This is a genomic window from Enterobacter cloacae complex sp. HYC074_NIDB, assembly GCF_056673345.1.
Genome location: NZ_CP114214.1, coordinates 1257999 through 1315544 on the forward strand (window position 1 = coordinate 1257999; position 57546 = coordinate 1315544).

Annotated in this window: 50 protein-coding genes and 2 pseudogenes (2 of these 52 running past the window's edge); 30 read left to right on the forward strand and 22 right to left on the reverse strand. The window is 58.7% G+C overall.

The window, feature by feature from the left end; translation table 11 throughout:
• The 5 genes from pheP to O1724_RS06230 form a co-directional block, all read left to right on the forward strand.
• Positions 1–405, forward strand: the final stretch of a protein-coding gene (gene pheP / locus O1724_RS06210; protein WP_023324264.1) for a phenylalanine transporter. 984 nt of this gene lie to the left of the window's left edge; 405 of the gene's 1389 nt are visible here — the last part of the coding sequence; the start codon falls outside the window, past its left edge; it ends in the stop codon at positions 403–405.
• A gap of 252 nt (positions 406–657) precedes the next feature.
• Entirely contained in the window at positions 658–1893 is a 1236-nt protein-coding gene (locus O1724_RS06215) for an MFS transporter (RefSeq protein ID WP_045343166.1), read from the forward strand.
• 15 nt (positions 1894–1908) lie between these two features.
• Complete coding sequence (locus tag O1724_RS06220; protein ID WP_032608769.1) at positions 1909–2934, forward strand: sugar phosphate isomerase/epimerase family protein; 1026 nt, start codon at positions 1909–1911, stop codon at positions 2932–2934.
• Positions 2927–4069, forward strand: coding sequence for a Gfo/Idh/MocA family protein (locus O1724_RS06225; protein WP_126297186.1), 1143 nt, complete (start codon positions 2927–2929; stop codon positions 4067–4069). The genes O1724_RS06220 and O1724_RS06225 overlap by 8 nt, the downstream gene beginning before the upstream one ends.
• A gap of 75 nt (positions 4070–4144) precedes the next feature.
• Complete coding sequence (locus O1724_RS06230) at positions 4145–5116, forward strand: LacI family DNA-binding transcriptional regulator (protein WP_003858889.1); 972 nt, start codon at positions 4145–4147, stop codon at positions 5114–5116.
• On the opposite strand, the gene O1724_RS06235 is transcribed toward O1724_RS06230, so the two are convergent.
• Complete coding sequence (locus O1724_RS06235; protein WP_003858888.1) at positions 5117–6361, reverse strand: mechanosensitive ion channel family protein; 1245 nt, start codon at positions 6359–6361, stop codon at positions 5117–5119.
• 67 nt (positions 6362–6428) lie between these two features.
• Complete coding sequence (locus tag O1724_RS06240) at positions 6429–7865, reverse strand: MFS transporter (RefSeq protein WP_414540019.1); 1437 nt, start codon at positions 7863–7865, stop codon at positions 6429–6431.
• Positions 7866–7972: 107 nt separating this feature from the next.
• On the opposite strand from O1724_RS06240, the gene O1724_RS06245 reads away from it, so the two are divergent.
• The 3 genes and pseudogenes from O1724_RS06245 to O1724_RS06255 all read left to right on the forward strand — a co-directional run bounded on the left by O1724_RS06245 (position 7973) and on the right by O1724_RS06255 (position 9403).
• Positions 7973–8842: a helix-turn-helix transcriptional regulator gene (locus O1724_RS06245; protein WP_003858886.1), complete on the forward strand. Its 870-nt coding sequence runs from the start codon at positions 7973–7975 to the stop codon at positions 8840–8842.
• A gap of 191 nt (positions 8843–9033) precedes the next feature.
• Positions 9034–9135, forward strand: a pseudogene (locus O1724_RS06250) (type II toxin-antitoxin system RelE/ParE family toxin); the annotation flags it as partial.
• Positions 9116–9403, forward strand: coding sequence for a helix-turn-helix domain-containing protein (locus tag O1724_RS06255; RefSeq protein ID WP_003858885.1), 288 nt, complete (start codon positions 9116–9118; stop codon positions 9401–9403). The pseudogene O1724_RS06250 and the gene O1724_RS06255, both read left to right, overlap by 20 nt.
• Before the next feature lie 36 nt (positions 9404–9439).
• Here O1724_RS06255 and nfsB read toward each other — a convergent pair whose 3' ends face one another.
• The 3 genes from nfsB to O1724_RS06270 all read right to left on the reverse strand — a co-directional run bounded on the left by nfsB (position 9440) and on the right by O1724_RS06270 (position 11162).
• Entirely contained in the window at positions 9440–10093 is a 654-nt protein-coding gene (nfsB, locus tag O1724_RS06260) for an oxygen-insensitive NAD(P)H nitroreductase (RefSeq protein WP_003858884.1), read from the reverse strand.
• A 120-nt stretch (positions 10094–10213) separates the two neighbouring features.
• On the reverse strand, positions 10214–10582 hold the full coding sequence (locus tag O1724_RS06265) for an MmcQ/YjbR family DNA-binding protein (protein ID WP_003858883.1): 369 nt from the start codon (positions 10580–10582) through the stop codon (positions 10214–10216).
• Entirely contained in the window at positions 10572–11162 is a 591-nt protein-coding gene (locus O1724_RS06270; protein WP_003858882.1) for a TetR/AcrR family transcriptional regulator, read from the reverse strand. The genes O1724_RS06265 and O1724_RS06270 overlap by 11 nt, the downstream gene beginning before the upstream one ends.
• A 191-nt stretch (positions 11163–11353) precedes the next feature.
• Between O1724_RS06270 and O1724_RS06275 the strand changes: the two genes are divergently transcribed.
• Both O1724_RS06275 and O1724_RS06280 read left to right on the forward strand, forming a co-directional pair.
• The gene (locus O1724_RS06275) at positions 11354–12457 is read left to right on the forward strand and encodes a RomA family MBL fold metallo-hydrolase (protein ID WP_126297185.1); all 1104 of its coding nucleotides are present in this window, start codon (positions 11354–11356) and stop codon (positions 12455–12457) included.
• Positions 12458–12489: 32 nt separating this feature from the next.
• On the forward strand, positions 12490–12831 hold the full coding sequence (locus O1724_RS06280; RefSeq protein WP_003858880.1) for a RamA family antibiotic efflux transcriptional regulator: 342 nt from the start codon (positions 12490–12492) through the stop codon (positions 12829–12831).
• 106 nt (positions 12832–12937) lie between these two features.
• Here the strand turns inward: O1724_RS06280 and O1724_RS06285 are convergent, their stop codons facing one another.
• Positions 12938–15082, reverse strand: a complete 2145-nt coding sequence (locus O1724_RS06285; RefSeq protein WP_023324272.1) for a TonB-dependent siderophore receptor — start codon at positions 15080–15082, stop codon at positions 12938–12940.
• 123 nt (positions 15083–15205) lie between these two features.
• Here O1724_RS06285 and O1724_RS06290 point away from each other — a divergent pair, with 123 nt between their 5' ends.
• Positions 15206–16774, forward strand: coding sequence for an alpha/beta hydrolase-fold protein (locus tag O1724_RS06290; protein WP_126297184.1), 1569 nt, complete (start codon positions 15206–15208; stop codon positions 16772–16774).
• On the opposite strand, the gene O1724_RS06295 is transcribed toward O1724_RS06290, so the two are convergent.
• Entirely contained in the window at positions 16760–17008 is a 249-nt protein-coding gene (locus O1724_RS06295) for a DUF1158 domain-containing protein (RefSeq protein ID WP_003858875.1), read from the reverse strand. The genes O1724_RS06290 and O1724_RS06295 overlap by 15 nt on opposite strands.
• Before the next feature lie 488 nt (positions 17009–17496).
• Here O1724_RS06295 and O1724_RS06300 point away from each other — a divergent pair, with 488 nt between their 5' ends.
• The 3 genes from O1724_RS06300 (at position 17497) to O1724_RS06310 (ending at position 24543) form a co-directional block, all read left to right on the forward strand.
• On the forward strand, positions 17497–20205 hold the full coding sequence (locus tag O1724_RS06300; protein ID WP_126297183.1) for a cation-transporting P-type ATPase: 2709 nt from the start codon (positions 17497–17499) through the stop codon (positions 20203–20205).
• Between the two features lie 108 nt (positions 20206–20313).
• Positions 20314–21378 carry an efflux RND transporter periplasmic adaptor subunit gene (locus O1724_RS06305; RefSeq protein ID WP_023324275.1) on the forward strand — a complete coding sequence of 355 codons (1065 nt, stop codon included), beginning with the start codon at positions 20314–20316 and terminating at the stop codon, positions 21376–21378.
• Positions 21379–21387: 9 nt separating this feature from the next.
• Positions 21388–24543 carry an efflux RND transporter permease subunit gene (locus tag O1724_RS06310; RefSeq protein ID WP_126297182.1) on the forward strand — a complete coding sequence of 1052 codons (3156 nt, stop codon included), beginning with the start codon at positions 21388–21390 and terminating at the stop codon, positions 24541–24543.
• Here O1724_RS06310 and O1724_RS06315 read toward each other — a convergent pair.
• Positions 24473–25594 (reverse strand): YbdK family carboxylate-amine ligase, encoded by a 1122-nt coding sequence (locus O1724_RS06315; RefSeq protein WP_126297181.1) that lies wholly within the window; start codon positions 25592–25594, stop codon positions 24473–24475. The two genes, O1724_RS06310 and O1724_RS06315, sit on opposite strands and share 71 nt — an antisense overlap.
• A gap of 105 nt (positions 25595–25699) precedes the next feature.
• Between O1724_RS06315 and O1724_RS06320 the strand changes: the two genes are divergently transcribed.
• Positions 25700–26590 carry an oxidoreductase gene (locus tag O1724_RS06320; RefSeq protein ID WP_126297180.1) on the forward strand — a complete coding sequence of 297 codons (891 nt, stop codon included), beginning with the start codon at positions 25700–25702 and terminating at the stop codon, positions 26588–26590.
• Here O1724_RS06320 and O1724_RS06325 read toward each other — a convergent pair.
• Positions 26587–26673, reverse strand: a pseudogene (locus tag O1724_RS06325) (AraC family transcriptional regulator); the annotation flags it as partial. The gene O1724_RS06320 and the pseudogene O1724_RS06325 sit on opposite strands and share 4 nt — an antisense overlap.
• A gap of 200 nt (positions 26674–26873) precedes the next feature.
• Here O1724_RS06325 and O1724_RS06330 point away from each other — a divergent pair.
• Positions 26874–28838: a nuclease-related domain-containing DEAD/DEAH box helicase gene (locus O1724_RS06330; RefSeq protein WP_414540015.1), complete on the forward strand. Its 1965-nt coding sequence runs from the start codon at positions 26874–26876 to the stop codon at positions 28836–28838.
• Positions 28839–29023: 185 nt separating this feature from the next.
• Here O1724_RS06330 and O1724_RS06335 read toward each other — a convergent pair whose 3' ends face one another.
• The 3 genes from O1724_RS06335 to O1724_RS06345 all read right to left on the reverse strand — a co-directional run bounded on the left by O1724_RS06335 (position 29024) and on the right by O1724_RS06345 (position 30791).
• Entirely contained in the window at positions 29024–29479 is a 456-nt protein-coding gene (locus tag O1724_RS06335) for a hypothetical protein (protein ID WP_126297178.1), read from the reverse strand.
• Positions 29480–29505: 26 nt separating this feature from the next.
• Positions 29506–29613: an ash family protein gene (locus tag O1724_RS06340; protein ID WP_176691015.1), complete on the reverse strand. Its 108-nt coding sequence runs from the start codon at positions 29611–29613 to the stop codon at positions 29506–29508.
• 296 nt (positions 29614–29909) lie between these two features.
• On the reverse strand, positions 29910–30791 hold the full coding sequence (locus tag O1724_RS06345) for a LysR family transcriptional regulator (RefSeq protein WP_126297177.1): 882 nt from the start codon (positions 30789–30791) through the stop codon (positions 29910–29912).
• A 105-nt stretch (positions 30792–30896) separates the two neighbouring features.
• Between O1724_RS06345 and budA the strand changes: the two genes are divergently transcribed.
• The 4 genes from budA to O1724_RS06365 all read left to right on the forward strand — a co-directional run bounded on the left by budA (position 30897) and on the right by O1724_RS06365 (position 34771).
• Positions 30897–31676, forward strand: coding sequence for an acetolactate decarboxylase (gene budA, locus O1724_RS06350; RefSeq protein WP_003858848.1), 780 nt, complete (start codon positions 30897–30899; stop codon positions 31674–31676).
• Entirely contained in the window at positions 31648–33369 is a 1722-nt protein-coding gene (gene alsS / locus O1724_RS06355; RefSeq protein ID WP_372645574.1) for an acetolactate synthase AlsS, read from the forward strand. Before budA ends, alsS begins: the two co-directional genes overlap by 29 nt.
• A 20-nt stretch (positions 33370–33389) precedes the next feature.
• Positions 33390–34160, forward strand: coding sequence for a (S)-acetoin forming diacetyl reductase (locus O1724_RS06360; protein WP_003858846.1), 771 nt, complete (start codon positions 33390–33392; stop codon positions 34158–34160).
• A gap of 137 nt (positions 34161–34297) precedes the next feature.
• On the forward strand, positions 34298–34771 hold the full coding sequence (locus O1724_RS06365; protein ID WP_032608799.1) for a cold-shock protein: 474 nt from the start codon (positions 34298–34300) through the stop codon (positions 34769–34771).
• Between the two features lie 69 nt (positions 34772–34840).
• Here the strand turns inward: O1724_RS06365 and O1724_RS06370 are convergent, their stop codons facing one another.
• The 5 genes from O1724_RS06370 to O1724_RS06390 form a co-directional block, all read right to left on the reverse strand.
• Positions 34841–35545, reverse strand: a complete 705-nt coding sequence (locus O1724_RS06370; protein WP_022650552.1) for an ABC transporter ATP-binding protein — start codon at positions 35543–35545, stop codon at positions 34841–34843.
• Complete coding sequence (locus O1724_RS06375; RefSeq protein ID WP_032608801.1) at positions 35532–36368, reverse strand: ABC transporter ATP-binding protein; 837 nt, start codon at positions 36366–36368, stop codon at positions 35532–35534. The genes O1724_RS06370 and O1724_RS06375 overlap by 14 nt, the downstream gene beginning before the upstream one ends.
• A complete protein-coding gene (locus O1724_RS06380) occupies positions 36361–37194 on the reverse strand; it encodes an ABC transporter permease (RefSeq protein WP_003858839.1) in 834 nt (277 codons plus the stop codon). Before O1724_RS06380 ends, O1724_RS06375 begins: the two co-directional genes overlap by 8 nt.
• Entirely contained in the window at positions 37194–38207 is a 1014-nt protein-coding gene (locus O1724_RS06385) for an ABC transporter permease (RefSeq protein ID WP_022650553.1), read from the reverse strand. The genes O1724_RS06380 and O1724_RS06385 overlap by 1 nt, the downstream gene beginning before the upstream one ends.
• A 71-nt stretch (positions 38208–38278) precedes the next feature.
• Complete coding sequence (locus O1724_RS06390; RefSeq protein ID WP_063979415.1) at positions 38279–39847, reverse strand: ABC transporter substrate-binding protein; 1569 nt, start codon at positions 39845–39847, stop codon at positions 38279–38281.
• A gap of 200 nt (positions 39848–40047) precedes the next feature.
• Here O1724_RS06390 and O1724_RS06395 point away from each other — a divergent pair, with 200 nt between their 5' ends.
• A complete protein-coding gene (locus tag O1724_RS06395) occupies positions 40048–40746 on the forward strand; it encodes a GNAT family N-acetyltransferase (protein WP_003858833.1) in 699 nt (232 codons plus the stop codon).
• 102 nt (positions 40747–40848) lie between these two features.
• Here O1724_RS06395 and betA read toward each other — a convergent pair whose 3' ends face one another.
• The 3 genes from betA to betI are packed head-to-tail and all read right to left on the reverse strand — an operon-like array spanning position 40849 to position 44600.
• Positions 40849–42513, reverse strand: a complete 1665-nt coding sequence (betA, locus tag O1724_RS06400) for a choline dehydrogenase (protein WP_048209187.1) — start codon at positions 42511–42513, stop codon at positions 40849–40851.
• Positions 42514–42526: 13 nt separating this feature from the next.
• A complete protein-coding gene (gene betB / locus O1724_RS06405) occupies positions 42527–43999 on the reverse strand; it encodes a betaine-aldehyde dehydrogenase (protein WP_214595552.1) in 1473 nt (490 codons plus the stop codon).
• 13 nt (positions 44000–44012) lie between these two features.
• Positions 44013–44600, reverse strand: a complete 588-nt coding sequence (gene betI / locus O1724_RS06410) for a transcriptional regulator BetI (protein ID WP_003858827.1) — start codon at positions 44598–44600, stop codon at positions 44013–44015.
• A gap of 128 nt (positions 44601–44728) precedes the next feature.
• Here betI and betT point away from each other — a divergent pair, with 128 nt between their 5' ends.
• From betT to O1724_RS06440, 6 genes are all read left to right on the forward strand, one after another.
• Positions 44729–46762 (forward strand): choline BCCT transporter BetT, encoded by a 2034-nt coding sequence (betT, locus tag O1724_RS06415; RefSeq protein WP_003858825.1) that lies wholly within the window; start codon positions 44729–44731, stop codon positions 46760–46762.
• A 138-nt stretch (positions 46763–46900) separates the two neighbouring features.
• A complete protein-coding gene (nadS, locus tag O1724_RS06420; protein ID WP_032652913.1) occupies positions 46901–47185 on the forward strand; it encodes a NadS family protein in 285 nt (94 codons plus the stop codon).
• A 211-nt stretch (positions 47186–47396) separates the two neighbouring features.
• Positions 47397–48308 (forward strand): iron/manganese ABC transporter substrate-binding protein SitA, encoded by a 912-nt coding sequence (gene sitA, locus O1724_RS06425; protein ID WP_032657503.1) that lies wholly within the window; start codon positions 47397–47399, stop codon positions 48306–48308.
• Between the two features lie 2 nt (positions 48309–48310).
• Complete coding sequence (gene sitB / locus O1724_RS06430) at positions 48311–49117, forward strand: iron/manganese ABC transporter ATP-binding protein SitB (protein ID WP_063855136.1); 807 nt, start codon at positions 48311–48313, stop codon at positions 49115–49117.
• Positions 49114–49962 (forward strand): iron/manganese ABC transporter permease subunit SitC, encoded by an 849-nt coding sequence (gene sitC, locus O1724_RS06435; protein ID WP_022647369.1) that lies wholly within the window; start codon positions 49114–49116, stop codon positions 49960–49962. Before sitB ends, sitC begins: the two co-directional genes overlap by 4 nt.
• Positions 49959–50798, forward strand: a complete 840-nt coding sequence (locus O1724_RS06440) for a metal ABC transporter permease (protein WP_023324285.1) — start codon at positions 49959–49961, stop codon at positions 50796–50798. Before sitC ends, O1724_RS06440 begins: the two co-directional genes overlap by 4 nt.
• On the opposite strand, the gene entD is transcribed toward O1724_RS06440, so the two are convergent.
• Together entD and O1724_RS06450 are read right to left on the reverse strand one after the other, a co-directional pair.
• Entirely contained in the window at positions 50734–51423 is a 690-nt protein-coding gene (gene entD, locus O1724_RS06445) for an enterobactin synthase subunit EntD (RefSeq protein WP_109948485.1), read from the reverse strand. The genes O1724_RS06440 and entD overlap by 65 nt on opposite strands.
• 85 nt (positions 51424–51508) lie before the next feature.
• On the reverse strand, positions 51509–53749 hold the full coding sequence (locus O1724_RS06450; RefSeq protein WP_048243594.1) for a TonB-dependent siderophore receptor: 2241 nt from the start codon (positions 53747–53749) through the stop codon (positions 51509–51511).
• A 146-nt stretch (positions 53750–53895) separates the two neighbouring features.
• Between O1724_RS06450 and fes the strand changes: the two genes are divergently transcribed.
• The 3 genes in view from fes to entF are tightly spaced (at most 10 nt apart) and all read left to right on the forward strand, a layout consistent with a single transcriptional unit that may run on beyond the window.
• Entirely contained in the window at positions 53896–55095 is a 1200-nt protein-coding gene (gene fes, locus O1724_RS06455) for an enterochelin esterase (protein WP_048243596.1), read from the forward strand.
• Between the two features lie 10 nt (positions 55096–55105).
• The gene (locus O1724_RS06460) at positions 55106–55318 is read left to right on the forward strand and encodes an MbtH family protein (RefSeq protein WP_003858806.1); all 213 of its coding nucleotides are present in this window, start codon (positions 55106–55108) and stop codon (positions 55316–55318) included.
• Positions 55315–57546: the 5' portion of an enterobactin non-ribosomal peptide synthetase EntF gene (gene entF, locus O1724_RS06465; RefSeq protein WP_126297175.1), read on the forward strand. The gene runs 1626 nt beyond the window's last position; 2232 of the gene's 3858 nt are visible here — the first part of the coding sequence; its start codon is at positions 55315–55317; the stop codon falls past the right edge of the window. Before O1724_RS06460 ends, entF begins: the two co-directional genes overlap by 4 nt.

The following is a 57546-nucleotide window of genomic DNA, read 5'->3' on the forward strand; positions in this document are numbered from 1 at the left end:
CAGGGCAACGCGCCGAAGTTCCTCACTCGCGTCAGCCGTCGCGGCGTGCCGGTCAACTCGCTGTTCCTTTCTGGCGCTATCACCTCGCTGGTGGTGCTGATCAACTATCTGCTGCCGAAAGAGGCATTTGGCCTGCTGATGGCGCTGGTTGTCGCCACGCTGCTGCTTAACTGGATCATGATCTGCCTGGCGCACCTGCGCTTCCGCGCGGCGATGCGCCGCAAGGGGCGCGAGACGCAGTTTAAAGCGCTGCTCTATCCGGCGGGGAACTACCTCTGTATCGCCTTCCTCGGCCTGATTCTGGTGCTGATGTGCACCATGGATGAGATGCGCCTGTCAGCGATGCTGCTGCCGGTGTGGGTGGTGTTCCTGTTTATTGCATTTAAGCTCTCGCGCAAAAAGTAGCGCGGTTTTCTCCCTCGCCCTGTGGGAGAGGGACGGGGTGAGGGCACCAGACCGCACCAAACCAGACCGCACCACACTGCCTGCCTTCACGCCCGGTGGCGCTGCGCTTACCGGGCCTACAAAGTATCACTCCACCTTTATCGTGACCCCCCTCCCAATTCCGTTTCGATCCACAGGATCTTTATTTTGTAATCGATTACTTTTTATCTGAACTGTTTTGTAATCGATTACTTTTTCCGGGTGAGGCTTATCATGGTGTCAACTGAGAGTAGTGAAAAGGCGATAACGCAACACCGGCTGCTGGTGCCGCGTCTGTCGCTGATGATGTTTCTGCAATTTTTTATCTGGGGTAGCTGGTCGGTCACGCTTGGCCTGGTGATGACCCGGCACAACATGTCTTTGCTGATTGGCGACGCGTTCTCTGCCGGGCCCATCGCTTCCATTCTTTCGCCGTTCGTGCTCGGGATGCTGGTGGACCGCTTCTTCGCCTCGCAGAAGGTGATGGCGGTGATGCACCTCGCGGGCGCGGTGATCCTCTGGTTCGTGCCGGGGGCGCTGATTGCTGAGAATGGCGCGCTGCTGATTGGCCTGCTGTTTGGCTACACGCTCTGCTATATGCCGACACTGGCGCTGACCAACAACATTGCGTTTCACAGCCTGGCGAACGTGGATAAAACCTTCCCGGTAGTGCGCGTGTTCGGCACCATCGGCTGGATCGCGGCGGGCATTTTCATCGGCGTCACCGGCGTGGCGTCCAGCGTCACCATCTTCCAGGTGGCGGCGGTCAGCTCCGTGCTGCTGGCGCTTTACAGCCTGACGCTGCCGCACACGCCAGCGCCGGCAAAAGGCCTGCCGGTTAAGGTGCGGGATCTCTTCTGCGCGGACGCCTTCGCGCTGCTTAAAACCCGCCACTTCTTCGTCTTCTCCGTCTGCGCTATGCTGATCTCTGTCCCGCTCGGCACCTATTACGCCTACACCGCCTCGTATCTGGCGGATGCCGGCATTGCCGACGTCAGCACCGCCATGTCCTTCGGGCAGATGTCTGAGATCGTCTTCATGTTGGTCATTCCTCTGCTGTTCCGCCGCCTGGGCGTGAAAGTCATGCTGCTGATCGGCATGCTGGCGTGGTTCGTGCGTTATGCCATGTTCGCGTTGGGCGTCAGCGAAGAGGGGCGCATTCTGCTGTACCTCGGCATTCTGCTGCACGGCGTCTGCTACGATTTCTTCTTTGTCGTCGGCTTTATCTATACCGACCGCGTGGCGGGCGAAAAGGTCAAAGGCCAGGCGCAGAGCATGATCGTGATGTTCACCTACGGCATCGGCATGCTGCTCGGCTCTCAGATTTCCGGCGCGCTCTACAACCGCCTGGTGGCAGGACAGACCGTGCCGCAGGCGTGGGTCACATTCTGGTGGATCCCGGCGGTGGCTGCCGCGGCGATCGCGCTGATTTTCCTTCTCACGTTTAAGTATGACGATGACAAGGCGTAACGTTCAGGAGGTGGTATGAGGACAATGAAAGGACCGGGCATTTTTCTGTCGCAGTTTATTGGCGCAGAAGCGCCGTTTAATTCGCTCGACGGGCTTGCTGAATGGGCGGCAGGTAAAGGTTATAAGGCGGTGCAGATCCCCTGCAACCATCCGCACATCTTTGACGTCGAGAAAGCCGCAGAGAGCCAGGCCTACTGCGACGACATCACCGCCAGGCTGGCCGCACACGGGCTGGTTATCAGCGAGCTGTCGACCCATCTGGAAGGGCAGCTCGTGGCGGTGAATCCGGTTTACAGCGAGGCGTTTGACCACTTCGCACCCGCCGCCGTGCGCGGTAACGAGGCGGCGCGCCGGGCGTGGGCGACGGAAAAGCTGAAGCAGGCGGCGGTCGCTTCGGCCAGATTAGGGCTGAAGGCGCACGCGACCTTCTCCGGCTCGCTGGCGTGGCCGTTTTTCTATCCGTGGCCGCCGCATAACGAGCAGCGTTTTCAGGAAGCGTTCGAGGAGCTGGCAACCCGCTGGCGGCCAATACTGGATACCTTTGGCGAGCAGGGGGTGGACGTCTGCTTTGAGCTGCATCCCGGGGAAGATCTGCACGACGGCGTGACCTTCGAGCGTTTTCTGGCGCTGGTGGATAACCATCCGCGCTGCAACATTCTCTACGACCCGAGCCACATGCTGCTTCAGCAGATGGACTATCTGGCCTTTATCGATATCTTCCATGCGCGCATTAAAGCGTTCCACGTCAAGGACGCGGAGTTCCGCCCCAGCGGGCGCAGCGGCGTCTACGGCGGCTACCAGCCGTGGATCAACCGCGCCGGACGCTTTCGCTCGCCCGGCGACGGGCAAATCGACTTTAAGGGCATCTTCAGCAAGCTGACCCAGTACGACTACGACGGCTGGGCGGTGCTGGAGTGGGAGTGTTGCCTGAAGGATGGCGATACCGGCGCGAGTGAGGGCAGCGAATTTATCCGCCGCCACATTATTCCCGTTTCCGGACGGGCGTTTGATGATTTCGCCGCAGGGGGCAGCCATGATTAACGTCGGGATTATCGGCAGCGGGTTTATTGGCCCGGCACACATCGAGGCGCTCAGGCGTCTCGGGTTTGTGCAGGTGGTCGCGCTCTGCGACGGTTCGCTCGTTAAGGCGCAGGAAAAGGCGCGCCAGCTAAATGTCCCGCATGCTTACGCCAGCGTGGAAGAACTGCTCGCGCACCCCAATCTGCATGCGGTGCACAACTGCACGCCGAACTACCTGCACGCGGAGATTAACCGCCAGATCCTGCGCGCGGGCAAGCACGTGTTTTCCGAAAAGCCGCTGTGCATGACGCCGGACGAGGCGCGCGAGCTGGTGGCGCTGGCAGAGCAGGCGGGCGTGGTGCATGGCGTGAGCTTTGTCTATCGTCAGTTTGCGATGGTGCGCCAGGCGGCGAGCATGATGCGCGCGGGCACCCTCGGGCGGCTGTTCGCCTCGCACGGCAGCTATTTGCAGGACTGGATGCTGCTGGAAACCGACTACAACTGGCGGGTGGATGCCGCGCTCGGCGGCGCGTCGCGGGCGGTGGCGGATATCGGTTCCCACTGGTGCGATACGGTACAGTATGTGACAGGCAGGCGCATTACCGAGGTGATGGCTGATTTATCCATCGTCTGGCCGAGGCGCAAGGCCAGCGCGGGTGGTTATCAGACCTTCTCCCATGACGAGCAGGCGGAGTATGAAGTCAAACCGGTCACCACCGAAGATTTTGGCTCGGTGCTGTTCCGCTTTGACGACGGCAGCAAGGGCAGCTTTAGCGTCTCGCAGGTGAGCGCGGGGCGAAAAAACCGCCTGACCTTTGAAATTAACAGCAGCGAGCAGTCGGTGGCGTGGGATCAGGAAATCCCGCAGCAGCTGTGGATCGGCCATCGCGCCCGGGCAAACCAGACGCTCACCGACGATCCAGGCCTGATGAACCCTGACGTGGCCGACAGCGCCCACTTCCCCGGCGGACATATCGAAGGCTGGCCGGATGCCTTTAAAAATATGATGGCGCAGTTTTACCGTGCCGTGCAGGCGGGCGCGATGCCGGATAATCCGCAGTTTGCCACCTTTTACGATGGCGCCAGTGTGATGTATATCATTGATGCAATTGTGAAAAGTCATCAGCAGCAGCGCTGGGTGCGCGTGGAATACTGACGCATTGCCCGGTTCGCCGGGCAATCAATTTATGGTAGCCTGCACAAAACGCTAACCGCAGGATGTATCGTCGCTATGTCAATTCAGAAAATCGCTCAACTGGCCGGGGTATCCGTGGCAACGGTCTCCCGCGTACTGAATAACAGCGATACCGTAAAGGCGAAAAACCGCGAGCGCGTTTTGCAGGCGATCCAGGAGAGTAACTACCAGCCCAATCTGCTGGCGCGTCAGCTGCGCACTGCCCGCAGCTATATGATCCTGGTGATGGTCTCGAACATCGCCAACCCGTTCTGCGCCGAAGTGGTGAAGGGTATCGAAGCCGAGGCGGAAAAGAACGGCTATCGCATTCTGCTGTGCAACTCCGGCTCGGATATTGAGCGCTCCCGCTCGGGCTTAAGCCTGCTCTCCGGCAAAATCGTCGACGGCATTATCACCATGGACGCCTTCTCGAAGCTGCCGGAACTTGCCGCGCTGATTGGTTCTGCACCGTGGGTGCAGTGCGCCGAATATGCCGATGCGGGCGCGGTCTCCTGCGTCGGCATCAATGATGTGGACGCTTCACAGCATGCCGTCAGCCAGCTGGCCGACGGCGGCCGCAAGCGTATCGCGATGATCAACCACGATCTCAGCTACAAATATGCCCGCCTGCGCGAACGCGGCTATAAGAGCGTCATACACCTGCGGGATCTGGACTATCAGGCGGTGGAGTACGCCAGTGAGCTCAGCTCCGGGGCGGGCATGGCGGCGATGCAAAACCTGCTAAAAGCAAACCCGCCGGATGCGGTGTTTGCCGTTTCCGATACGCTGGCGGCGGGGGCGCTGCGCGCCATTCAGCAGGCAGGGCTGCGGGTGCCAGAAGATATCGCGGTGGTCGGCTTTGACGGCACCGAGCTGGCGGAGATGGTTTCTCTCACCACCATTGAACAACCGTCGCGGGATATCGGGCGCAAGGCAGTCAATTTGCTGTTAAATAAGATCGACAACCCGGATGCGCCCACGGAGAGGGTGATGATGGACTGGCGCTTTATTTCCCGCGCCAGCACCTGATTATCTGGCGATGACGCCAGCCAGCGAGCGAATATCGTTTCCGGTTGGCGACTGGTGAATACGCAGACCAAATTCATCCACCACCGCGAAAATATGGTCGAAGATGTCGGCCTGAATTTCCTCATATTCCGCCCAGACCACCGTGTTGGTGAAGGCGTATATTTCAATCGGCAGCCCGTTGGCATCCGGCGCGAGCTGGCGCACCATCAGCGTCATATCTTTACGAATACGCGGGTGGTTACGCAGATATTCATTCAGGTAGGCACGGAAGGTGCCGATATTGGTCATCTTGCGCAGGTTTAATACCGATTCCCCTTCACCGTTCTGCTGATTCCACAGGTTAATTTCCTCATGGCGTGCGGCCAAATAAGGCTTCAGGAGTTTCGCCTGAATCAGTTTTTGCTGCTCCTGCTCGTCGAGGAAATGAATGCTGGTGGTATCGATATTCAGGCTGCGCTTGATGCGGCGACCACCGGAGGCGGACATGCCGCTCCAGTTGATGAACGCATCGGACACCAGCGCCCAGGTCGGGATGGTGGTGATGGTGTTATCGAAGTTGCGCACTTTAACGGTGGTCAGGCCGATGTCGGTCACCGTGCCGTTGGCGCCGTATTTCGGCATCTCCAGCCAGTCGCCGAGCTTGAGCATGTCGTTGGCGGAGAGCTGAATACCGGCCACCAGGCCGAGTATCGGGTCTTTAAAGACCAGCATCAGAACGGCAGCCATCGCACCCAGGCCGCTTATCAGAATGGCGGGTGACTGACCGATCAGCAGGGAGATAATTAGTATCCCCACCAGAATGGCGCTCACCAGCTTGATGCCCTGGAATATCCCCTTCAGCGGCAGCTGTGACGCGGTGGCCATTTTCTGCGACAGATTGAAAATCACGTCCAGCAACGAGAAGAAGGAGAGCAGGGCATAAACCATCACCCACAATTTCGCGCAGGTGGTAAGTAATTCCGCCGCTTCGCTGCCTTTTTGCAGCCACAGAACCGCCTGAACGTTGACGATTATCCCCTGGAGGGTAAACGCCAGACGGTGAAATAACTTGTTCTGCGTAATGATTTGCAACCATAAATGGCTGCTGGCCTGGGCGCGTTTCTCGAATGCGCGCAGCACCACTTTGTGCAGAATAAAATGAACGATAATGGCCGTAAGAAAAATAATACCAAAGATAATCACTAAAGAGGTGGTGTGATTAATTTCAATCCCTAACTCTTCAACCTGAGCAATTAATTCCTGCATAACGTCTCCTGTATTGATGCAGCCCCATAATGGCGGCTGCGGATCTATTATGCAAATTCAGGCAGTTTTATTTTGTCGCCGGACAGGCCTTGACGACCGGTAAACACAGACGATGGCGCATACGCAGCGTGACCAGCGCCAGCACCACCATCATGGCCGTTTCCACCATCAGGAAGACATTGACCGCCTGGGTGTAATCTCCGTGATGATTTTGCAGCCCGTGCAGCAAAATCGCGCCGAAAATGGCCGGGCCAAGCCCCAGCGCAGCCTGTTGCAGCGTGCTTAAAATCGCGCTCGCGGCCCCCGCGTCGTCAGGCTGAATATCACGCATCCCGATACGGTAGAAGCTGTTTACAATCAGCGCCTGCCCGTAACCCACCAGCCCGGTGGCCGGGGCCAGCGTCAGCGCGGTATTCTGCATTCCCCAGTGACGGAACGTGGCGATCAACGCCACCAGACCGACAAGCTGAATCGCAAGTCCGGTCAGCAGGATGGCGCTGGTGCTGTAGCGGGCAATCAGGCGTGGGGCGAACCAGGCAGAAATAAAATAGGTGACGCCAAGCGCGATAAAGCTGTTCCCGGACTGCCACGGCGCCATCCCCAGACCGCTTTGCATGGTCAGCGCCATACAGAACATGAACCCGGACCAGACGCTGAAAAAGAGTATCCCGATTAGCACGCCAAAGCGGATGCTGCGCAGCTGCAACAGGCGCGGCGCGATGAGCGGGTGGGCATTCTCACGCTCTTTTTTGCGCGCGTTCAGCACCATTACACAGACCAGCGGCACAATCGCCAGCAGTGCGGCCTTCAGCGGCCACGACCAGTGCCACTGCGGGCCGAGCGCCATCGGGAACAGCAGACAGCACAGTATTGCCGTCAGCAGGACAGTCCCGGTCCAGTCAATGCGCGACGGCGTGTCGCGGCGGGTTTCCGGCACGTAGCGACGGCTCAGCGCCATCACCACCAGACAAATCGGCACGTTGATAAAGAAGGCGTTGCGCCAGCCAAGCCCGGCGATGTCCGCCGACACCAGCCAGCCGCCACCCATCTGGCCGACGATAAACGCAATTCCGCCGATACCGCCGAACAGACTGATCGCTCTGGCGTGTGCCGTTCCTTTTAACGTCACATGCAACGTCGCGAGAATTTGCGGCATGATCAGCGCGGCGCCCGCACCCTGAATAATGCGCGCGCCAAGCAACTGTTCGATATTGCCCGCCATGCCGCACAGCAGTGAGGCCAGGCCAAAACACGCCACGCCCCACATAAACAGGCGACGGCGGCCAAGGTTATCGCCCAGCTTGCTGCCGGGTGCCAGGCAGACGGCAAAGGCCACGCCGTAGAGGGCGACGATCAGCTCCAGTTCAGTGGCGGTGGCGTGTAATGAATGGGTGATGGAATCCAGCGCCACGTTGGTGATTGAGGTATCAATCAGCGGCAGCATCTGGCCGGTTAACAGCAATATCAGGCCCGCACGACCCGGTGAAACAACTGACGTATTCATGGTGACTCCATTGCGTCAAACAGCGTAGAGTCGTAGCATCAACCATCTGATAAACGGGTACCAGTTCTTACTTATACTGGTACTGACACTACCATGCAGGAGATGTTATGGCGCTGATGTCTGAACCTGTCACCTCTCTCCAGGATGACACCCGCAAGCAGCTGGGCGCGTTTTTGCGTGCCCGGCGCGAAAGCCTCGATCCGCAGCGCCTCGGCTTACCGCGCAGCGGCCGCCGCCGCACGCCGGGCCTGCGCCGGGAAGAGGTGGCGATGCTCGCGGATGTCGGCGTGACCTGGTACACCTGGCTGGAACAGGGCCGGGACGTCAATCCGTCCAGCGCGGTGATGGCCGCCATCGCAAAAGCGCTGCAATGCACCCCGACCGAAGCCCGGCATCTTTTTGTGCTTGCCGGTTTGCCGCCGGGCGAAGCCCCGCAGGCGGTGTGCTGTGAGGGGATCAGCGAAGGCACGCGTCGCCTGCTGGATACCCTGATGCCGAAACCCGCCAGCATTCAGAAACCGAACTTTGATATCGTGGCGTGGAACGACAGCTTCGGACACCTGATGGGTGTCGATTTCAACGCTATCCCGCCGGAAGATCGCAACTGTATTTACCTGTTCCTCACCCATCCGGCGTGGCGCGCGCGGCTCGGCAAACGTGACGACGTGCTGCCGATTTTCGTCTCCTACTTCCGCGCGGCAATGGCTGAGCACCGTGGCGACCCGCTCTGGGAAGCGAAGCTGGCGCGTTTTTTTGCGGTGTCCGAAGAGTTCAAAACCCTGTGGCACCAGCGTAACGACGTGCGCGGCGTGGAGAACCAGCTCAAGCTGTTCACCCATCCCGAGCTGGGGGATTTTCATCTCCAGCAGATGTACTGGTACTCCGCCCCGCGAAACGGATCGCGGCTGCTGGTCTATTTACCCGTGGATGAGGCAGGGGAGAGGGCGATGGCGTGGCTGGCGGAGCAGGGGATATAAATTTTTTGCGAGGGGCTTTCAGGGAATCAACGCTGCTCCGGTCCTGCCTGGAATAAGCTGGTAAGGTGAATCACGAAAGGCAAAATTAGCCTTTAATGCAAATTGCCTTACATGCTAATATTATCAGGGATGAAATACAGTGTTCAGACTTATCGTTCATGCGGCAGTCAGAGAGGAGATCCTCTCATTGCCTGCGGATGTTTATCAAGAAGACGCAAAAAACGCCCTCTGCTGAACTCCGTCTGGCACTGAAACGACAACAGGAGATGTTGGATGAGCAAGAAGATTATTGACTGGGATGAACTCAGAGCTGAACTGTTAAGCGATTCAGAAATTCAGGCTTCCTTTGATGCAGAAGAGCGCAAGGAGCGTCTGCGGGAGATGCTGGCGCAATGGCGCAATCATGCTGGTCTGACGCGCGCCCAGGTGGCGGAGCGGATGGGCGTCAGCGCACCGACGGTATCACGAATGGAAGCAAATATTACCCGGGCGAGTCTCGATACATTAACGCGTTATGCGCTGGTGTGCGGGGTAAAGCATCCGCAGATAACGCTTTACTGAAAACGGGCACGCCGATAGCCGGCGTGCCAGAAGCGCTTAGCACTCAGTCACAATCGTGCTCAGCGGCAGGCGAGATTTCGGCAGCGTGGCGTTGAAATCTTCCACGCTGTGATGCCCGACCGGGACCACCACCAGGCTGGTGAAGCCTTTCTCTTTCAGGCCAAACTCTTCGTCGAGGATCGCGGCGTCAAACCCTTCGATGGGTACCGCATCCAGGCCCATCGCGGCCACGCCCAGCAGGAAGTTGCCGACGTTAAGGTAAACCTGCTTCGCCATCCACTGGTCGTCATCTTTCAGATCCACGCGGTGCATGTCGGCAAAATAGCAGCGGCCTTTGTGGTTCGCGGCTTTTGCTTCTGGCGTGGCGAAACGGCCGTCAGCCTCTTCCTGATCGACAACGCGCTCAAGCCAGGCATCGTCCATCGCGGTTTTCGCGCAGAACACCACTACGTGAGAGGCATCCAGCATTTTGCGTTCGTTAAACACATAGGTGCCCGCCGCGGATTTTGCCACGCGCGCTTTACCCTCTTCAGTGCTGGCAACAATAAAGTGCCACGGCTGGGAGTTGGTGCTGGACGGGCTGTATTGCAGCAGCGTTTTGATTTTTTCCGCTTCTTCTGCGGTCAGTTTTTTGGCTGGGTCGAACGCCTTGGTAGAGTGGCGTTTCAGGGCGACAGAAATAATATCCATAACAACTCCTGGTGATGAAATTCGCCCGCGGGCGGGCGTGAAAGGAAAGCAGATTACCGCGCGAAGCGGGAAAAGATAAGTGCGATTCGAGCGCTTATTCTGTTCGTCTGAGACGAACAATCAGGCTGGGCGAATCCACTTCTGATCTTTTTTCGGCAGTTTATCAACGACCAGATTCCACGAATCCGTAATCAGGTCGGTGACCAGTTCAGGCGTGATGTCGTCCGTGCCATAAAGGGAGATCCAGTGTTTTTTATTCAGATGGTAACCGGGCTCCACGCCACGGTAGATCTGCTGATTGAGCAGCGATTTTTCCGGATCGGATTTCAGGCTGACGTGGGCCCGACCGTGTGCGGTCGCCATCAGCATAAAAATTTTCCCGCCCACCTTAAACACGTCATACTCCGGGCCAAACGGCCAGCAATGTTCGGTAAAAGGCATCTCCAGCGCGACGCGTCTGGCATGTTCCTGCAAGGATTTACTGTCCATGGTTATCTTCCTCAGCAAGCCCGCGCCACATGGCTTCAAAGCCCAGCGCTTTAAAATCGACGGCACGGGACGGATCGCGGGCGGCAAACTCCATGGTGGTTTCAGCCAGCGATAAGAACATTGCATCACCGAAGGTCTTAAACTCGTCAGACATAAACACCGGGCGGATCGAACGACGACACAGTTCATGCAGTTCCGGGAACATGTCTTTCACCGCCTGCTCGGTTTCGGCGTTCAGCTTTTCACTGACGCCAATCTGGCGGATAGCCGCATGCGCCAGGGGGTTACGAATGCCCCAGTCCACATAGCTGTTCCAGATATTGCGGGTATGCTCTTTTGGCTCGGTGATGGTGCGATCGAGATTCGCCAGCATGGTCTGGCAGAGATCCTGCTTCAGATGCAGGTAGAGGGCATTCAGCAGATCGTCTTTGGTAGCAAAGTAGCGAAACAGTGTCCCTTCAGCGACGCCCGCATTACGGGCAATTAACGCCGTTGAGGCGGCAATACCTGACTGCGCAAACGCAGCCGTTGCTGCTTCCAGTAAGGCCTGTTTTTTATCTTCACTCTTCGGACGTGCCACTAAATTTTTCCTCCCGTCAATTGTAAAAGCCCTGATTGAAACACGAGCCTTGATACGCTGCAACGCGGAATGTCAAAGATCGAAAACCTTCTTGACGGCGTAATCATCCTATCTATAATGAGTGCTTACTCACTCATAATCAAGTATCACCCACGCAAACCATCGGATGGGGCGCGTAGGCGGGTCAGGAAATGAAAAAGCCTCTATTCATCTGCGTGGTGTTAGTCATGATTATTGCTTCAGCTGCCAGTTTACCGTTTGTACTGAATGCCGGATTTGGCCAGCCACCGCAGGGTGCGCAGCTCTCTGAAGTGGAAGCCTCTCCGCACTATCGCGACGGGCAATTCCATAACACGCTCCCTACGCCGGGCTTTACCGGGCAACAAAATATGCTGGTGGCGTGGTGGCAGTTCCTTACCCGTAAAACCGAAAACGCCCGTCCTGCGCAGCCGCTGCCGCTGGTGAAAACCGATCTGGCGAGCCTGTCGCCTGAACAGGACACGCTGGTGTGGCTCGGCCACTCCTCCTGGTATATGCAGCTTGCAGGGAAACGCATCCTGATCGATCCGGTTCTGAGTAGCTACGCCGCACCGTTCTCGTTTCTCAATAAAGCATTTGCGGGGGAGTACCCGTGGCGTGCGGAGAGCATGCCGGAGATCGACCTGCTGATTATCTCCCACGATCACTATGACCATCTGGATTACGCCACCATCAAGGCGCTGCTGCCGAAGGTTAAGCGCGTGGTCACGCCGCTGGGCGTGGGTTCGCATCTGCGCTACTGGGGGATGACCCCGGAGATAATCGACGAGCGGGACTGGAACCAGTCGGTGCATATCAGCGATGCGCTGACGGTACATGTTCTGCCCGCGCGCCATTTTTCCGGGCGCGGCATTAAGCGTAACCAGACCCTGTGGGGGAGCTTTATGTTTGTCACCCCAAAGCGAAAGGTTTACTACAGCGGAGACTCCGGTTACGGCCCGCACTTCAAGGCTATTGGCGAGCAGTTTGGCGGAGTGGACTTAGCCATTATGGAAAACGGGCAGTACGACCAGGACTGGAAGTACATCCATATGCATCCGGCGGAAACGGCGCAGGCCTCGGCAGATCTCAATGCCAAAGCGGTTGTACCGGGACATAACGGGCGTTTTGTGCTGGCGAAACATACCTGGAACGATCCACTGATCCAGCTGGCGAAAGCCAGCAAGGATAAAAACTACCGGCTGCTGACGCCGGAGCTGGGCGAGCCCGTGCGGGTGAGTGATACCACGCAACAATTTCGCGAGTGGTGGGAATAATGTTTAAGCGAGAAACAGAGGGGGAGAGCAGTATGACGATTTCCGCTCAGGTCATTGATACGATTGTCGAATGGATTGATGACAATCTACACCAGCCGTTACGCATCGAAGAGATTGCCCGCCATGCGGGTTACTCAAAATGGCATTTACAGCGTCTGTTTATGCAGTACAAAGGCGAAAGTCTGGGGCGCTACATCCGCGAACGCAAGCTGCTGATGGCGGCGCGCGATCTGCGTGAGTCAGACGAGCGCGTGTACGATATCTGCCTGCGCTACGGGTTTGACTCGCAGCAGACGTTTACCCGCATCTTTACCCGCACCTTCAACCAGCCGCCCGGTGCGTACCGCAAAGAAAACCACGGTCGGGCGCACTGAAAAACATCCCCTCACCCCGGCCCTCTCCCCAAAGGGGCGAGGGCGTAATCGTCCCCTCTCCCCTTTGGGGAGAGGGTTAGGGTGAGGGGATCAGACAGCACCATGCTTACCAGCTGTAATTCACCGTCGCCGTCACCGTCCGGCCAATCCCGTAGAAGCACGCCGTATCGCTTGCGCACGACGCCACATACTTTGTGTCTGCCACGTTATTGACGTTGAACTGCACGCTTGCCCCTTTCAGGCTGCGGTTCATCTCGCCCAGGTCGTAGCGCAGCATCGCGTCATACAGATCCACCGATGGCACCTTGAAGGTATTCTTCGCATCGCCGTAGCTGGTGCCGATGTAGCGCATCCCCACGCCAGCGGTCAGGCTCTTCAGCGCGCCGCCCGGAACGGTATAGCTGGCGAACGCCGATGCCATATGTGCCGGAATGCGCGCAGGCGTTTTGCCTTCAGTTCCCGCCACCGTGGTGCTTTCGGTTTCTGCATCGGTGTAAGTGTAGGAGCCAATCAGGTTGATGTTATCCATCAGCGTGGCGTGGATTTCCGCTTCAGCGCCTTTCGAACGCACCTTGCCCGCATTTTCGAACCAGCCTTCAGCGCTGTTATAGGTCGCGACGTTGTTCTGAGTTAAATCGTACAGCGCCAGGGTCATCAGCGTGGTGTCGACCGGCTGATATTTCACGCCAATCTCGGTCTGCTCCCCGGTAGTAGGCCTGAAGGGCGCAACGCCCGGCGCACGGTTGGTTTGCAGGTTCGGTTCAAACGAGGTGCTGTAGCTGATGTACGGCGACAGGCCAGAATCAAACGCGTACAGCAGGCCAGTGCGCCAGGTAAATTTGCTGTCGTTCTGCTGCGTAACGCTGTTATCGGTGAAGTCGCTGGTACGCACTTCGCTCCAGTCGTAGCGCCCGGAAACCAGCCACTCCCAGTTATTCCAGCTCATCTGATCCTGAAGATACAGGCCCATCTGGTCGAGATTTTGCTGCTCGTCGGACGCCGTTTTGAAGGTACTTTCATCCACGTTCACGCCGTAAACCGGGTTTGTCCAGTCAAGGTCATACTGTGAGCCGCTCCCGCGCGCCAGCAGCTGTTTATCCTTGCTGGTCTTGTAATCAAACCCGCCGAGCAGGGTGTGGCTGACGCTTCCGGTCTCCAGCTGATATTCCAGCTGGTTATCAAGGCCAAATTCGTTGGTCGTGCGCGCTTCACGCTGGGCGCGACGGGTCAACACCGTGCTGTTGGCCGCGCTGTTGGCGTAAACCAGATAACGATATTTCTGCTTGATGGTGGCGTAACGGGCGTTCTGGCGGAAGGTGAGGTTGTCGGCGAACTGGTGTTCCAGCTCGTAGCCAATCATCGTCTGCTCGCGCCAGGATTGATTGTAATTCGGATCGCTGACGTTAAAATCGCGCGGGATGTACTTCCCGTCGGCACTTTTCACCGTGCCATACGCGGGCAGGAAGTTGCGGTATCCGGCATCCGGATCTTTCTGGTAGCTGGTCAGCAGCGTAAAGCGGGTCTGATCGTTCGGGTACCAGGTGATTGCCGGGGCGATCGCCATCCGCGTCTCTTTATAATCGTCCACCTGATTATGCTGCGTACGGGCGATACCGTTCACGCGATACAGCACGCGGCCGTCGTCGCTCAGCCTGCCGCCGAAATCAAACGCACCTTCGGCGAGATCGTTATTGCCGGTGCGGAACTGCACGTTGTGAATGGCCTCCGCCGTCGGGCGCTTGCTGGTCATGCTGATTAACCCGCCCGGATTCACCTGTCCAAACAGGACCGAGGCCGGGCCGCGCACCAGCTCCACGCGCTCCAGCAGCCACGGGTCAACTGTGCCCGTCTGTGATGAGGCCGTTGCGCCAAAGCTTAAGCCGTCGAGGAATTTCGGCACGTAGCTAAAGCCGCGCACAAACACCTCGTCGTTACGGTTAGACGAGCCCCGGTACTCGGTAAACACGCCCGCCGAGTAGCGCAGCGCCTGCGAAACGGAGGTGACGTCCTGCATGTTCATCTGATCGCGGGTGATCACCGATACCGACTGCGGCGTCTTCACGATCTCCGCGCTGGTCTTGGTGGCCGAGAGCGTTTTCGTCGCCACAATGCCTTTTACGGGCGCAGTGGGCTCTTCACTCACGCCCTGCGTCACCGTAATCGTTTCTTCTTTCGTTTCTGCCTGAGCCGCGACGCTGGTCGTCGCCAGACTCAGTAGCCAGAGCCGCATTATCTTATTATTTTTAAACATTTTTATTGAACGTCCTTGGTTGCTATCGCCATAAAATCACCGGTAAATCGCCGTTGATGATATTGCAAATTATTACCATTTGCATTAGCGTTGTTAACAAATTTCGTTGGGGAACAAGCGGTAATGAAGAGGGTATGGAGTGGGTTGCTGTTGGGGATCGGCGCGCTGCCCGCCGTGGCGGCAACGTGCGAGCAGACGTCCCGGCAGGGCGATATTCAGGGAAAGTTTGATGCCAGCGGCGAAGTCTGCTTCTCCCTGCCTGAACTGGGTGAAAACTATGTTTCCGCCACGCTGAATGGCGTGACGGATGCGCGCCTGCTTGATGGGCAAAACCGCCGCATCCGCACGCTGATCGAAAATGGTCCTGCGGACGGGGAACACACGCTGCTGTTTGCCCTGCCGGTGAAACAGAACACCTCGCTGGTGCTACACGGAGAAGCCGGTAAGCCGTGGCGTTTTCAGTGGCGGATGAAAGAGACCTCTCCGTTACCACGCGTGCAGATGCTGGCGCCTGAAAGCCCGACGCTGAAGGCGCTGGCAAGCGTCATTTCTGCCGGTGGAACTACCGAGGCGTTCTGGCAGGCGCAGCGTCGACAGGGAACGCCGATGGTGGAGCCGGTAGATGCGAGCCATAAGCGCGTGACCTTTCTGTGGCGCGGCGCGCGGGATAACGTCTTCATTCTCGGCTCTCCGGCGGGGGATCACGATCCGCTGTTCCGCCTGGGCAACAGCGATGTCTGGTTCCGCAGCTATGTAGTCCCCGCTGATACGGTAATGCAGTACAAGCTCGCGCCCGATGTGCCGATCGTCGAGGGTTCCACACGCGATCAACGCCGCGCCATCCTGGTAAGCGCGCAGGCCGATCCGCTTAACCCGAATACCTTCGGGGAGCAGAAGACCGATCGCTGGAATCGCTATTCGCTGCTCGATCTCAGCCCGGCGCGCTACTGCTCCGTTCGGGCTACGGCAAAGCCGCTGGTGCACGGGACGTTGAGCCGTCAGAGTTTTTCCAGCCACATCCTTGGCAACGCCCGCGACGTGATGATCTACAAACCGCGCGGCGCACAGCCTGCACGCTGGACGCTCATCCTTTTCGACGGACAGGTTTATCAGGACGAATACCATTTTGCCAACGTGCTGGACGGTCTGATTGCCCGGCATCACCTGCCACCGATTAACGTGGTGTTTATCGACAGCCTCGATCACGCCCGTCGCGGCAACGAGCTGCCGCCGAACCCGGATTTTGCTGACTTTATGGCGCACGAGCTGCTGCCGTGGCTGCGGGGGAAGGGCATCGGCATGCAGCGGCAGAAAACCGTACTGGCAGGATCCAGCTACGGGGGAATTGCCTCTTCATGGGTGGCGCTGCGCTATCCGCGCCTGTTTGGCAACGTGCTGAGCCTTTCCGGTTCTTACTGGTGGGCGCCGGAAGGTGACGCCCCGGGCTGGCTGACGCGTCAGTACCAACAGTCTCCACCGTATCCGGTGCGCTTCTGGTTACAGGCCGGGAAGTTTGAAACCGCGGGGCCGGGCGGCGGCATCTATCGCACCACGCAGGATTTTGAACAGGTGCTGAGGAATAAAGGCTATCGCGTCAGCTTCCACCCCTCATCCAGCGGCCACGACTACGCGGCCTGGTGTGAAGCGCTGATCCACGGGATGCGCGATCTCACTGGCTTACGACGCCAGTGAAAACCAGCGGCGCCAGATGAAACGCAGGATAAAGAATTCGATGGCGCCGAGCACCAAAAACCACAGACAGAACAGAATGGTGTACAGCTGATTCAGATCGACCATATGAAAGGTCTGAACCAGCTTCTGCGCCAGCACCAGACCCAGCGACGGCGCAGGTAACAGCAGGCAGGAGAGCAGGGCCATCAGCAAAATGCCCCCTGCGGTGAGCAGCGATTCTAACGGGTGTTTCATCGTAATGTTAATCGTCAGTTAAAAATGTCATTGTCCGGCATCCTGAAACGTAAAGCAATATCATCCCCGCGGGCAAAATTGGGTGAAAGGCCACCGTTATTCTGCGAATTAATAACAGAAAACAGATAATATTTTCGGGGCGATTAAATTAATATCGCGTTATGTAAATAAACGTCTTTCTCACGAAAATAATTTTACAAAGCTATAGGTGCTATATCCAATTAACGTCGCAATAACAATGGCTGCGACAATGTATAACGCCAGGCGCCGTCCGCGATAAATACCAAACATGCTTCCTCCTCGTTTAGTGTTGGTTTAGAAATATTTTGTAAAAATCAACGCGTCGAAATAATTTTAATCAGTTTTGAATAACCGGGTAGTCAATATATTGCGGTAGATCAATTTAACCCGCAAGACTTAAAAATGAATTATTTAAAGCCAGAAAGGAATTCCGGCTTCCGTCCACCGGATATTGAAGGAAAAATACCATGACCAAAAAAAATTTCTCGCAGAATATGCCACCCGCAGGCGGGCAGGCGTACCAGCAGACCGTAGAGCAGGTGCTTGCTCAGGCGCAGAGCCAGGCTAACGGCCTGGACCGCGCCGAGGCGCAGGCACGTTTGCAGAAACATGGCCCGAACGCGCTGCCGGAGAAAAAAGGCAAGCCGGGCTGGCTGCGTTTTCTCGCGCATTTTAACGATGTCCTGATTTACGTCCTGCTGGCAGCCGCCGTATTAACGGCAGTAATGGGACACTGGGTTGATACGCTGGTTATTCTGGGCGTGGCGGTAATCAATGCCTTAATTGGCCACATTCAGGAAAGTAACGCGGAAAAATCCCTGAAGAGTATTCGCAATATGCTCTCCAGCGAGGCGCGCGTTATTCGTAACGGCAACCATGAAACTATCCCGACGACGGAAATCGTCCCGGGCGATATTATTGTGTTGCGCGCAGGAGATCGTATTCCGGCGGATATGCGCTTAATCGAAGCGCATAATTTACGCGTGGAAGAGGCTATTCTGACCGGTGAATCCACCGTGGTGGATAAACACACGAACCCGCTGAGCGGCGAATTACCGCTGGGCGACCGCACGAACCTGGTCTTTTCCGGTACGACGGTCAGCGCGGGCGGCGGCGTGGGCGTGGTCATTGCCACGGGCCAGCAGACCGAACTCGGCCACATCAACCAGATGATGGCGGGCATTGAAAAACACCGCACCCCGCTGCTGGTGCAGATGGACAAGCTGGGCAAAGCGATCTTCGCCATCATTCTGGCGATGATGGCCGCGCTGTTTGTCTTCAGCCTGGTGTTCCGCGAGATCCCGATGGGCGAGCTGCTGCTCTCCCTGATTAGCCTGGCGGTCGCCTCCGTACCGGAAGGTCTGCCGGCAATTATCTCCATCATCCTCTCTCTGGGCGTGCAGGCGATGGCGCGCAAGCGGGCGATTATCCGCAAGCTGCCGACGGTTGAAACCCTGGGCGCGATGACCGTGGTCTGCTCGGATAAAACCGGCACCCTGACCATGAACGAGATGACGGTGAAAGCCATCATTACCGCCGACACCTGCTACCGCGTGGACGGCAACAGCTACGAGCCGGTGGGCAACATCTATCTCGAAGGCAGCGATGAGCCGGTGCAGATCCAGCCGGGCACCGTGCTGGAGCAGTACCTGCGCACCATCGACCTGTGTAACGACAGCCAGCTGATTCAGGACGAGCGCGGCCTGTGGGGCATCACCGGCGGCCCGACCGAGGGCGCGCTGAAGGTGCTGGCGGCCAAGGCCCACCTCGAGCCGGTCGTGACCACGCTGGTTAACAAGATCCCGTTCGACTCTCAGTACAAGTACATGAGCACCCACTACCAGATTGGCGGTGAGGAGCAGATTTTGATTACCGGCGCGCCGGACGTGATTTTCGCCCTGTGTGAGCAGCAGCAGACCCGCAACGGTGCGCAAGCCTTTGACCGCGCGTACTGGGAAACGGAGATGGAGCGCTATGCGCGTCAGGGGCTGCGCATGGTCGCCGCGGCGTTCAAGCCAGCGAACGGCGAGCAGGCATTGACTCACGACGATCTGAGCCACGGCCTGATCTTCCTCGGCATTGCCGGGATGATGGATCCGCCGCGTCCGGAAGCGATTGAGGCGATTAACGCCTGCCAGCAGGCGGGGATCCGCGTGAAGATGATCACCGGGGATCACCCGCAGACGGCGATGAGCATCGGCCAGATGCTGGGGATCACCAACAGCGAGCAGGCGGTTACCGGCTATCAGCTGGAGAAAATGGACGACGCCGAGCTGGCGGAAGCGGCGGTAAAATATGACATCTTCGCCCGTACCAGCCCGGAGCATAAGCTGCGCCTGGTGAAAGCGTTGCAGGATAAAGGCGAAATCGTCGGTATGACCGGTGACGGCGTGAACGACGCGCCGGCGCTGCGCCAGGCGGACGTGGGTATCGCGATGGGCATCAAAGGCACGGAAGTCACCAAAGAGGCGGCGGACATGGTCCTGACGGACGATAACTTCGCCACCATCGCCAGCGCGGTGAAAGAGGGGCGTCGCGTTTACGACAACCTGAAGAAGACCATCCTGTTCATCATGCCGACCAACCTGGCGCAGGGGCTACTGATTGTGATTGCGCTGCTGGCGGGGAACATCATTCCGCTGACGCCGGTGCTGATTCTGTGGATGAACATGGCGACCTCCGCCACGCTCTCCTTCGGCCTGGCCTTTGAGGCCGCCGAGCGCAACATCATGCGCCGCCCGCCGCGCCAGACCGGGCAGCACGTGATGGATGCCTACGCCGTCTGGCGCGTGGCCTTCGTCGGCACCATGATTGCCATCGCCGCCTTTGCGCTTGAAGCCTGGCTGGCCCCGCGCGGGCACAGCGCGGAGTTCATCCGCACCGTGCTGCTCCAGATGCTGGTCTGCGCCCAGTGGGTGTACATGATTAACTGCCGCAATACCGAAGGGTTCTCCCTGAACCGCGGCCTGCTGGCGAACAAAGGGATCTGGCTGGTAACGGGCGTGCTGTTCCTGCTCCAGGCGGCGATCATCTACCTGCCGTTTATGCAGATGCTGTTCGGCACCGAAGCGCTGCCGCTGCGCTACTGGTTCGTGACGCTGGCGGTGGCGGGGGTGATGTTCTTCGTCGTCGAAATCGAGAAGCGACTGACCCGCAGGTTCCGTAAGGCTGCATAACTTTTTGCCCTCACCCTAACCCTCTCCCACAAGGAGAGGGAACCCTGACCGCCCTCTCCCTGTGGGAGAGGGCCGGGGTGAGGGAAAACAACGCCGAGGTACTTCTTAATGAAATTCCCACTCCTGTTCGCGCTCCTCGCCTGCACCCTGCAACCCGCATTCGCCGCAGTCATTCCCGTTCGCGTCGCCACCGTGGAGCAAACCGCCCACGCCGCCGAGCGCCAAATTCCGGGCCGCATTGAAGCTATCCACACCGTTGAACTGCGTGCACGTACGGAAGGCGTCATCACCAGAATCCACTTCCGCGATGGCCAGTATGTGAAAAAAGGCGACGTGCTGTTCGAGCTGGACGACGCCGAGCCGCGCGCCGCCCTGCGTCTGGCGCAGGCCGAAGTGAGAAGCGCCGAAGCCACGCTGCGTCAGGCGCAGCAGCAGCTGTCCCGCTTCGAAAGCCTGGGCAGCAGTAACGCCATCAGCCGCCACGACGTGGACAACGCCCGCATGCAGCGCGACGTCGCCAGCGCCGCACTGGAGCAGGCGAAAGCCCGTCTCGACACCCGCAGCGTCACTCTCGACTACACGCGCATTATTTCACCGATTGACGGACGCGTGGGGCACAGCAACTTTCACGTCGGCAGCCTGGTGAATCCTGCCAGCGGTGTGCTGGTGGAGGTGGTGCAGCTCGATCCCATCCGCATTGCCTTTGCGCTGGAAGAGGGCGCGTTTGCCACCAAAGCCGGACAGCATGCGGATATCAGCGCCATGAAGCAGGCCTGGCAGGCGCTGATTGACAGCAACGGCCAGCGCATCAGCGGGGAACTCACCTCCGTGGACAACCGCATCGACCCGCGTACCGCCAGCGTGATGCTGCGCGCCGAGTTCGCCAACCCGCGCCATCAGCTGCTGCCCGGCGGCAATGTGAACGTTTACCTGCGTCCGGCAAGCGAGCTACCGGTGCTGACTCTGCCCGCCGCTGCCGTACAGCAGAATGGCGACGGGTTCTTCGCCTGGGTGATTAACGCCGAGGATAAAGCCGAAATGCGTCCGCTGAAGGTCGCCGGGCAGATCGGCCAGCAGTTCCAGATTGCCTCCGGCGTGAAGCCCGGTGAGCGAGCGATTACTGACGGTGCGCAGCGCGTGCAGCCAGGCGTTGCCGTCCAGATACTGAATTAAGGAGCCATCATGCTGACGTTTTTCATCAAACGCCCGCGCTTTGCGATGGTGATTGCGCTGGTCATCACCCTGCTGGGGGCCATCGCGCTGAGGATTATTCCGGTGGAGCAGTACCCGCAGATCACCCCGCCGGTCGTGAATGTGTCAGCGTCATGGCCGGGCGCCAGCTCGGCTGACGTGGCGGAGGCCATCGCCACGCCGCTGGAAACGCAGCTGAACGGCGTGGATCACATGCTCTATATGGAGTCCACCAGTTCGGATGAGGGCTCTTACAGCCTGAACATCACCTTTGCGGCGGGCACCGATCCGGATCTCGCCGCCATCGACGTGCAGAACCGCGTGGCGCAGGCCGTGGCGCAGCTGCCGACCGAGGCGCAGCAAAACGGCGTGCAGGTGCGCAAGCGGGCCACCAACCTGATGATGGGGGTAAGCCTTTACTCACCGAACAACACCCACACGCCGCTGTTCGTCAGCAACTACGCCAGCACCCAGGTGCGCGAGGCGCTGTCGCGTCTGCCGGGCGTCGGGCAGGTACAGATGTTTGGCGCACGGGACTACAGCATGCGCATCTGGCTGAGGCCGGACCGCATGAACGCCCTGAACGTGACCAGCGATGACGTGGCGCAGGCGCTGCGCGAGCAGAACGTGCAGGGGGCGGCGGGCCAGGTCGGCACGCCGCCGGTGTTTAACGGCCAGCAGCAGACGCTGACCATTAACGGGCTGGGGCGCTTAAACCAGGCCGACGACTTTGCCAATATCATTATCCGCGCCGGGGAGATGGGGCAGCTGGTGCGCCTGAAGGACGTCGCCACCATCGAGCTTGGCTCGCGCAGCTACAGCTCTGGCGCGCAGCTGAACGGGCATGACTCCGCCTATTTGGGTATCTACCCGACGCCGTCCGCCAACGCCCTGCGCGTGGCCGATGCGGTGCGCGCGGAGCTGGAACGGTTATCCACGCGCTTCCCGGACGATCTGGTCTATGAAGTCAAATTCGACACCACCTCGTTTGTGGCCGCCACCATCAAAGAGATTGGCGTCTCGCTGGCGCTGACGATGCTGGCGGTGGTGGTCGTGGTGTCCCTGTTCCTGCAAAGCTGGCGCGCGACGCTGATTGTCGCCCTTGCCATTCCGGTGTCGCTGGTGGGCACCTTCGCGGTGCTCTATACGCTCGGCTACTCCGCCAATACGCTGAGCCTGTTCGCCATCATTCTGGCGCTGACCATGGTGGTGGATGACGCCATCGTGGTGGTGGAGAGCGTCGAAACCCTGATGGCGGAAGGGCAGAGCCGCACGGCGGCGACCGCGCTGGCGCTGCGCCAGATTGCCGGGCCAGTGATTGCCACCACGCTGGTGCTGCTGGCGGTGTTTGTACCGGTGGCGCTCCTGCCAGGGATCGTGGGCGAGCTGTACCGCCAGTTCGCGGTGACGCTCTCGACCGCCGTCACGCTCTCAAGCCTGGTGGCGCTGACCCTGACGCCCGCGCTCTGCGCGCTGCTGCTGCGCCCGCGACCGGCACAGCCCGCCGCCGTTTTCCGTGGGTTCAACCGCGGGCTGGACGCCACGCGCACGCTTTACACCCGGATCGTGAGCGTGTTCAACCTCCGTCCGTGGCTGGCGCTGCTGGCCACCGCAGGCGCGGCGGCGGTGGTGGTATTCAGCTTTATGTCGATGCCAAAGGGCTTCCTGCCCCAGGAGGATCAGGGCTACTTCTTCGCCAGCGTCCAACTGCCGGAGGCAGCCTCGCTGGAGCGCACCGAAGCGGTGATGACCACCGCGCGCGAGCTGATCGCTAAAAACCCGGCGGTAGAAGACGTGATTCAGGTCTCCGGGTTTAACATCCTCAACGGCACCAGCGCATCGAACGGCGGGTTTATCTCCATCATGCTCAAAGACTGGAGCGAGCGTCCGCCGCTGGATGAGGTGATGGGCACCCTTCAGCGACAGCTGCTGGCCCTGCCGGAAGCCACCATCATGACCTTTGCGCCGCCGACGCTGCCGGGGCTGGGCAACGCCTCCGGCTTCGACCTGCGCATTCAGGCGCAGGCGGGGCAAAGCCCGGCGGAGCTGGAGCGCGTGACGCGTGAGGTGCTGGCGAAAGCCAACCAGCACCCGCAGCTGAGCCGCGTGTTCACCACCTGGAGCAGCAACGTGCCGCAGATGACGCTCACCGTTGACCGCGAGCGCGCGGCCCGCCTCGACGTGCCGGTGTCACGCATCTTCAGCAGCCTGCAAACCGCCTTTGGCGGCACGCGCGCCGGGGATTTCAGCGTCAACAACCGCGTCTACCACGTAGTGATGCAGAACGAAATGCAGTGGCGCGAGCGCGCGGAGCAAATCAGCGAGCTTTTCGTGCGCAGCAACAGCGGCGAGCGGGTGCGTCTGAGCAACCTCGTCACCATCACGCCGACCGTCGGCGCGCCATTTATTCAGCAGTACAACCAGTTCCCGTCGGTATCGGTGAGCGGCTCGGCAGCGGAAGGGGTGAGCAGCAGCACCGCAATGGCGGCGACGGGCGAGATTCTGGCGGAAAACCTGCCAGCCGGGTACGACTACGCCTGGAGCGGCATGTCGTATCAGGAGCAGCAGACCGGCAATCAGGCGATATGGATCGTGCTGGCGGCGGTGGTGATGGCGTGGCTGTTCCTCGTCGCCCAGTATGAGAGCTGGACGCTGCCGGCGAGCGTGATGCTCTCGGTGCTGTTCGCCATCGGCGGGGCGCTGGTCTGGCTGTGGCTGGCGGGCTATGCCAACGACGTGTACGTGCAGATTGGTCTGGTGCTACTGATAGCCCTCGCCGCCAAGAACGCAATTCTTATCGTGGAGTTTGCCCGCGCCCGGCGCATGGACGGAATGGCGATTGTCGATGCCGCACGGGAGGGAGCATCGCGCCGCTTCCGCGCGGTAATGATGACCGCCGTGTCGTTCATTATCGGCGTCCTGCCGATGATGCTGGCGACCGGGGCGGGTGCCCAGAGCCGCCGCATCATCGGCACTACGGTCTTCAGCGGCATGCTGGTGGCGACCGTGGTGGGGATAGTGTTCATCCCGGCGCTGTTCGTGCTGTTCCAGCGCCTGCGCGAGTGGGGCCACGGCATTACGGACTCGTCGCCCACAGCTCACAGTGCTTCTGCACCAGAGAAATCAGCGAGCCGCCATCGGCGATAAAGTCCCGCATGCGCTGCGCCTCGCTCTTGCCCTGCTTTAACAGGAGGGCAATTTCCTTGATGGCGCTTGTCGCGCCGAGCTTCTCGGCGGACGGCGCAACCTGCTCCAGCAGCCAGGCGATATCTTCCGCCACGGTTTTGTGCTCGCCGGTATGCACGTCTGTCAGAATGCCTTCCAGCCCGTAGCGACAGGCCTGAAAACGGTTAAAGCGATACAGCAGAAAATCCCGTTCCTGATGCTTATACGGCCGCGTGGTCAGCAGCCAGTGCGACGTCGCCTGGATCAGCCCGGCGATGTTAATCGCGTGGCCGAGCGTCAGCGGCGTATCCATTACCCGCACCTCAACGGTGCCAAAATGCGGGCTGGGGCGGATGTCCCAGTGCAGATCCTTAATGCTGTCGATCATGCTGGTGGAGCTCAGGCGGCGGAACAGCCCCTCGAACTCCTGCCAGCTGTTGACCCACGGCATCTGTCCGTTATCCGGGAAGCCCGAGAAGATGTTGAGACGCGATGAGGCGAACTTCGTGTCCGTGCCCTGCATATACGGTGATGCGGCGGCCAGGGCGATAAAGTGCGGCACAAAGCGCGACAGGCCGTGCAGTAGATAAATTGCGTCGTCCCCGGTCCGACAGCCGACGTGTACGTGCTGGCCGAACACCGTCGCCTGCAAAATCAGATAGCCAAAGCGCTCCAGCGTGACGTTATAGCGCTCGTCGTCGCACACTTCCTGCCGCTGCCATTTCTGGAACGGATGCGTCCCACCGCCGCAGATCTGGATATGCTGATCTTCCGCCGCGCGCAGGATGCTCTGCTGCATCACTGAAAACTGCGCCGCTGCCTGGTCGATGGTCTGGCACACGCCGGTGGCGATTTCGAGCATGCTTTCGGTGATGTCGTGTTTGACTTCCCCCCCTTTGATGTCGTCTTTGACGGCGGCGATGAGCGCAGAGGAGTCCTGGCTCAGATCGTAACCCGGCGGGTTAACCACCTGGAGTTCGAGCTCAATGCCGAGGGTATAAGGTTCAGAGGATTTGAAGTCGGGTAAGGGCATGGCGCACTCCGTTGTCTGTTATGAATTGAGTATAGACAATGGGCGTGGCGCGCTCTTTTCAGGGTGGTATAACTGATAGCAGGCTTAGCAAAAGGGGAGTGACCCATGTCTGACTATCCAACCATTGCGCTGACAGGACCCGGTGCGATTGGGACCACCATCGCCGCGGTGCTGCATGAAGCGGGCCGCACGCCGCTGCTGTGTGGTCGCACCGCGCATCCGGAACTGCGCCTGCGTCATGATGAGGGTGAAATTGTGGTGCCCGGTCCGGTACTCACCGATCCCAGCGTCATTACGCGCCCCGTTGACCTCGTTTTTTTGGCGGTCAAAACGACACAAAATGCCGACAGCGCCGGTTGGCTGCGCGCCCTGTGCGATGAACACACCGTGGTCTGCGCGCTGCAAAACGGCGTGGAGCAGAAAGCCCAGCTTGCGCCTTTGGTCAATGGCGCAACGGTGCTGCCGTCGGTGGTGTGGTTCCCTGCGCAGCGCGAGCCGGATGCCTCCGTCTGGCTGCGCGCCAAACCGCGCCTTACGCTGCCGGACGTGCCGCAGGCGCAGCGGGTGGTGGAGGCGCTTCGCGGCACGCGCTGTGACGTTGAGTTCTCGACAGATTTCACTACCGTTGCCTGGCGCAAGCTGCTGCAAAACGCGGTCGCCGGGCTGATGGTGCTGGCCAATCGCCGCGCCGGGATGTTCAGGCGCGAGGATATCAGCGAGCTGGCGCTGGCCTACCTGCGCGAGGGGCTGACCGTCGCCCGCGCCGAAGGGGCGAAGCTGGACGATGCGGTGGCGGAGGAGATTCTGGCGAACTTTCAGCGCGCGCCAGTGGATTTGGGCACGTCGATTCTTGCCGACCGTCAGGCGGATCGTCCGATGGAGTGGGATATCCGCAACGGCGTGATACAGCGCTATGGCCGCAGGCACGGGATTGCGGTGCCCATCAGCGACATAGTGGTGCCGCTGCTGGCGGCGGGGAGCGAGGGGCCGGGTTAACGGCCGCTGTTTTTCCTTTCGGCAAAGTAATGGGCGGTCGTGCTGCCCATCGCTTTTCTAAACAAGGTGATAAACGCATTCATACCTGAGAGTGGAGGCGGGCCGATAGAGAGGAAGGGAGATGAATATGAATGTCCGCTCTGTGCCAGGAGCGGAAGTAGCCAACATTGATATCTGTGTAAATTTAAAGGGAATTGGTCAGTCAATCTGTTATTTCATCCTTGTTTCTTTTAGATCATGTAGTAAATTATAGATAGTTATTCATTATAAAGAGAGTGTTAGCGTGTCTATCCTTCATCCAACATTGGAAAACATACTCCGTTTAAAGGTTGCACCCACTCCCGGTGAGCTTCACTTGTTAAATCACCTTACGGATAACTTGGATGATAGCTACGAAATTTTCTTTAATCCATTTATTGATGGGGATCGCCCTGATTTTATCATTCTTAAAAAAAACACGGCAATTTTCATTATTGAAGTGAAGGACTATAACCTAGTTAATTATAGTGTGGATGCTTTTAATAAATGGCAAGTTAGTTCTGAGAAAGGGGTGTCGAAGATTTCATCACCTCAATCACAAGCTTTCAGGTATAAGTCAAATTTATATAATCTACATTTACCAGTATTAGGTCTGTCTTATCTTAAAAATCGCAATTTTTTTAACATTGCTCAGCCGTTTGTTTACTTACATAAAGGTAATAAAGCCAATATAGATTCGTTATATTCCCACGCACAGAGTGAATTGATGGCGCGATCTAGGTATATTGATGCACAATACAGGAATAAAGAAATTTCCTTAGAGCAATACAATCAACAGGCAGACAAAATCTCGCGGCTAAAAAGAAAGTTAACTAGAGATAAGTCCATGGCTTACGGCGCGGATCGAATAAAAGAACTCGTTAATAAAATTAAAAGCTTTAAGCCACATGTCCTGTTCGACGATCGTGTGTATGACGATTTTAAAAGACGCTTGATGCCAAGCGACCATACATTAAAACAGGGAAAAAAAATTTTCTTAGATAAGCGTCAGAGTAAGTTGGCAATAAGCGTGTCTGGAAAACAAAAGATTAAGGGTGTAGCGGGCTGTGGCAAAACTACTATCATTGCAAATCGAGCGGTAAATGCTTTTCATCGGCATGATGATATTGTATTGATTCTGACTTTCAATATTACACTAAAAAACCTCATTAAAGACCGAATCAGCGATGTTCTTGGTTATCGAGACGATCAACATTTCGCAGTGACAAATTATCATCAGTTTTTCATGTCTCAATTGATTGAGACAGAACAGGATGTCAGTGAATTAATTGAAAAATATGGATTTAATGAATTATTTAACCGTGATTTATTCAGCGATTTTTCTGTTAGTAAGTATCGGACAATTTTGATTGATGAAGTTCAAGACTTTGAAAATGAATGGGTAAAAATTATTCGTGACAACTTCCTCCATCACGAGGGTGAAATGGTCCTGTTTGGTGACGAATCACAAAATATTTATGAGAGAGATAGCAAAAGAGCGGCCGTCATCGCGCAGGGATTTGGTGAGTGGAAGAAATTAAGTCGTTCCTATCGTACAAGCAGTGACTCGCCTTTGAATCGAATTTTTAAAGATTATCAATTGAAGTATCTGGTCGAAAAACATGCAGATAAAGATTTATTTGAAGAACAAAATATCCAGTCAGGAATGAATTTTGATATTATCAAATATCACTTCTTTCCATCCGATTGGGAAAATAAATGCTTTGAAAAAATTCAAAGCTACATCAGAAATTATAGTTTCAATCCAAATGATATTGTTATTCTGTCGTCTAATATTTTTCTTGTTCGTCGATTAAATGAAAGATTCAATGAATTTGAAAATACCACTTGTATGTTTGAAACATATGAAGAACTAATTGAACTCCTACCAAAAGGAAAGAAGCATTACGATATCAATCGATTAAAATTGCTTACAAAAGAGGAGTTGCGTGATTTTATTAAGCGACATACTGGTATTAAATCTGATATTGAGCGGGTAAGGAGGACAAAGAAAAACCATTTTTATCCGAATAGCGGATTGATCAAACTATCCACGATACATAGTTATAAAGGTCTGGAGTCTAAAACCGTATTTTATATTATGGATGACAAGGATACTCCTGAGGTTATCTATACATCTATTACGCGATCTATTGAGAACCTCATTATCTTGGATAAAAGTAGTGAGGGGAAATATAAAAATTTTTTCAGCGAAATCAATGCGAATTGAAAAGAATTCTATACAGATCAGCTGTAAACAGCCCGCTTAACCGAACCATTCACTTTTAGAGATCTTCCGGCAAACCAACTTCCGTTTCTCGCTCTTAACGGACATTCAACAAACAAAGCTATTCTTTTAGTAAGGCCAAAGTCCTGCTTTTTACCCAGCAGAACCCCGGCCTCCCATCACCCGCCTCAGTGCGTCGTTATATAAGGCTCTTTTACAAACTCCGCCAGCAGCCAGACCATATCATGCAACAGCCCGGTAAGTTCTTTCGCCACGCTCGCAGGCAACGTCCCGCCCATTATCGCCAGCGTTAACGCCACGGCATAATCCACCTGTAGCGCCGTTTCTTGCCAGCATTCCGGCACGCAGGAGGCGATCTTTTCCCCCGCAATGAGCCGTTCAACCAAATACGGCGGAAGTTCTGAGTCACAACTCTTGCGCAGCCGTTTCAGCGCAGCCAGCAGTCGCTCGCAAAGGGTGGCAAATGTCACCGCATCGTCCGTTTCCACCAGTACGCTCACGTATGCCGCACAGGTGTCAGCCAGTTCAAAGAGATCCGCAGAATAGGGAAGTTGCAGATGAAGAAGGTGATGAAGAGCGCTTTCTTCAGTAAGCGCGTAAGAAAATCCAGGGATAGTAGCCATAAGGCATCCTCTTTATGCAAAAAATGTTAACCGCCCGGTGAGTTCCTACGCTCAGAGGGGGTAGCGCTGACGGAGGTAGGAATACCGTGCATAAAGAAAAACGGCCAGCCTTTCGACTGCTCCGTCAGCGCCACCGTGATTCTAACGGGATATGCGCTGTCGCGACAAAAAATATCGCTTTATGCTAACGGGTTCCTACGCCCGGCTGCGGATGTGCCGCAACGCAGGCACTTTAAAACCGCGAAGAAAGGATGAAAAGGGATACCCCTGAATTACATAAGGTTGCTTGCAGGTTTGCGAGGCGGCTTCCAGAACGGCATTGCCGGTTGGCGGCTACGCCTGACCCGGCCTACAAAATCCAAAGCCCCAACAGCGACACGAACCGTAGGCCCGCGCAAGCGCAGCGCCGCCGGGCACCGCCGCGCTGCCGTCACCCCTCGCTCATCATCGCCAGAAACCGCTTCACCGTCCGCGAACGCTCAAATCGCCGCCAGCAGAGTGCGATATCGGTATAAAGCTCTGGCGAGCGCAGCGCATGGTAGGTGACATTCGGCGGCGAAATAGCGGCCATCGATTTCGGCACCAGCGCGAACCCGCCGCCCGCGGAGACCATGCTCAGGGAAGAGGAAAGTTGTGAAGATTGCAGCGTGTGTTGCATATCGATCCCGGCCCGCTCGCAGCTGCCGTAAACGCGGTCATACAGCCCCGGCGCGACCTCCTGGGGAAACAGCACCACCGGCGTATCCCGCAGCTCCTCCAGCGCCAGATCGCCACACGCCGCCAGAGGATGATCGCGATGCAGCGCCACCACCATCGGCTCCCGATCGAGGATTTTAAATTCGAACACCTTACTGCTTTCGCACGGCAGGCGCACAAAGGCGATATCCAGCTCACCCTCCGCCAGCATCGTCGTCAGCGACGACATATTGGCTTCCACCTGGTGAACCTGCACCGCCATGTTCTGTACCTGAAACTGACGTATCAGGGCGAAGATTTTGGGATGAAAAGCATCTGAACTGGTGATGCCAATCGACAGGCTGCCGTTCAGCCCGCGCGCGATGCCCCGGGCTTTCTCCAGCGCGGCGTCGCTCAGCGCCAGGATCTTACAGGCGTCCTCATAGAAGGCTTCTCCCGCCTCGGTCAGCTCCACGCCCCGCGTCAGGCGCCTGAACAGCGGCGTGCCCACTTCCTCTTCGAGCCGTTTGATCTGCTGACTCAGAGGAGGCTGTGAAATACCCAGCGCTTTGGCCGCCCTGGTGAAGTGTCGCTCGCGTGCTACCGCGACAAAATAGCGCAGATAACGAAGTTCCATATCAAAAACGTCTCAAACCAGCATGGATTCTATATTGGAACTCTCTGCTGAATCGGGTCAACATTTATTTAACCTTTATAAATAAAGTTGAAGAGGACGGGCATGATGATGCATTCATCTGCATGCGACTGTGAGGCGAGTTTATGCGAGACCCTGCGCGGGTTCTCGGCTCAGCATCCTGACAGCGTGATCTATCAGACATCGCTAATGAGCGCCCTGCTAAGCGGCGTCTACGAAGGGGAGACCACCATCGCCGACCTGCTGGCGCACGGCGATTTTGGTCTCGGTACCTTTAACGAGCTGGACGGTGAAATGATTGCCTTCAGCAGCCAGGTGTACCAGCTGCGCGCCGACGGCAGCGCCCGCGCCGCGAAGCCGGAGCAAAAAACGCCGTTCGCGGTGATGACCTGGTTCCAGCCGCAGTACCGCAAAACCTTCGACGGGCCGGTCAGCCGTCAGCAGATCCACGACGTGATCGACCAGCAAATCCCCTCCGATAACCTGTTCTGCGCGCTGCGCATCGACGGCAATTTCCGCCACGCGCACACCCGCACCGTACCGCGCCAGACGCCACCGTACCGGGCGATGACCGACGTGCTGGATGACCAGCCGGTGTTCCGCTTTAACCAGCGCGAGGGCGTGCTGGTCGGGTTCCGCACCCCGCAGCATATGCAGGGCATTAACGTGGCGGGCTATCACGAACACTTTATCACCGACGACCGTCAGGGCGGGGGCCACCTGCTCGACTATCAGCTGGAGAACGGCGTGCTCACCTTCGGCGAAATCCACAAGCTGATGATTGACCTGCCCGCCGACAGCGCGTTTTTACAGGCCAATCTGCACCCCAGCAACCTTGATGCGGCTATCCGCGCCGTCGAAAACTAACAGGAGAACTACCGTGAACAGTGAGAAACAGTCACGTCAGTGGGCGCACGGCGCCGATATGGTTGTCGGCCAGCTGGAAGCGCAGGGTGTGAAGCAGGTGTTCGGCATACCGGGCGCAAAAATCGACAAGGTCTTTGACTCCCTGCTGGACTCCTCCATCGAGATTATCCCGGTGCGTCACGAGGCGAACGCGGCGTTTATGGCGGCGGCAGTGGGGCGGTTAACCGGCAAGGCCGGAGTCGCGCTGGTCACCTCCGGGCCGGGCTGCTCCAACCTGATCACCGGCATCGCCACCGCCAACAGCGAAGGTGACCCGGTGGTCGCGCTGGGCGGGGCGGTGAAGCGGGCAGATAAAGCGAAGCTGGTGCACCAGAGCATGGATACCGTCACCATGTTCAGCCCGGTGACCAAATACGCCGTGGAGGTCAATTCGCCTGACGCGATTGCCGAGGTGGTGTCGAACGCGTTTCGCGCTGCCGAGCAGGGCAGGCCGGGCGGGGCGTTTGTCAGCCTGCCGCAGGATATTGTCGACCAGCCCACCACGGGGGCGATTTTACCCGCCAGCACCGCGGCGCTGATGGGCCCGGCGCCGGAGTCAGCCATCAACGAGGTGGCGAAGCTTATCGCGAAGGCCAAAAACCCGGTCATCTTACTCGGCCTGATGGCCAGCCAGCCCGCCAACAGCGCCGCGCTGCATAAGCTGCTGGAGAGAAGCCGTATTCCGGTCACCAGCACCTATCAGGCCGCCGGGGCGGTGAATCAGGAACACTTCACCCGCTTCGCCGGACGCGTCGGTCTGTTTAACAACCAGGCGGGCGATCGGCTCCTGCATCTGGCGGATCTGATCATCTGTATCGGTTACAGCCCGGTGGAATACGAGCCGTCCATGTGGAACAGCGGTGACGCCACCCTGGTGCACATTGACGTGCTGCCCGCCTATGAGGAGCGCAAGTATGTTCCCGATCTGGAACTGGTTGGGGATATTGCCGCCACGCTGAATCTGCTTGCCAGCCGAATCGAGCACAAGCTTGAACTCAGCCAGCGCGCCTCGGAAATTCTTGTCGATCGCCAGCATCAGCGGGACCTCCTCGACCGTCGCGGCGCATCGCTAAACCAGTTTGCCCTGCATCCGCTGCGCATCGTGCGCGCCATGCAGGACATCGTGAACAACGACGTGACGCTTACCGTCGATATGGGCAGCTTCCACATCTGGATCGCCCGCTACCTCTACAGCTTCCGCGCGCGTCAGGTGATGATCTCCAACGGTCAGCAGACCATGGGCGTGGCGCTGCCGTGGGCGATTGGCGCGTGGCTGGTCAACCCGGGGCGCAAGGTGGTCTCGGTCTCCGGGGACGGCGGCTTTTTGCAGTCGAGCATGGAGCTGGAAACCGCCGTACGCCTCAACGCCAATATTCTGCACATCATCTGGGTGGATAACGCCTACAACATGGTGGCCATCCAGGAGGAGAAAAAATATCAGCGTCTCTCCGGCGTGGAGTTCGGCCCGGTCGATTTCAAAGCCTATGCCGACGCGTTCGGCGCAAAAGGTTTTGCCGTCGAGAGTGCCGACGCGCTCGAACCGACGCTGCGTGCCGCAATGGATGTCGATGGCCCGGCCGTGGTGGCCATTCCCGTCGACTACAGCGATAACCCACTGCTGATGGGCCAGCTCCATCTCAGCCAGATTTTGTGAATCAATATAAGGACAGAGAAATGCAAAAAGTGGCTCTCGTAACCGGCTCCGGCCAGGGGATTGGCAAAGCGATTGCGCTTCGCCTGGTGAAGGATGGTTTTGCCGTTGCTATTGCGGATTATAACGAAGAGACGGCGAAAGCGGTCGCGGATGAGATCACCCGCAACGGCGGGAAGGCCGTCGCCGTGAAGGTGGACGTCTCTGACCGCGAGCAGGTGTTCGCGGCGGTGGAAAAAGCCCGCACCGCGCTGGGCGGTTTTAACGTCATCGTCAATAACGCCGGGGTGGCGCCGTCCACGCCCATCGAATCCATCACGCCGGAGATTGTCGACAAGGTCTACAACATCAACGTGAAAGGGGTGATCTGGGGCATTCAGGCCGCAATTGACGCCTTCCGCAAAGAGGGGCACGGCGGCAAAATCATCAACGCCTGCTCCCAGGCGGGCCATACCGGCAACCCGGAACTGGCGGTCTATAGCTCCAGCAAGTTCGCGGTGCGTGGCTTAACCCAGACCGCCGCGCGGGATCTCGCGCCGCTGGGGATCACCGTTAACGCCTATTGCCCGGGCATCGTCAAAACGCCGATGTGGGCGGAAATCGACCGTCAGGTCTCCGAGGCGGCGGGTAAACCGCTTGGCTACGGGACGGAAACCTTTGCCAAACGCATCACGCTTGGCCGTTTGTCCGAGCCGGAAGACGTGGCCGCCTGCGTCTCTTACCTCGCCGGGCCGGATTCCGACTACATGACTGGTCAGTCGCTGCTGATTGATGGTGGGATGGTGTTCAACTAAATACACAATACTAAAAAGCTCTGACATGAACTTTCCCCTGCTCCCGTGCAGGGGCTTTTTTTTGTCTCGTCAGCCATTGTGCATTACACTGCGCGCTGCAAAACTTTAGTCTTGAGATCTGACAGGCGGTAACAGCGATGAACGGTACAATCACAACGTGGTTTAAAGATAAAGGCTTTGGATTTATCAAAGATGAAAACGGCGACAACCGCTACTTTCATGTGATTAAGGTCGCCAACCCTGATCTGATTAAGAAAGATGCGGCGGTGACCTTCGAGCCAACCACCAACAGCAAAGGCCTTTCCGCGTATGCGGTGAAGGTGATCCCCGAAAGTAAGCACCTCTATATTGCAGGCGAGCGCGTGAAGCTTACCTCAATTAAATCCTTCGTGGTGTTCAGCGAAGAAGAGCCCGTTGATACTAAAATCGACAAAGAGAACGCGGTGCTGTCGGTGGGGCTGCTGATGAACAGCATCAAACCAAAAACCGAGAAAAAGCCGGGCGAAATGCGCACGGTGAAGAAGCTGGCGATCACTACCTTCCAGAACACGACGCTGATCTTCACTGAAGATGAGATCGACATCGATGCCACGGTGAAGCTGCTGAAGTAACGTTTTGCCGGGTGGCGGTTACGCCTTACCCGGCCTACAAAATGCGTGCGGCACTCGCCGCCGCACGGTTTACCCCATCCTGTGCTCGCCCCGCAACATTGCTTCACGGTCAAATACCCGCTGGATCTCCCCGTGCGCCATAAATGCCGCCCGGTCGGACATATGCGCAATCACGTCCGCATCGTGGCTCACCAGCAGGTAGGTCATGCCGTGCTGCGCCTTCAGGCGGTTGAGCAGGTTCAGAATCTCCGCCTGTACCGACATATCCAGCGCCGAGGTCGGTTCATCCAGCAGCAGAAGCTGCGGGCGCAGCAGCAGCGCGCGGGCAATGGCTACGCGCTGACGCTGTCCGCCGGAAAGCTGATGCGGGTAACGCCTGCCCGCGTCGGCAGCCAGCCCCACCTGTTGCAGCGCATCCGCCACTTTTTCGGCAACCTGGCTTTCGCCGTGGATGTTTAACGGCTCCGACAGGGTGCGGGCAATGGTGTGGTTCGGGTGCAAAGACGCCCACGGATCCTGGAACACCATCTGCACGTTGCGGCGAAGCGCGCCTTCAAAACGTCGTCCTGGCCGTAAATTTTCCCCGAGGACGGAAATGTGGCCATTCCACTCGCGCAGCAGCCCCGCCAGCACGCGCAGAAGAGTCGATTTGCCGCAGCCGGATTCACCGATCAGGCTGAAGGTTTCACCTTTTTCGATGGCAAAACTGGCGGCGGAAACCGCCGTTTTTTCACCAAAACTCACCCGGAGCTGGTTAACCTCAACGAGTGCCATTGTCGTCCTCCTTCCACGGTTGCGAACGGTCGAGCGTCGGCAGCATCTTGCCAAACGTCCCGGCGTTCGGGCGGCAGGTCCAGAGCGTGCGCGTGTAGGGATGGGTTGCCTGCGGCAACTGGCTCGCCGCCATTTCATCAACGTTCTCACCCTGATACATTACCAGCACGCGGTCGCAGTGCTCCGCCACCAGCGGCAGATCGTGGCTGATGAGCAGCATCGCCATCTGGCGTTCTTCGCACTGCTGCACCAGCAGCTCGAGGATCTGGTTGCGCAGGCGGGCGTCCAGCGCGGAGGTCGGTTCGTCGGCAATCAGCACCTGCGGGTTGTTGATCAGCGCCATCGCAATCATCACCCGCTGGCCCATGCCTCCGGAAAGTTCGCCGGGATAGCGCTGGAGCACGTGCTCGTTCAGCCCCACGGCGCGGATGATATCGTGAATGCGCGCCAGTCGTTCGGCGCGGGGCAGGCGCTGATGGAGGGTCAGCGCCTCATCAAGCTGGGCGGAGACGGTTTTCACCGGGTTTAGCGCGTAGCGCGGGTCCTGTAGAACCATCGCTATGCCGTTGCCGCGCAGCGCCTGCCAGCGGCGGCTGTTCAGGGTCAGCAGGTCGTTGCCAAGCACGTTAAGCCGCTTAGCGCTCACGATGCCGGGCTTGCGCACCAGCCCCATCAGGGCGCGGGCAGACATGGACTTGCCGGAGCCGGATTCTCCCACCAGCGCCAGCCGCTCTTTGCCCAACGTAAAGCTCAGGTTGTTGACCACGCGCGCGGCGGGGTAGTCGATATTCAGCGCATCGACGATGACGCGGTGTTCAGTCATGCTGTGGCTCCAGTACGTCGCGCAGGCCATCGCCCAGCAGGTTAAAGGCCAGGCTGGCAAACAGAATCGCCCCGCCTGGAATGGCGGCAATCCACCACTGGTCAAAAATGACCTGCATGCCGTCGGCAATCATCGCGCCCCATTCCGCCATCGGTGGACGCGCGCCCAGACCAAGGAAGCCCAGCCCGGCAGCGGCCAGAATAATCCCGGCCAGATCCAGCGCCAGTCGCACAATCGCGGAGGGCAGGCACAGGGGCAGAATATGGCCGACCAGCAGGCGCGGGCCGCGAATGCCCATCATCTCCGCGGCGGCCAGATAATCGCTGTGGCGCAGACGCTGGATTTCACTGCGCGCCTGGCGCGCATAGGCAGGCCAGGTCGTTAAGGCCAGCGCCAGCGCGCCGTTCACCAGACCGGGGCCGAGCATCGCGACAAACGCGAAGGCGAGGATCAGGCGCGGCATCGACATCACCACGTCGGTAAAGCGCATCAGGATGCGCTCCATCCAGCCGCCGTAGTAGCCTGACAAAATCCCCACCAGCAGACCGGCGGGGAGGGTAATAACGGTGACTAAGGCCACCAGCCCCAGTGCCGGACGGGTGCCGTAGATTAATCGGGAGAGCAGATCCCGCCCATAGCTGTCGGTACCCAGCCAGTGCTGCGCGTTGGGCGGTTGCAGACGCGCGGCGGCGTCCTGCCAGTTGGGATCCTGCGGCGCAAGCCACGGCGCGAACAGAGCAATAAGCACCAGCAGCGCGATGGCGATCAGCCCGCAAAACGCGGCAGGGGAGCGGCGCAGGCGGCGTAAGAAGAGATAAAACGGCATTAGCGCACCCTGGGATCGGTCGCCCGCACAAGCAGGTCGGTAAGGTTATTGATCAGAACAAAGCAGACGCCAATCAGCAGCGTGCCGCCCATCACGGCGGTGGTGTCACCGGCGAACAGGGCCGTGGTGAGGTAGCGCCCGATGCCCGGCCACGAGAAGACGGTTTCGGTTAATACCGCGCCCTCCAGCATGCTGGTGTAGGCCAGCGCAATCACCGTCAGCAGCGTGCTGCGAATGTTCGGCAGCACGTGACGCAGCAGGATGGTCATCTCTCCGGCGCCCTTGGCGCGGGCGAGCAATATGTACTCTTTGTTCATCTCGCTCAGACAGGCGGAGCGCGTCAGGCGGGTGATACTTGCCAGCGAGTAGTAGGCCAGCAGCAGCACCGGCAGCACCAGGTGGCTGATGGCGTTGCGGAACGCCTCGCGGTCGCCGGAAAGCCAGGTATCTACCAGCGCAAATCCGGTTCGTGGCTCGACGGTGAATTGCCAGATGTCGTCCAGCCTGCCGGGGCCAGCGCTCCACTGTAGTTTCGCGTAGAACAGAGCCAGCATCAGCAGGCCGAGCCAGAATATCGGCACCGAATTGCCGAGCAGGGTGAGCGTTCTGATCGCTAAGTCCAGTGGCGAACCGGCGTAGCGGGCGCACAGCACACCCGCAATTACGCCGAGTACTGTGCCGATAATTAGCGCCAGCGTTGCCAGTTCCAGCGTGGCGGGAAAGGCGTGCAGCAGGTCCTGCAATACCGGCTGACCGGTAGCGCTGGCGGTGCCTAAATCCCCGTGAGCGAGGTTTTGCAGGTAGTGCCAGAACTGCACCGGCAGGGGCCGATCCAGCCCAAGCTGCTGGCGAACCTGATCGTAAGTGGACTGGCTGGCGTGATCGCCGACGATCTGCAATACGCGATCGACCGGGGAAAAGGCAGAGAGCGCAAACGTGACCAGCAGTAGCCCGAACAGCGTGAGCAGGAGAGTCAGCAGACCCTGAAGCACGCGGGTGGAAAGATGTGGCATGGGAAAATCGTTATCCTGAAAATATGCACGAACGACCCCCTCTCCCACGGGAGAGGGAGAGGGGGGAAAAGCTACTTCATAACGCGATCGTACCAGACCATATCCGCGTTCAGCCCCTGCTGATACCCCTTCACGTTATCGCGCACCACGATCTGAGTTTTGCCCTGGTCAACGAACACGTACGGCGAGTTATGCTGTAACTGTTCCTGCATCTTCTTATACAGATCCAGACGTTTCGCCGGATCCGGCTCGGCAACCGCCGCCAGCGTGGCCTTGTTAAGCTCCGGGATTTTCCAGCCGTTCAGACCGGCCACGGTGCTGGACTTCCCGTCGTTCCACGCGAAGGCGCTGGCGTTGGAGTGCGCATCGAAGTAATCCGGGATCCACAGACGAATCGCCGCCTGATGCTGCTTAGCGCGCACGCGGGCGTACACCTGGCTACCCGCAGCGGGCAGCAGATCCACCTTCACGCCACCCTGAGCAAAGCTCGCCTGCATGGATTGCGCGATGGTGATGAACGGTGGTTTATTCTCCACGTCCAGCGTGAAATGCGCGTCTTTGATGCCCGCCTTGGCGAGGATCGCTTTTGCTTTTGCCGGGTCAAACGTGAACGGATTGTCCTCCAGCGCGCCCGGCAGGCCGACCGGCAGAAAGCTCTGATGAACAAAATACTGGCCTTTCAGCAGGTCTTTGGTGATGCCTTCATAATCCACCAGCCAGCGCGAGGCTTCCCAGAACGCTGGATTATTCAGCAGCGGGTTAGCGCTGTTGCCGGTGTTAAACACCAGATAGTTTTGCTCGGCAGAAGGGATGCTCAGTACCTTCACGCCCGGCTTGCCGCTGAGGGCGCTTATCTGGTCTGCACCCAGATCGCGCGCCACGTCCGCATCACCCTGCTGGATCAGCAGGCGGCGGGAAGCGGGATCGGGGACGTTTTTAATGATGATGCTTTTAAGCTTCGGCGCGCCGCCGGGCGCGGATTCGTTGGCTTCCAGCACGATGGCCTGATGCGGCTGGTAAACGCGCATTTTGAACGCGCCGCTGCCCGCAGAGTGCATTTTTAACCACGCGTTGCCGAAGTCGTTATCCTTCACGTTCGCCGCAACCTGTTTTTCATCGACGATGGAGGCAATCGGCGTGGAGAGAATATTCAGCGCCACCGACGGGCTAACGTCGGCCGTCCAGTGAAGCGTGAGGGTATGGTCGTCCACTTTCTTTAGCTGGCTGGCGATGTTGCTGGCGTCCCAGCCCAGTACGTTGAGGATAAACGCCGGGGATTTGTTCAGCTTCACGGCGCGGGTATAAGAGAAGATCACGTCTTCCGGGCGCAGCGGGTTGCCGGAGGAGAATTTCGCATCGGGTTTAAGCTTGATGGTCAGGGTTTTTGCTGCCGCGTCCGCGTCCCAGCTTTCTGCCAGAACCGGCGTGATTTTTTCCGGATTATCGCGGTCCGGCTGTACCAGACGCTGGTACAGGCTTGGCACGGTCTGGATGCTGGAAAGCTCGTTGGCTTCGGCCGGGTCAAGGCTCACGATATCATCCAGACCCTGGGCGACAACCAGCGTGTTGGGCGGGGTAGCGGCGTGAGCAGCGCTTGAGAGCGCAGCCAGCACCAGTAACGGCAGCAGTTTTTTAGTCATAGCGATCCCTGAATAAAATATATTGTGATTGTTTTATGCACCGTTACGGTAGGCTGGCTGAGGATTTCCTCAAAGTCGAAATTCTGCTTTGCTTATGCCATCCGGGAATAACGCATTCGGTCTGGTTATGAGTCACCTCTCTTTTCGTTCGCTTTTTAACCTGCTATAACAAACTCCTTACCTTTCAGGGAGTCACCGCCGTGCCCGAAATCAATCAACATGGTCAAACCGTTAACGATATTGTCCCGGACTGGAAATGCGCCCGCGCGTTAACCCGTACTCTGCTCACCGGCCAGTATTGCCGCCTGGAGCCGCTGGATGCTGACCGCCATTCGGCTGATTTGTTTGAAGCCTATGCGCTGGGTGACGACAGCGACTGGACGTGGCTTGCCAGCACCCAGCCTGTGAGCGTTGAGGCCACTGCGCACTGGGTGCTGGGAAAGGTGCTGGATGACGACCTGGTGCCCTTTGCCGTTATCGATCTGCGCACCGAAAAGGCGGTAGGGCTGGTCAGCTATATGGCGATAGAACGCTTTCAGGGCTCGGTTGAGATCGGCCACGTCACCTGGTCGCGCAGAATGAAGGGCACCCGCGTGGGTACCGAAGCGGTGTGGCTGCTGCTGAAAAATGCCTTTGAGCATCAATATCGCCGGCTGGAGTGGAAGTGCGATTCGATGAACATCGCCTCACGCAACGCGGCGGAGCGGCTGGGGTTTGTCTGGGAAGGGCGCCTGCGCCAGAAGCTGGTGCGTAAAGGCCGCAACCGCGACAGCGATATGCTTTCGATTATTGACGGCGAATGGCCGGAAAAGGATGCGGCTCTGCGGGCCTGGCTGGCAGCGGAGAATTTTGACGGGGAAGGGCGGCAGGTCAGGCGGTTAGAGGAATTTCGGACGTAAAAGCCTTACCCCTCACCCCAACCCTCTCCCCAAAGGGGAGAGGGTGTTCAAGTTCCCTCTCCCCTTTGGGGAGAGGGTTAGGGTGAGGGGAGAAGTTCGCACTCAGCGGCGAACCGGCGCCCCGTTCGCCACATAATACGCCGCCGTGCTCTTCGCCAGCGGCTCGCGCCCGCGAATGGCGTCGGCAATCTTTTCGCCAATCATGATGGTGGTGGCGTTCAGGTTGCCGGTGATAATCTGCGGCATAATCGACGCATCCACTACGCGTAACCCTTCCAGCCCGTGAACGCGGCCTTCGCCGTCGACCACCGCCATTTCGTCGTAGCCCATCTTGCAGGTACCGCACGGGTGGAAGGCGGTTTCGGCGTGGTTGCGCACGAACTCGTCCAGCTGTTCGTCGGTCTGGCATTCGACGCCCGGGCTGATTTCACGACCGCGATACTTGTCCAGCGCCGGCTGATGCATGATCTCGCGGGTGATGCGGATCGCGTCGCGGAACTCCTGCCAGTCCTGCTCGTGGGACATGTAGTTGAACAGGATCGCCGGATGCTGGTGCGGATCGCGCGACTTGATGCGCACGTGGCCGCGGCTCGGGGAGCGCATGGATCCAACGTGGCACTGAAAACCATGCTCTTTCACCGCGTTCGAGCCGTTGTAGTTAATCGCCACCGGCAGGAAGTGATACTGAATGTTCGGCCACTCGAACTCCTCGCGGCTGCGGATAAACCCGCCTGCTTCGAAGTGGTTGCTCGCGCCCACGCCCGTGCCGCCAAACAGCCACTCCGCGCCAATCTTCGGCTGGTTCCACCATTGCAGGGCAGGGTAGAGGGAGACCGGCTCCTTACATTCATACTGAAGATACATCTCCAGGTGATCCTGCAAGTTTTCACCCACCCCGGGTAAATCATGTACCAGCGGGATATCAAACTGCTTCAGCAGTTCAGCGTTGCCCACGCCGGAGCGCTGGAGGATCTGCGGAGACGCGATGGCACCCGCGCACAGCAGTACCTCTTTCTTCGCTGTCGCTTTTGACGGAATGGTGCTTTCGCCTTCCAGCCACTCGACGCCCACCGCGCGCTTGCCGTCAAAGATAATGTGATCGGTCATGGCGTGGGTGCGGATGGTCAGATTCGGGCGCGGTTTGGCCTGATCCAGATAGCCGCGCGCGGTGCTGGCGCGTCGGCCCTGCGGCGTGACCGTGCGATCCATCGGGCCAAAGCCTTCCTGCTGATAGCCGTTGAGATCGTCGGTGCGCGGGTAGCCCGCCTGCACGCCTGCCTCCACCATCGCTTCAAACAGCGGGTTCACACCCGGCTTAGAGGTGGTGACGCTCACCGGACCGTCGCCGCCGTGGTAGTCGTTCGGCCCCACGTCGCGGGTCTCTGCCTTGCGGTAGTAGGGCAGGCAGTTGAGATAGCTCCAGTGCTCCAGACCGGGTTCTTTCGCCCAGTTGTCCAGATCCATTGCATTGCCGCGCACGTAGCACATGCCGTTGATCAGCGACGAGCCGCCCAGCCCTTTACCCCGTCCGCACTCCATGCGGCGGTTGTTCATGAAAGGCTCTGGCTCGGTTTCATACGCCCAGTTGTAGCGCTTGCCCTGCAACGGGAAGGCCAGCGCGGCAGGCATCTGGGTGCGGAAGTCAAAGCGGTAGTCCGGCCCGCCCGCCTCAAGCAGCAGGACGGTGGTGTTTGGATCTTCAGTCAGTCGTGTTGCCAGTACGTTGCCGGCAGAGCCGGCCCCGATAATGATGTAGTCAAATTGCAAATAAACCTCCCGGTTAAAATATGGACTGGAATTTACCCATCTCAACCTGGATGGACTTCACCTGGGTGTAACTCTGAAGCGTCATGACGCCGTTCTCACGGCCAATGCCGGAGTGTTTGTAGCCGCCCACCGGCATCTCTGCGGCGGATTCGCCCCAGGTGTTGATCCAGCAGATGCCCGCTTCGAGCTGATGAATGGCGCCGTGGGCGCGGTTCAGGTCGGTCGTGACGATGCCTGCCGCCAGCCCGTAGTCGGTGTCGTTGGCGCGGCGAATCGCTTCCTCAATGGACTCATAGGTGAGGATGGACATCACCGGGCCGAAGATCTCTTCGCGCACGATGGTCATCTCGTCGGTGCAGTCGGTGAACACGGTTGGGGCCACCCACGCGCCGTTATCGAAGCCTTCGCCCTTCAGCACGTCGCCGCCGCACAGCACGCGCGCGCCTTCCTCTTTGCCTTTGGCGATGTAGCGCATCACGCTGTCCCGGTGCGGGAAGCTGACCATCGGACCAAAGTTGGTAGCTTCATCGAACAGATCGCCCGCGCGGATGCGGCCCACGCGCTCAACGATTTTTTGCTCAAACGCGGCTTTGAACTTCGCGGGCACGAACACGCGGGTGCCATTGGTGCACACCTGGCCGGAGCTGAAGAAGTTGGCCATCATGGCGATATCTGCCGCGAGATCCAGATCCGCATCGTCAAACACTATCAGCGGGGATTTACCGCCCAGCTCCATCGTCACCTCTTTCAGGGACGAGGCCGCCGAGTTGGCCATCACTTTTTTGCCGCTGGCGACGCCGCCGGTAAAGGAGACTTTGGCGATGCCCGGATGCTCGGTCAGGAACTGGCCGGTCTCGGCGCCCACGCCCGGCAGGACGTTAAACACGCCGTCCGGCACGTCCGCCTCGGTGTAGATCTCCGCCAGTTTCAGGGCGGTAAGCGGCGTCACTTCGCTCGGCTTGAAGATCATCGCGTTGCCCGCCGCCAGCGCCGGCGCGGATTTCCACAGGGCGATCTGGATCGGGTAGTTCCACGCGCCGATGCCCGCCACCACGCCCAGCGGCTCGCGGCGGGTGTAGACGAATGAGGTGTCGCGCAGCGGGATCTGGCTGCCTTCCAGCGCCGGGATCAGCCCCGCGTAGTACTCCAGCACGTCCGCGCCGGTGACGATGTCGACGGTCGAGGTTTCGGAATACGCTTTACCGGTGTCGAGGGTTTCCAGCGTTGCCAGCTCGTCGTTACGCTCGCGCAGGATATCGACGGCGCGACGCAGGATGCGCGAGCGCTCCATGGCGGTCATCGCCGCCCAGATTTTTTGCCCGCGCTTTGCGCTTTCGACGGCGTGGTCCACGTCTTCGCGCCCGGCGGCCTGCACGGTCGCCAGAACTTCACCGTTCGCCGGGTTGATGGTCTCGAAGGTGCGACCGCTGGTGGCGGATGTATAACCACCATTGATATAAAGCTGCTGTTCTGCCATTCGGGACATAAATTCTCCTCGGTTAGTCGGTCGGTAAATGCTGGCTGATAAAGTGGCTGGTAAGCGACTGGGCCAGGGTTTTATCCAGCGGTTTGCCGCTGAGCGCAGCGCGCAGCCACAGCCCGTCAATCAGTGCGGCGAGCCCGTAGCCCGCCTCTTCAGCCTGTTCACGCGGCAGCTCGCGGCGGAACTCGTACACCAGGTTTGAGAGCAACCGACGGCTGCTGACCTGCTGCAAACGGTAGAGCATCGGCTGATGCATGCTGCTGGCCCAGAAGGCCAGCCAGGCCTTCATCGCCGCGCCGCTAACCTGAGTTTCATCAAAATTGCCGCCGACAATCGCCTGCAAGCGCTGCTCTGCACTGCCGTCCGGCAGGGCGCGTAAACGGCTTAATACCGCGTCGCGCAGCTGACCGGTGATGTCGCGCATGGTCGCTTCCAGCAGACCGTTTTTATCTTTGAAATAGTGGCTGATGATCCCCGTGGATACGCCCGCCCGACGGGCGATCTGCGCGATGGTTGCGTCATGCATTCCCACTTCATTAATTGCTTCCAGCGTGGCATCGATTAGCTGCCTGCGCCGGATCGGCTGCATCCCCACTTTGGGCATTTTTGCCACTCCATTCATCAGCGTTGGTAATCTATTAAAGCGGTTTTTGATTGGACGTTCAATATAAAATGTGTCTTAATTGTTGCGATTTTGGATTTCAATAGTTACAAAAATAGTGGGGATACTGGATGACAGACCTTTCACAAGACAGAGAAAAAGACAAAATCAACCCGGTCGTTTTTTATACGTCCGCCGGGCTGATTTTGTTGTTTTCCCTGACGACCATCTTCTTTCGTGATTTTTCTGCCGAGTGGATTGGGCGCACTCTGGACTGGGTGTCAAAGACCTTCGGCTGGTACTATCTGCTGGCCGCGACGCTTTACATCGTGTTCGTGGTCTGCATTGCCTGCTCGCGCTTCGGTTCGGTAAAGCTCGGGCCAGAGCAGTCCAAGCCCGAGTTCAGCCTGCTGAGCTGGGCCGCAATGCTGTTTGCCGCAGGCATCGGCATCGACCTGATGTTCTTCTCCGTGGCGGAACCGGTCACGCAATATATGCAGCCGCCGGAAGGGGCAGGGCAGACGATGGAGGCCGCGCGCCAGGCGATGGTCTGGACGCTGTTCCACTACGGCCTGACGGGCTGGTCGATGTACGCCCTGATGGGCATGGCGCTCGGATACTTTAGCTATCGTTATAATTTGCCCCTTACCATCCGCTCCGCGCTGTACCCGATTTTCGGCAAAAAGATCAACGGTCCGATTGGCCACAGCGTCGACATTGCGGCGGTGATCGGCACCATCTTCGGCATCGCCACCACGCTCGGAATTGGCGTGGTGCAGCTCAACTACGGGCTGAGCGTGCTGTTTGACATCCCGGATTCGATGGCGGCGAAGGCGGCGCTGATTGCGCTGTCGGTGATTATCGCCACCATCTCGGTGACCTCCGGCGTGGATAAAGGGATTCGCGTGCTCTCCGAACTGAACGTCGCGCTGGCGCTGGGGCTGATCCTGTTCGTGCTGTTTATGGGCGACACCTCGTTCCTGCTCAATGCTTTGGTACTGAACGTCGGTGATTACGTGAACCGCTTTATGGGCATGACGCTGAACAGCTTCGCCTTTGACCGTCCGACAGAGTGGATGAACAACTGGACGCTGTTCTTCTGGGCGTGGTGGGTGGCGTGGTCGCCGTTTGTCGGCCTGTTCCTGGCGCGTATTTCGCGTGGGCGCACCATCCGTCAGTTCGTGATGGGCACGCTGATCATCCCGTTCACCTTTACCCTGCTGTGGCTGTCGATTTTCGGCAACAGCGCGCTGCACGAGATCATCCACGGCAATGCGACTTTTGCCCAGGAAGCGATGGCGCACCCGGAGCGCGGCTTCTACAGCCTGCTGGCGCAGTACCCGGCGTTCACCTTTAGCGCGTCCGTAGCGACCATCACCGGCCTGCTGTTCTACGTCACCTCGGCGGACTCCGGCGCGCTGGTGCTGGGGAACTTCACCTCGAAGCTCAAGGACATTAACAGCGACGCGCCGAACTGGCTGCGCATCTTCTGGTCCGTCGCCATCGGCCTGCTGACGCTCGGCATGCTGATGACCAACGGTATCTCGGCGTTGCAGAACACCACGGTGATCATGGGCCTGCCGTTCAGCTTCGTGATCTTCTTCGTGATGGCCGGGCTGTATAAATCGCTTAAGGTGGAAGACTACCGCCGCGTCAGCGCCAGCCGCGACACCGCCCCGCGTCCGCTGGGCGCGCAGGACAGGCTGAGCTGGAAAAAACGCCTCTCGCGCCTGATGAATTACCCCGGTACGCGCTACACCAAACAGATGATGGAGACGGTCTGTTTCCCGGCGATGGAAGAGGTGGCCCAGGAGCTGAAGCTGCGTGGCGCCTACGTGGAGCTGAAAAACCTGCCCCCGGAAGAGGGCGAAAATCTGGGGCACCTGGATCTGCTGGTGCACATGGGCGACGAGCAGAACTTTGTCTATCAGATCTGGCCGCAGCAGTATTCGGTACCCGGCTTTACCTACCGGGCGCGCAGCGGGAAGTCGACCTACTACCGGCTGGAGACCTTCCTGCTGGAAGGCAGCCAGGGGAATGATCTGATGGATTACAGCAAGGAGCAGGTGATTACGGACATTCTGGACCAGTATGAACGGCACCTGAACTTTATCCATCTGCACAGGGAAGCACCGGGGAATAGCGTGATGTTCCCGGATGTCTAAAGTTTGATCTGAATAAAGTGCGTGAAAGTTAAGGGGCCAGATTGTTATGAATCTGGCCCTGTACTTTTCGAATAGTGCTTATTATATCTTTTACTAGAGGTGTACTATGTACGCCTTTATGTTGTTCCGAGGTATAAAATGAGCATCTTTGATGAACTTAAAACTTCGCTTGAAGAGGCGGTTGAGATCCACAGCGGAAGGAAAGCAGCTTCCAGAATAACCCGCTATGAAGTTGCAGATGTTCGCGCAATCAGAGAACAGCTCAATATTACCCAATGCGAAATGGCGAAGGCGCTTGGCACGAGCGTCGATACGATAAAGAGCTGGGAGTCTAAACGTCGCAACCCAACCGGGCTGGCGGCGAAGGTACTTAATGTGATTCGGGAGAATCCTGCATTTTATAAGGCACTTGCCGGGCAGTGAGTCGCCCTTATGCCGGGTGGCGCTGCGCTTACCCGGCCTACAAAACTCCAAAACTGCTTTACCGTAGGCCTGATAAGCGAAGCGCCATCAGGCTCTCCCTCCGTTGACACAACTTTAATGATAATTATTTTCATTTAAATATAGCCTGTGCTATACCTTATAGCACAGGCTAATTTTGCTTTGATTTTAATCACCTCAGGAGACTTCTGCGATGCATCCACGGCAAGGATTGAAGCGTCTGTTGCTCGGCGCGCTGCTCATGACCGCGACCACCACGGGCGCGCTGGCGGCTGAAAAGTTCCAGGTCATCACCACTTTTACCGTTATCGCTGATATGGCGAAAAACGTGGCGGGGGATGCCGCAGAGGTCACCTCCATCACCAAACCGGGCGCGGAAATTCACGAATACCAGCCCACCCCGGGCGATATCAAACGCGCGCAGAAGGCGCAGCTGATCCTGGCGAACGGCATGAACCTGGAGCTGTGGTTCCAGCGCTTTTATCAGCATCTGAACGGTGTGCCGGAGGTGGTGGTCACCAAAGGCATCACCCCGATGGGCATCAGCGAAGGGCCCTATAACGGCAAGCCCAATCCGCACGCGTGGATGTCGCCGGACAACGCCCTGATTTACGTCGATAACATCCGCGACGCGCTGGTGAAGTACGATCCGGCCAACGCACAGACCTATCAGCGCAACGCTGATGCTTACAAGCAGAAGATCACCGCCACTCTCGAACCGCTGCGCAAGCAGGTCGCGGAGATACCGGAAGACAAACGCTGGATGGTGACCAGCGAAGGGGCTTTTTCCTATCTGGCGCGGGATTTGGGCCTGAAGGAGCTTTACCTGTGGCCGATCAACGCCGATCAGCAGGGCACGCCCCAGCAGGTGCGCAAGGTTATCGATCTGGTGAAAAAACATCACATTCCGGCGGTGTTCAGCGAAAGCACGGTCTCCGATAAGCCCGCCCGTCAGGTGGCGCGTGAAACCGGCGCCCACTATGGCGGCGTGCTGTACGTCGACTCTCTGAGCGCGGAAAACGGCCCGGTGCCAACCTATATCGATCTGCTGAACGTCACCACCCGCACGCTGGTGCAGGGCATCCGCGACGGGATGAAGGAGTAATCATGCAGAAAGGTATTGTTGTAACCAACGTGACCGTGACCTACCGCAACGGCCACACGGCGCTGCGCGACGCGTCGTTCAGCGTGCCGGGCGGATCGATTGCTGCCCTGGTGGGGGTGAACGGTTCCGGCAAGTCCACGCTGTTTAAGGCGGTGATGGGGTTTGTGCGGGCGGCGAGCGGCACTATCTCCATTCTGGGGCTGCCGCCTCACCGGGCGCTGCGTCAGAACCTGGTCGCCTACGTGCCGCAGTCGGAAGAGGTCGACTGGTCGTTTCCGGTGCTCGTCGAGGACGTGGTGATGATGGGCCGCTACGGGCATATGGGGTTTCTGCGTCGCCCCAAAGAATGCGATAAGCAGATCGTCACCGACGCCCTGAAGCGCGTGGACATGCTTGAGCTGCGCCATCGGCAGATTGGCGAACTGTCCGGCGGCCAAAAGAAGCGCGTGTTTCTGGCGCGGGCGATTGCCCAGCAGGGCGAAGTGATCCTGCTCGACGAGCCGTTTACCGGCGTGGACGTCAAAACCGAAGCCAGGATCATCAGCCTGCTGCGGGAGCTGCGCGACGAGGGTAAAACGATGCTGGTCTCGACCCACAATCTGGGCTCGGTCACGGAATTCTGCGATTACACGGTGATGGTCAAAGGCACCGTGCTGGCGAGCGGCCCGACGGATATCACCTTTACCGCCGAGAATCTTGAGCGCGCCTTCAGCGGCGTGCTGCGCCACGTGGTGCTCAGCGGCTCGGAAGATCGCATCATAACCGACGACGAGCGCCCCTTCGTGACGCACCGACAGGAGGCCAAATGAACGCGCTTCTCGAACCCTTCGGCTACGAGTACATGCTCAACGCGATGTGGGTCTCGGCGATGGTGGGCGGGCTGTGCGCGTTTCTCTCCTGCTATCTGATGCTTAAAGGCTGGTCGCTGATCGGCGATGCGCTGTCGCACTCCATCGTGCCGGGCGTAGCGGGCGCTTACATGCTCGGGCTGCCGTTCTCGCTGGGGGCGTTTTTATCGGGCGGGCTGGCGGCGGGCAGCATGCTGTTTCTCAACCAGCGCAGCCGCCTGAAGGAGGACGCCATTATCGGGCTGATCTTCTCCTCGTTTTTCGGGCTGGGGCTGTTTATGGTCTCGCTCAACCCGACCTCGGTGAACATTCAGACCATCGTCCTCGGCAATATTCTGGCTATCGCCCCGGAAGATATCGTCCAGCTGGCGATTATCGGCGTGGTGTCGATAGTTATCCTGCTGTTCAAATGGAAAGATCTGATGGTGACCTTTTTTGATGAGAATCATGCCCGCGCCATCGGCCTGCGTCCTGAACGCCTGAAAATTCTCTTCTTCACGCTGCTGGCGGTCTCTACCGTGGCGGCGCTGCAAACCGTCGGCGCGTTTCTGGTGATCTGTCTGGTAGTCACGCCCGGCGCGACCGCGTGGCTGCTGACCGACCGCTTCCCGCGCCTGCTGATGATTGCCGTCGCCATTGGCAGCATCACCAGCTTCCTCGGCGCGTGGGCCAGCTATTACCTGGACGGCGCCACCGGCGGCATTATCGTGGTCGCCCAGACGCTGCTGTTCCTGCTGGCGTTCGTCTTTGCGCCGAAGCACGGACTGCTTGCCAGCCGTCGTCGGGCGCGGGAGGCACACCCATGATGACGCTGCTCCTCGAACCCTTCCAGTTTGCGTTTATGAACAACGCGCTGCTGATTTCACTCCTGGTGGCCGTGCCCTGCGCGCTGCTGTCGGTTTTTCTGGTGCTGAAAGGCTGGGCGTTGATGGGCGACGCCATGAGCCACGCGGTGTTTCCCGGCGTCGTGCTGGCCTGGATGATGGGCCTGCCGCTGGCGCTGGGCGCGTTCGTGGCCGGTCTGTTCTGCGCGGTCGCCACCGGATACCTGAAGGATAACAGCCGCATCAAACAGGATACGGTCATGGGGATCGTCTTTTCCGGCATGTTCGGCGCCGGGCTGATCCTCTATATCGCTGTCAAACCTGAGGTGCATCTCGACCACATTCTGTTCGGCGATATGCTGGGTATTAACGGGATGGACATTCTGCAAAGCGGTCTCGTCGCGGGGATGATTGCGCTGGTGATTGGCCTGAAGTGGCGCGATTTTCTGCTGTTCTGCTTTGACTATCAGCAGGCGCAGGCGAGTGGCCTGCGCACCCGCTGGCTGCACCACGGCTTACTGTGCATGGTTTCGCTGACCATTGTGGCGACGCTGAAAGCGGTGGGGATCATTCTGTCGATTTCCCTGCTGATTGCCCCCGGCGCGGTGGCGGTGCTGATTACCCGACGCTTTCACATGGCGCTGCTGGTGGCGGTCGCCGTTTCAGCGCTGGTGTCGGTCAGCGGCGTTTATGCCTCGTTTTATCTCGACAGCGCGCCTGCGCCGACCATTGTGGTCCTGTTCGCGATGGTGTTTATCGTGACGTTTGTGGTGACCAGCGTGAAGGCTCGTCGCCAGGAGCGTGTGACAGCAGAGTGATGACCTGTTCGCCGTGCTGCTGCCAGTGCAGGGGGAAGGCGGTGCCTTCCTCAAAGCCTGCCAGTTGACGGGTCAATGCCAGCGTAAGCGTCTTATCGTCGAGCATGGTAACGCGGGCGCAGTCAAAACCCATCCAGGCCTGTACCTGCGGAAAGAGGGCCTTAAACAGGCTCTCTTTGGCGCTGAAGACCAGCGTCAGGGCGAGGGCGAACGGGTATCCCAGGCGGGAAAGCACAGGTTCTTCCTGTGTATCAATGATGCCGTCTTTGATTTCCCTGGCTTCGTTTTCGGAGAGGATCGTTTCACAATCGATGCCGATAAGCACCGGGTATTGCGTGACGACGGCTATCGCCTGCGTGCCGCTGTGGGTGATGCTGCCGGAAATATCTTGCGGCCAGAGCGGTTCCCCGCTGGGGCCGATGGCGGGCATGGTGTAGTCAGGTAAGGCGTGCGCGGCGGCGATGCGGCCTGCGAGGTGGTCGGCCTTGCGTTTGCGTCCGGCGTTAGCCAACTGGGCGTGGTGGGGGAGCCAGAGGAGATCGGCGTCCGTAAAGGTGGTGGGGTCGAAGGTGATGCGGTGGAGGGTATGGCCAGCGAGAGAAAATGTGCTGTGGGTGGTGTGCATGGCTTTTCCTTCTGTCAGCATTGTGCGGCCTGATGCCCTCACCCCGGCCCTCTCCCACAGGGAGAGGGGGAAGTCACTGCCTGTATCAGAACCTCGTATTTACGCTCATGTACCAGGTGCGACCCGGTTCATTATACGTATACGCACCCGCGCCGTACATATACGCACCCGTCGTGGTATTACCCGTGGTCTGGGCGTTACCCGCGCGCCACTGGCGCTTGTCGAAGACGTTGTCCACGCCGCCGGTCAGGCTGACGTTTTTGGTCACGTCCCAGGTCGCGCTCAGGCCAACGATGCTGTACGGGCTGACTTCGTCTTTCTCAGACCCGGTCACCGGCTGACCTTTGTAGTTGTACTTCTTCGGCTGCTGCTTGCCGTACCAGGTGAAGGTCGACTGCAATGAGACATCCTGACGTACCTGCCAGCTCAGGGTAGAGTTCAGCGTATACTCCGGGATGATCGACAGACGATCGCCGGTCTCCTTGTTCTTACTTTGCAGCATGTAGGTGATGTTGTTGGTCCAGTTGATGGTGTCGCTGACCGGCACGTTCAGGGAGCCTTCCAGACCTTCCACCACCGCCTTCGGCACGTTTTCCCACTGGTAGATGTCGGTGGTGACTTTGCCGGTGGACGTCTGGCCAATCGGCGCGTAGCCCGCTTCAATCTTGTTGCGATAGTCGTTGCGGAACCAGGTCACGCCCGCCAGCCAGCCGTCGCGTTTCCACTCCAGGCCAATCTCTTTGTTGATACTGGTTTCCGCTTTCAGATCGTCGTTACCCATCATGTAGCAGCCCACGCCGTCGGAACTGGCGTAGCAGCCCTGGCCTTTACTGTACAGCAGGTAGTTCGGGTTGGTCTGATACAGGCTTGGCGCTTTATAGGCGCGCGCGATGCCCATCTTCAGGGTGAAGTCATCCCCCAGACCTTGCGACAGGTTCAGGGACGGGCTCCAGTTATTACCCACAATAGTATGGTGGTCGAAGCGCAGGGCAGGGGTCAGCATGGTGCTGTCGGTCAGCTCCATGTTGTTTTCGGCAAACAGGGAGAAGATCTCCGCTGACGTGTACGGGCTACGATCTTCGCTCATGCCCGGGATGGTGCCCCCCTGCTGGGTTTGTGTAAATGAGGTTGAGTCCTTCATGCGCTGCTGGTTCCACTCGGTGCCGAGCGTCAGGTTCTGGTTCACAATGAAATCAATCGGCAGGTTGATTTCGCTGTGCAGCATCACGTCGGCCAGATCGGTATCGGTGAATTTATTGCTGTTGAACAGGCCTTCCAGACCGCCCGCCAGCCCTTCACCCAGACGAGAGTTGCGGGTGTGCTCGTACTGCGCCCAGTTGCTGGTGGTGATGCCGTTATCCCAGCCGCCGTTCCAGGTCACGGCGAAGTTCTGACGATAGATACGGTTAGTCTCTTTACCGTAGTTCTTCTTCACCAGCGCGTTGTCGTTGTTGGTGTTCTGCGTGTCGCCCGCATACAGGTTGTTCTGGCGGCTATAGCCCGCCTCAAACTCCAGCGACTGCATCGGCGCGAAGTCCCAGCGCACCACGCCGTTGATGTCTTTATTTTCCACACCTTCACGGCCTGCGGGCAGGGTGTTGGCGTAATCTTTCGTGCGGTCAGACTGGTGACCCTGGTTGATATCCCACGCGTCGGCCTGGGTTTTATCCAGGTTACCGTACATGCGGAAGCTGAAATCCCCGCCCAGCGGGCCGCTCAGGCTGAAGTTGGTGCGTTTGGTGGAACCTTCGTCTTTATGCTCTGGCGCGTTCAGGTAGGTGTTCCAGGAGCCGTGCCACTGGTCGTCAAATTTTTTGGTGATGATGTTCACCACGCCGCCCGCCGCACCATTACCGTAGCGGGCAGCAGCCGGGCCACGGATCACTTCGATGCGCTCGATCATCTCCGGCGGGACCCAGCCGGTATCGCCGCGGGTATCACGCTCGCCGCGCCAGCCCAGACGGATGGAGTTGCGGCTGGTGACCGGCTTGCCGTCGATCAGGATCAGGGTGTTTTCCGGGCCCATGCCGCGAATGTCAATCTGACGGTTGTTCCCGCGCTGGCCGCTGGTGGAGTTGCCGGTCAGGTTAACGCCCGGCATGGTGCGGATGATTTCCGCCACGTCGCGCGCGGGCGGGTTTTTGCGGATCTCATCGGCGGTGATGGTCGACACGCCCGGCGCCTGCAAATTCTGCTCGGCGGCGGTGATCACCATGGTGTCTTCGTGCTGCGCGGAGGCGGTATTGTCGTCTGCCATGGCGGGCAGCGCGACACCATAAATCCCTAAATTGACCAGCAAGGCCAGAGAGTGAATCTTCTTATTCATTGTACGTCCCGCTTTTATGGTTATTTAATGAGCGCGCTTCCCACAGCGCGGGCATTACGCTATTGCAAATGCAAATAGTTATCAATAATATTATCAATAAAATTTGCTCTGAAACAAAAAAGACTGTTAAACATGGGGTTATAAGGGTGACGGTGTTAACAACCGGAAGTGAAGCGTGGTGGCAGACGAAAAACGGGCCGGAACGGGAACGTCATCAGGAAAACTATCGCGTGACATTCTGGTGGCGGGACCCGGCGGGAACGCAGAAAACCTCGACGGTGAAACGCGTCTGGCTCTACGTCACCGGCGTGACCGATCATCATCAAAATGCCCGTCCGCAATCCCTTGAACGTATCCCGGATACCGACGTCTGGCAGTGGCAGGGCGAGTTCAGTCCCGAATGGCGCGGCAGCTACTGTTTTATCCCCTCCGATAACGAAAACGATTTTGCCGATGCAGTGTTTGAAGGCGAGCAGCCGGACCGCATGGCGCTGCGCGAAGGCTGGCGTAAACTGTTGCCGCACGCGGTGTCCGACCCGCTGAATCCGCAAAGCTGGCGCGGCGGGCGCGGGCACGCCGTCTCGGCGCTGGAGATGCCGGAGGCGCCCGTACAGCCCGGCTGGAACCATCCCGATACCCCTTACAATAAGCCTGTCTGTATTGATTGGCACAGCGCGCGTCTGAAGAACCGTCGTCGCGTGTGGATTTTTACCACCGGGGATGAAAGCCCCGAGCGCCCGCTGGCGGTGCTCCTTGACGGGCAGTTCTGGGCCGAAAGCATGCCCGTCTGGCCTGCTCTGGCGTCGCTCACCCATGAAGGCAAACTGCCGCCTGCGGTTTATGTCTTAATTGACGTCATTGACACCGCACACCGCAGCCGCGAGCTGCCGTGCAACCCTGATTTCTGGCTGGCAGTGCAGGAAGAACTTCTCCCGCAAGTGAAAAGCATGGCCCCGTTCAGCGACCGCGCCGACCATACCGTGGTGGCGGGTCAGAGCTTCGGCGGACTCTCTTCCCTCTATGCGGGCCTCAACTGGCCGCAGCGTTTTGGCTGCATCCTCAGCCAGTCCGGATCCTACTGGTGGCCGCACCGCGGCGCGCAGCAGGACGGGCTGCTCATCGAACAACTCAAAGCGGGTGAAAAAACCGCTCGCGGGCTGCGCATTGTCCTTGAGGCCGGGCGCAACGAGCCGCTTATTTTGCGCGCCAACCAGGCGATCTTCGCCGAACTACACACTCAGCAACCGGTTTTCTGGCGTCAGGTTGACGGCGGACACGATGCGCTTTGCTGGCGCGGTGGGCTGACGCAGGGGCTGATGACCCTCTGGCAGCCGCTTATTCAATAACGGAGTCTGTATGGAATTCAGCAATCCTTTCGATAATCCGCAGGGACAGTTCGCCATTTTGCAAAATGACCAGGGGCAGTACAGCCTGTGGCCGCAGCAGTGCGAGTTGCCCGCGGGCTGGCGCGTGGTCTGCGAACCGCAATCTCAGGAGGCGTGCCAGCAGTGGCTGGCGGAACAGTGGCAGACGCTTGAGCCGTTTTATTTTGCGGGGGAGCGCGCATGAACCGTCTCCCTCTTGTCGCCGCCCAGCCGGGGATTTGGATGGCAGAGCAGCTTTCCTCCCTGCCAAACGCCTGGAGCGTCGCGCACTATACCGAGCTGAAAGGCGCTATCGATGCGCCATTGCTGGCAAAAGCCATCGCTGAAGGCATGATGCAGGCCGACACCCTGCGGATGCGTTTTGCCGAAGATAACGGTGAGGTGTGGCAGTGGATCGATGAGGCCATGCTCCTGCCGGAGCCGTCCATCGTGCGCGTTGACTCCCACGACGCCGCCGTGGCGCTGATGGAGGCCGATCTCAACCAGAACCTGCGCGTCGACAGCGGTCTGCCGCTGGCGTTTCACCAGCTGATCCAGGTGGGAGAAAGCCACTGGTACTGGTATCAGCGGTATCATCATCTGGTGGTAGATGGCTTCAGTTTCCCGGCCATTACGCGTCAGATCGCCGCCATTTACGCTGCGTGGCAGAAAGGGGAACCCGCGCCCGCCTCCCCGTTTACCCCGTTCGCCGAGGTGGTGGAGGAGTATCAGCGCTATCGCGACAGTGAGGCGTATCAGCGCGACGGTGCTTTCTGGGCCGAACAGCGCCAACAGCTTCCTTCTCCGGTCTCGCTCTCTTCCGCGCCCCTGCCTGGACACGCCGCCACCACCGACATCCTGCGCCTGAAAATGGCGATGGACGGACGTGCTTTCAGCCAGCTTGCACAGATGGCAGGCCAGGCGCAGCGTACCGATCTGGCGCTTGCGCTGGTGGTGCTGTGGCTGGGCCGCCTGACCGGACGGCTGGACTACGCCGCCGGGTTTATCTTTATGCGCCGCATGGGCTCCGCCGCGCTGACCGCGACCGGACCGGTGCTCAACGTCCTGCCGCTGGCGGTGAATATTCGCCCGCACGAGAGCCTGCCGGAACTGGCGCTGCGCCTGGCGAACCAGCTGAAAAAGATGCGTCGCCATCAGCGTTACGACGCCGAACAGATCGTGCGCGACAGCGGACGTGCCGCAGGCGATGAAGCCCTGTTTGGTCCGGTGCTGAACGTCAAGGTGTTCGATTATCAGCTGGATATCGACGGCGTGGAGGCCATTACCCACACGCTGGCGACCGGCCCGGTGAACGATCTGGAGCTTGCGCTGTTCCCGGACGAGCAGGGCGGACTGAGCATTGAGATCCTCGCCAACGGGCAGCGTTACGACGAGGCGACGCTAAAGGGTCACGCGGCGCGGCTGAACGCAATGCTGACGCAGTTTGCCGCCAACCCGGACCTGCGCTGTGGCGACGTGGAAACCGTATCAGAGCAGGAGTATGCCCGGCTGGCGCGCATCAACGATACCGGGCTGGCGCTGCCGTCCACCACGCTGGCAGATCTGGTCGCGGAGCAGGCGAGCAAAACGCCGGACGCCCCCGCGCTGGCGGATGCCCATACTGAACTGAACTACCGCCAGATGCGCGAGCAGGTGGTCGCGCTGGCAAACCTGCTGCGCGCGCGCGGCGTGAAGCCGGGCGACAGCGTGGCGGTGGCGCTTCCGCGCTCGGTGTTCCTGACGTTAGCCTTGCACGGCATTGTGGAGGCGGGCGCCGCGTGGCTGCCGCTCGACACCGGCTACCCGGACGATCGCCTGCGGATGATGCTCGAGGACGCGAAGCCGTCCCTGCTCATTACCACCGACGAGCAGCTTCCGCGCTTTAGCGATCTGCCGATCGCCACCTTTAGTTACAACACACTATTACCGGCCACCGATGCTGAACCTCTGCGCCTGGCGAAGCCGGAGCAAACCGCGTACATCATCTTTACCTCCGGTTCGACGGGACGTCCAAAAGGGGTGATGGTCGGCCATACCGCCATCGTTAACCGCCTGAAGTGGATGCAGGATCATTATCCACTGACGGCGCATGACGTGGTGGCGCAGAAAACCCCGTGCAGCTTTGACGTGTCGGTGTGGGAGTTCTGGTGGCCGTTTATCGCCGGGGCGAAGCTGGTGATGGCCGAGCCGGACGCGCACCGAGATCCGCAGGCGATGCAGAGCTTCTTCGCAGAATATGGCGTAACCACCACCCACTTCGTGCCGTCAATGCTGGCGGCGTTCGTCGCCTCGCTGACGCCGGAAAACGCCCACTGTTGCAGGACGCTGAAGCAGGTGTTCTGTAGCGGCGAGGCGTTGCCGACTGCGCTGTGTCGCGAGTGGGAACTGCTCACCCATGCGCCGCTGCACAACCTCTATGGCCCGACCGAAGCG

Coding starts and splice junctions, on each gene's coding strand:
- O1724_RS06225 (WP_126297186.1), top strand. CDS start 2,927: ATGATTAACGTCGGGATTATCGGCAGCGGGTTTATTGGCCCGGCACAC.
- O1724_RS06295 (WP_003858875.1), bottom strand. CDS start 17,008: ATGAAACACCCGTTAGAATCGCTGCTCACCGCAGGGGGCATTTTGCTG.
- sitB (WP_063855136.1), top strand. CDS start 48,311: ATGCAGAAAGGTATTGTTGTAACCAACGTGACCGTGACCTACCGCAAC.
- O1724_RS06265 (WP_003858883.1), bottom strand. CDS start 10,582: ATGGACAGTAAATCCTTGCAGGAACATGCCAGACGCGTCGCGCTGGAG.
- O1724_RS06300 (WP_126297183.1), top strand. CDS start 17,497: ATGACCAAAAAAAATTTCTCGCAGAATATGCCACCCGCAGGCGGGCAG.
- O1724_RS06365 (WP_032608799.1), top strand. CDS start 34,298: ATGAACGGTACAATCACAACGTGGTTTAAAGATAAAGGCTTTGGATTT.
- O1724_RS06235 (WP_003858888.1), bottom strand. CDS start 6,361: ATGCAGGAATTAATTGCTCAGGTTGAAGAGTTAGGGATTGAAATTAAT.
- O1724_RS06315 (WP_126297181.1), bottom strand. CDS start 25,594: ATGCCCTTACCCGACTTCAAATCCTCTGAACCTTATACCCTCGGCATT.
- O1724_RS06370 (WP_022650552.1), bottom strand. CDS start 35,545: ATGGCACTCGTTGAGGTTAACCAGCTCCGGGTGAGTTTTGGTGAAAAA.
- O1724_RS06275 (WP_126297185.1), top strand. CDS start 11,354: ATGAAAAAGCCTCTATTCATCTGCGTGGTGTTAGTCATGATTATTGCT.
- O1724_RS06360 (WP_003858846.1), top strand. CDS start 33,390: ATGCAAAAAGTGGCTCTCGTAACCGGCTCCGGCCAGGGGATTGGCAAA.
- sitA (WP_032657503.1), top strand. CDS start 47,397: ATGCATCCACGGCAAGGATTGAAGCGTCTGTTGCTCGGCGCGCTGCTC.
- O1724_RS06450 (WP_048243594.1), bottom strand. CDS start 53,749: ATGAATAAGAAGATTCACTCTCTGGCCTTGCTGGTCAATTTAGGGATT.
- alsS (WP_372645574.1), top strand. CDS start 31,648: ATGCGGCTATCCGCGCCGTCGAAAACTAACAGGAGAACTACCGTGAAC.
- O1724_RS06385 (WP_022650553.1), bottom strand. CDS start 38,207: ATGCCACATCTTTCCACCCGCGTGCTTCAGGGTCTGCTGACTCTCCTG.
- O1724_RS06390 (WP_063979415.1), bottom strand. CDS start 39,847: ATGACTAAAAAACTGCTGCCGTTACTGGTGCTGGCTGCGCTCTCAAGC.
- O1724_RS06305 (WP_023324275.1), top strand. CDS start 20,314: ATGAAATTCCCACTCCTGTTCGCGCTCCTCGCCTGCACCCTGCAACCC.
- O1724_RS06380 (WP_003858839.1), bottom strand. CDS start 37,194: ATGCCGTTTTATCTCTTCTTACGCCGCCTGCGCCGCTCCCCTGCCGCG.
- O1724_RS06460 (WP_003858806.1), top strand. CDS start 55,106: ATGGAATTCAGCAATCCTTTCGATAATCCGCAGGGACAGTTCGCCATT.
- O1724_RS06345 (WP_126297177.1), bottom strand. CDS start 30,791: ATGGAACTTCGTTATCTGCGCTATTTTGTCGCGGTAGCACGCGAGCGA.
- entD (WP_109948485.1), bottom strand. CDS start 51,423: ATGCACACCACCCACAGCACATTTTCTCTCGCTGGCCATACCCTCCAC.
- nadS (WP_032652913.1), top strand. CDS start 46,901: ATGAGCATCTTTGATGAACTTAAAACTTCGCTTGAAGAGGCGGTTGAG.
- O1724_RS06375 (WP_032608801.1), bottom strand. CDS start 36,368: ATGACTGAACACCGCGTCATCGTCGATGCGCTGAATATCGACTACCCC.
- O1724_RS06255 (WP_003858885.1), top strand. CDS start 9,116: ATGAGCAAGAAGATTATTGACTGGGATGAACTCAGAGCTGAACTGTTA.
- O1724_RS06285 (WP_023324272.1), bottom strand. CDS start 15,082: ATGTTTAAAAATAATAAGATAATGCGGCTCTGGCTACTGAGTCTGGCG.
- O1724_RS06245 (WP_003858886.1), top strand. CDS start 7,973: ATGGCGCTGATGTCTGAACCTGTCACCTCTCTCCAGGATGACACCCGC.
- O1724_RS06440 (WP_023324285.1), top strand. CDS start 49,959: ATGATGACGCTGCTCCTCGAACCCTTCCAGTTTGCGTTTATGAACAAC.
- O1724_RS06215 (WP_045343166.1), top strand. CDS start 658: ATGGTGTCAACTGAGAGTAGTGAAAAGGCGATAACGCAACACCGGCTG.
- betI (WP_003858827.1), bottom strand. CDS start 44,600: ATGCCCAAAGTGGGGATGCAGCCGATCCGGCGCAGGCAGCTAATCGAT.
- nfsB (WP_003858884.1), bottom strand. CDS start 10,093: ATGGATATTATTTCTGTCGCCCTGAAACGCCACTCTACCAAGGCGTTC.
- O1724_RS06320 (WP_126297180.1), top strand. CDS start 25,700: ATGTCTGACTATCCAACCATTGCGCTGACAGGACCCGGTGCGATTGGG.
- O1724_RS06335 (WP_126297178.1), bottom strand. CDS start 29,479: ATGGCTACTATCCCTGGATTTTCTTACGCGCTTACTGAAGAAAGCGCT.
- O1724_RS06310 (WP_126297182.1), top strand. CDS start 21,388: ATGCTGACGTTTTTCATCAAACGCCCGCGCTTTGCGATGGTGATTGCG.
- O1724_RS06240 (WP_414540019.1), bottom strand. CDS start 7,865: ATGAATACGTCAGTTGTTTCACCGGGTCGTGCGGGCCTGATATTGCTG.
- sitC (WP_022647369.1), top strand. CDS start 49,114: ATGAACGCGCTTCTCGAACCCTTCGGCTACGAGTACATGCTCAACGCG.
- betB (WP_214595552.1), bottom strand. CDS start 43,999: ATGTCCCGAATGGCAGAACAGCAGCTTTATATCAATGGTGGTTATACA.
- betT (WP_003858825.1), top strand. CDS start 44,729: ATGACAGACCTTTCACAAGACAGAGAAAAAGACAAAATCAACCCGGTC.
- O1724_RS06280 (WP_003858880.1), top strand. CDS start 12,490: ATGACGATTTCCGCTCAGGTCATTGATACGATTGTCGAATGGATTGAT.
- O1724_RS06230 (WP_003858889.1), top strand. CDS start 4,145: ATGTCAATTCAGAAAATCGCTCAACTGGCCGGGGTATCCGTGGCAACG.
- O1724_RS06220 (WP_032608769.1), top strand. CDS start 1,909: ATGAGGACAATGAAAGGACCGGGCATTTTTCTGTCGCAGTTTATTGGC.
- budA (WP_003858848.1), top strand. CDS start 30,897: ATGATGCATTCATCTGCATGCGACTGTGAGGCGAGTTTATGCGAGACC.
- O1724_RS06290 (WP_126297184.1), top strand. CDS start 15,206: ATGAAGAGGGTATGGAGTGGGTTGCTGTTGGGGATCGGCGCGCTGCCC.